Annotated in this window: 53 protein-coding genes, 1 tRNA gene and 1 riboswitch (2 of these 55 running past the window's edge); of the genes, 25 read left to right on the top strand and 29 right to left on the bottom strand. The window is 68.7% G+C overall.

What is annotated here, in order from left to right; genetic code table 11:
• The 3 genes from clcA to J2S75_RS09390 form a co-directional block, all read right to left on the bottom strand.
• Positions 1 to 643, bottom strand: the start of a protein-coding gene (gene clcA, locus J2S75_RS09380; RefSeq protein ID WP_307019568.1) for a H(+)/Cl(-) exchange transporter ClcA. The gene continues 659 nt to the left of window position 1, outside the view; only the first 643 of its 1,302 coding nucleotides appear in the window; its start codon is at positions 641 to 643; its stop codon lies beyond the left edge, outside the window.
• A gap of 122 nt (positions 644 to 765) precedes the next feature.
• A complete protein-coding gene (locus J2S75_RS09385) occupies positions 766 to 1,716 on the bottom strand; it encodes an ABC transporter substrate-binding protein (RefSeq protein WP_307019569.1) in 951 nt (316 codons plus the stop codon).
• Between the two features lie 74 nt (positions 1,717 to 1,790).
• A riboswitch (TPP riboswitch) is annotated at positions 1,791 to 1,907 on the bottom strand.
• A gap of 199 nt (positions 1,908 to 2,106) precedes the next feature.
• Positions 2,107 to 3,294 carry a winged helix-turn-helix domain-containing protein gene (locus tag J2S75_RS09390; RefSeq protein WP_307019571.1) on the bottom strand — a complete coding sequence of 396 codons (1,188 nt, stop codon included), beginning with the start codon at positions 3,292 to 3,294 and terminating at the stop codon, positions 2,107 to 2,109.
• 282 nt (positions 3,295 to 3,576) lie between these two features.
• Between J2S75_RS09390 and J2S75_RS09395 the strand changes: the two genes are divergently transcribed.
• On the top strand, positions 3,577 to 4,347 hold the full coding sequence (locus J2S75_RS09395; protein WP_307019572.1) for a siderophore-interacting protein: 771 nt from the start codon (positions 3,577 to 3,579) through the stop codon (positions 4,345 to 4,347).
• 24 nt (positions 4,348 to 4,371) lie between these two features.
• On the opposite strand, the gene J2S75_RS09400 is transcribed toward J2S75_RS09395, so the two are convergent.
• The gene (locus J2S75_RS09400) at positions 4,372 to 5,136 is read right to left on the bottom strand and encodes an ABC transporter permease (protein ID WP_307019574.1); all 765 of its coding nucleotides are present in this window, start codon (positions 5,134 to 5,136) and stop codon (positions 4,372 to 4,374) included.
• A gap of 180 nt (positions 5,137 to 5,316) precedes the next feature.
• On the opposite strand from J2S75_RS09400, the gene J2S75_RS09405 reads away from it, so the two are divergent.
• From J2S75_RS09405 to J2S75_RS09415, 3 genes are all read left to right on the top strand, one after another.
• On the top strand, positions 5,317 to 6,162 hold the full coding sequence (locus J2S75_RS09405; protein WP_307019575.1) for a universal stress protein: 846 nt from the start codon (positions 5,317 to 5,319) through the stop codon (positions 6,160 to 6,162).
• 203 nt (positions 6,163 to 6,365) lie between these two features.
• On the top strand, positions 6,366 to 7,466 hold the full coding sequence (locus J2S75_RS09410) for a choloylglycine hydrolase family protein (protein ID WP_307019576.1): 1,101 nt from the start codon (positions 6,366 to 6,368) through the stop codon (positions 7,464 to 7,466).
• Between the two features lie 76 nt (positions 7,467 to 7,542).
• A complete protein-coding gene (locus J2S75_RS09415) occupies positions 7,543 to 7,746 on the top strand; it encodes a hypothetical protein (RefSeq protein WP_307019577.1) in 204 nt (67 codons plus the stop codon).
• Between the two features lie 25 nt (positions 7,747 to 7,771).
• Here the strand turns inward: J2S75_RS09415 and J2S75_RS09420 are convergent, their stop codons facing one another.
• Together J2S75_RS09420 and J2S75_RS09425 are read right to left on the bottom strand one after the other, a co-directional pair.
• A complete protein-coding gene (locus J2S75_RS09420) occupies positions 7,772 to 8,137 on the bottom strand; it encodes an A1S_2505 family phage non-structural protein (RefSeq protein ID WP_307019578.1) in 366 nt (121 codons plus the stop codon).
• 98 nt (positions 8,138 to 8,235) lie between these two features.
• Positions 8,236 to 8,312 (bottom strand) — tRNA-His (locus J2S75_RS09425).
• 176 nt (positions 8,313 to 8,488) lie between these two features.
• Here J2S75_RS09425 and J2S75_RS09430 point away from each other — a divergent pair.
• A complete protein-coding gene (locus J2S75_RS09430) occupies positions 8,489 to 8,692 on the top strand; it encodes a DUF4089 domain-containing protein (RefSeq protein ID WP_307019579.1) in 204 nt (67 codons plus the stop codon).
• Positions 8,693 to 8,700: 8 nt separating this feature from the next.
• A complete protein-coding gene (locus tag J2S75_RS09435) occupies positions 8,701 to 10,110 on the top strand; it encodes an AtzE family amidohydrolase (RefSeq protein WP_307019580.1) in 1,410 nt (469 codons plus the stop codon).
• A gap of 9 nt (positions 10,111 to 10,119) precedes the next feature.
• On the opposite strand, the gene J2S75_RS09440 is transcribed toward J2S75_RS09435, so the two are convergent.
• Positions 10,120 to 10,887 carry a TIGR02186 family protein gene (locus J2S75_RS09440; protein ID WP_307019581.1) on the bottom strand — a complete coding sequence of 256 codons (768 nt, stop codon included), beginning with the start codon at positions 10,885 to 10,887 and terminating at the stop codon, positions 10,120 to 10,122.
• Positions 10,884 to 11,810 (bottom strand): sulfite exporter TauE/SafE family protein, encoded by a 927-nt coding sequence (locus J2S75_RS09445; protein ID WP_307019582.1) that lies wholly within the window; start codon positions 11,808 to 11,810, stop codon positions 10,884 to 10,886. The genes J2S75_RS09440 and J2S75_RS09445 overlap by 4 nt, the downstream gene beginning before the upstream one ends.
• Before the next feature lie 333 nt (positions 11,811 to 12,143).
• Here J2S75_RS09445 and J2S75_RS09450 point away from each other — a divergent pair, with 333 nt between their 5' ends.
• Positions 12,144 to 13,424: a PQQ-dependent sugar dehydrogenase gene (locus J2S75_RS09450; RefSeq protein WP_307019584.1), complete on the top strand. Its 1,281-nt coding sequence runs from the start codon at positions 12,144 to 12,146 to the stop codon at positions 13,422 to 13,424.
• A gap of 70 nt (positions 13,425 to 13,494) precedes the next feature.
• Positions 13,495 to 13,827 (top strand): c-type cytochrome, encoded by a 333-nt coding sequence (locus tag J2S75_RS09455; RefSeq protein WP_307019585.1) that lies wholly within the window; start codon positions 13,495 to 13,497, stop codon positions 13,825 to 13,827.
• 165 nt (positions 13,828 to 13,992) lie between these two features.
• Here J2S75_RS09455 and J2S75_RS09460 read toward each other — a convergent pair whose 3' ends face one another.
• The 6 genes from J2S75_RS09460 to J2S75_RS09485 form a co-directional block, all read right to left on the bottom strand.
• Positions 13,993 to 14,643, bottom strand: coding sequence for a pyroglutamyl-peptidase I (locus tag J2S75_RS09460; RefSeq protein WP_307019587.1), 651 nt, complete (start codon positions 14,641 to 14,643; stop codon positions 13,993 to 13,995).
• Complete coding sequence (locus J2S75_RS09465; protein ID WP_307019588.1) at positions 14,643 to 15,029, bottom strand: response regulator; 387 nt, start codon at positions 15,027 to 15,029, stop codon at positions 14,643 to 14,645. Before J2S75_RS09465 ends, J2S75_RS09460 begins: the two co-directional genes overlap by 1 nt.
• 107 nt (positions 15,030 to 15,136) lie before the next feature.
• Entirely contained in the window at positions 15,137 to 16,138 is a 1,002-nt protein-coding gene (gene meaB, locus J2S75_RS09470; protein WP_307019589.1) for a methylmalonyl Co-A mutase-associated GTPase MeaB, read from the bottom strand.
• A 1-nt stretch (position 16,139) separates the two neighbouring features.
• The gene (locus J2S75_RS09475) at positions 16,140 to 17,000 is read right to left on the bottom strand and encodes a branched-chain amino acid aminotransferase (protein WP_307019590.1); all 861 of its coding nucleotides are present in this window, start codon (positions 16,998 to 17,000) and stop codon (positions 16,140 to 16,142) included.
• A 5-nt stretch (positions 17,001 to 17,005) separates the two neighbouring features.
• A complete protein-coding gene (locus J2S75_RS09480) occupies positions 17,006 to 18,403 on the bottom strand; it encodes a dipeptidase (RefSeq protein WP_307019591.1) in 1,398 nt (465 codons plus the stop codon).
• A gap of 135 nt (positions 18,404 to 18,538) precedes the next feature.
• On the bottom strand, positions 18,539 to 20,059 hold the full coding sequence (locus tag J2S75_RS09485; protein WP_307019592.1) for a helicase HerA-like domain-containing protein: 1,521 nt from the start codon (positions 20,057 to 20,059) through the stop codon (positions 18,539 to 18,541).
• 171 nt (positions 20,060 to 20,230) lie between these two features.
• Between J2S75_RS09485 and folP the strand changes: the two genes are divergently transcribed.
• Positions 20,231 to 21,073, top strand: a complete 843-nt coding sequence (gene folP, locus J2S75_RS09490; RefSeq protein ID WP_307019593.1) for a dihydropteroate synthase — start codon at positions 20,231 to 20,233, stop codon at positions 21,071 to 21,073.
• Positions 21,063 to 21,614 carry a 2-amino-4-hydroxy-6-hydroxymethyldihydropteridine diphosphokinase gene (folK, locus tag J2S75_RS09495; RefSeq protein ID WP_307019594.1) on the top strand — a complete coding sequence of 184 codons (552 nt, stop codon included), beginning with the start codon at positions 21,063 to 21,065 and terminating at the stop codon, positions 21,612 to 21,614. Before folP ends, folK begins: the two co-directional genes overlap by 11 nt.
• A gap of 82 nt (positions 21,615 to 21,696) precedes the next feature.
• Here folK and J2S75_RS09500 read toward each other — a convergent pair whose 3' ends face one another.
• A complete protein-coding gene (locus J2S75_RS09500; RefSeq protein ID WP_307019595.1) occupies positions 21,697 to 22,089 on the bottom strand; it encodes a hypothetical protein in 393 nt (130 codons plus the stop codon).
• 169 nt (positions 22,090 to 22,258) lie between these two features.
• On the opposite strand from J2S75_RS09500, the gene J2S75_RS09505 reads away from it, so the two are divergent.
• Together J2S75_RS09505 and J2S75_RS09510 are read left to right on the top strand one after the other, a co-directional pair.
• A complete protein-coding gene (locus tag J2S75_RS09505) occupies positions 22,259 to 23,248 on the top strand; it encodes a zinc transporter ZntB (protein WP_307019596.1) in 990 nt (329 codons plus the stop codon).
• A 77-nt stretch (positions 23,249 to 23,325) separates the two neighbouring features.
• The gene (locus J2S75_RS09510; protein WP_307019597.1) at positions 23,326 to 23,700 is read left to right on the top strand and encodes a hypothetical protein; all 375 of its coding nucleotides are present in this window, start codon (positions 23,326 to 23,328) and stop codon (positions 23,698 to 23,700) included.
• Positions 23,701 to 23,768: 68 nt separating this feature from the next.
• Here the strand turns inward: J2S75_RS09510 and J2S75_RS09515 are convergent, their stop codons facing one another.
• Positions 23,769 to 24,365, bottom strand: a complete 597-nt coding sequence (locus tag J2S75_RS09515; RefSeq protein ID WP_307019598.1) for a superoxide dismutase — start codon at positions 24,363 to 24,365, stop codon at positions 23,769 to 23,771.
• A gap of 272 nt (positions 24,366 to 24,637) precedes the next feature.
• On the opposite strand from J2S75_RS09515, the gene J2S75_RS09520 reads away from it, so the two are divergent.
• Complete coding sequence (locus J2S75_RS09520) at positions 24,638 to 25,783, top strand: hypothetical protein (protein ID WP_307019599.1); 1,146 nt, start codon at positions 24,638 to 24,640, stop codon at positions 25,781 to 25,783.
• 76 nt (positions 25,784 to 25,859) lie between these two features.
• Here the strand turns inward: J2S75_RS09520 and J2S75_RS09525 are convergent, their stop codons facing one another.
• Together J2S75_RS09525 and msrB are read right to left on the bottom strand one after the other, a co-directional pair.
• Positions 25,860 to 27,923, bottom strand: a complete 2,064-nt coding sequence (locus J2S75_RS09525; protein ID WP_307019646.1) for a S9 family peptidase — start codon at positions 27,921 to 27,923, stop codon at positions 25,860 to 25,862.
• A gap of 35 nt (positions 27,924 to 27,958) precedes the next feature.
• Entirely contained in the window at positions 27,959 to 28,396 is a 438-nt protein-coding gene (msrB, locus tag J2S75_RS09530) for a peptide-methionine (R)-S-oxide reductase MsrB (RefSeq protein ID WP_307019600.1), read from the bottom strand.
• Between the two features lie 366 nt (positions 28,397 to 28,762).
• Here msrB and J2S75_RS09535 point away from each other — a divergent pair, with 366 nt between their 5' ends.
• Positions 28,763 to 29,185 carry a Ros/MucR family transcriptional regulator gene (locus J2S75_RS09535; RefSeq protein ID WP_307019601.1) on the top strand — a complete coding sequence of 141 codons (423 nt, stop codon included), beginning with the start codon at positions 28,763 to 28,765 and terminating at the stop codon, positions 29,183 to 29,185.
• A gap of 37 nt (positions 29,186 to 29,222) precedes the next feature.
• On the opposite strand, the gene J2S75_RS09540 is transcribed toward J2S75_RS09535, so the two are convergent.
• Positions 29,223 to 29,540, bottom strand: a complete 318-nt coding sequence (locus J2S75_RS09540) for a hypothetical protein (RefSeq protein ID WP_307019602.1) — start codon at positions 29,538 to 29,540, stop codon at positions 29,223 to 29,225.
• Positions 29,541 to 29,734: 194 nt separating this feature from the next.
• Here J2S75_RS09540 and J2S75_RS09545 point away from each other — a divergent pair, with 194 nt between their 5' ends.
• Positions 29,735 to 30,112 carry a helix-turn-helix domain-containing protein gene (locus J2S75_RS09545; protein ID WP_307019603.1) on the top strand — a complete coding sequence of 126 codons (378 nt, stop codon included), beginning with the start codon at positions 29,735 to 29,737 and terminating at the stop codon, positions 30,110 to 30,112.
• Positions 30,105 to 30,650, top strand: coding sequence for a DUF6456 domain-containing protein (locus J2S75_RS09550; RefSeq protein ID WP_307019604.1), 546 nt, complete (start codon positions 30,105 to 30,107; stop codon positions 30,648 to 30,650). Before J2S75_RS09545 ends, J2S75_RS09550 begins: the two co-directional genes overlap by 8 nt.
• Here the strand turns inward: J2S75_RS09550 and J2S75_RS09555 are convergent.
• A complete protein-coding gene (locus J2S75_RS09555) occupies positions 30,647 to 31,081 on the bottom strand; it encodes a SufE family protein (protein ID WP_307019647.1) in 435 nt (144 codons plus the stop codon). The genes J2S75_RS09550 and J2S75_RS09555 overlap by 4 nt on opposite strands.
• Positions 31,082 to 31,152: 71 nt before the next feature.
• Positions 31,153 to 31,707 (bottom strand): DUF5330 domain-containing protein, encoded by a 555-nt coding sequence (locus tag J2S75_RS09560; RefSeq protein ID WP_307019605.1) that lies wholly within the window; start codon positions 31,705 to 31,707, stop codon positions 31,153 to 31,155.
• A 201-nt stretch (positions 31,708 to 31,908) separates the two neighbouring features.
• On the opposite strand from J2S75_RS09560, the gene J2S75_RS09565 reads away from it, so the two are divergent.
• Both J2S75_RS09565 and J2S75_RS09570 read left to right on the top strand, forming a co-directional pair.
• Positions 31,909 to 32,580, top strand: a complete 672-nt coding sequence (locus J2S75_RS09565; protein WP_307019606.1) for a peptidoglycan-binding domain-containing protein — start codon at positions 31,909 to 31,911, stop codon at positions 32,578 to 32,580.
• A gap of 6 nt (positions 32,581 to 32,586) precedes the next feature.
• On the top strand, positions 32,587 to 32,934 hold the full coding sequence (locus J2S75_RS09570; RefSeq protein WP_307019607.1) for a DUF1491 family protein: 348 nt from the start codon (positions 32,587 to 32,589) through the stop codon (positions 32,932 to 32,934).
• 15 nt (positions 32,935 to 32,949) lie between these two features.
• Here the strand turns inward: J2S75_RS09570 and J2S75_RS09575 are convergent, their stop codons facing one another.
• Positions 32,950 to 34,050 (bottom strand): DUF2336 domain-containing protein, encoded by a 1,101-nt coding sequence (locus J2S75_RS09575; RefSeq protein WP_307019608.1) that lies wholly within the window; start codon positions 34,048 to 34,050, stop codon positions 32,950 to 32,952.
• A gap of 143 nt (positions 34,051 to 34,193) precedes the next feature.
• On the opposite strand from J2S75_RS09575, the gene J2S75_RS09580 reads away from it, so the two are divergent.
• Positions 34,194 to 34,355: a hypothetical protein gene (locus tag J2S75_RS09580; RefSeq protein WP_307019609.1), complete on the top strand. Its 162-nt coding sequence runs from the start codon at positions 34,194 to 34,196 to the stop codon at positions 34,353 to 34,355.
• Positions 34,356 to 34,366: 11 nt separating this feature from the next.
• Here the strand turns inward: J2S75_RS09580 and J2S75_RS09585 are convergent, their stop codons facing one another.
• The 3 genes from J2S75_RS09585 to J2S75_RS09595 all read right to left on the bottom strand — a co-directional run bounded on the left by J2S75_RS09585 (position 34,367) and on the right by J2S75_RS09595 (position 37,814).
• Positions 34,367 to 34,912: a DUF1254 domain-containing protein gene (locus J2S75_RS09585; RefSeq protein WP_307019610.1), complete on the bottom strand. Its 546-nt coding sequence runs from the start codon at positions 34,910 to 34,912 to the stop codon at positions 34,367 to 34,369.
• A gap of 10 nt (positions 34,913 to 34,922) precedes the next feature.
• A complete protein-coding gene (locus J2S75_RS09590; protein ID WP_244377901.1) occupies positions 34,923 to 35,513 on the bottom strand; it encodes a DUF1214 domain-containing protein in 591 nt (196 codons plus the stop codon).
• Positions 35,514 to 35,585: 72 nt separating this feature from the next.
• Complete coding sequence (locus J2S75_RS09595; protein WP_307019611.1) at positions 35,586 to 37,814, bottom strand: transglycosylase domain-containing protein; 2,229 nt, start codon at positions 37,812 to 37,814, stop codon at positions 35,586 to 35,588.
• A 170-nt stretch (positions 37,815 to 37,984) separates the two neighbouring features.
• On the opposite strand from J2S75_RS09595, the gene J2S75_RS09600 reads away from it, so the two are divergent.
• Positions 37,985 to 38,491, top strand: a complete 507-nt coding sequence (locus J2S75_RS09600) for a YcgN family cysteine cluster protein (protein WP_307019612.1) — start codon at positions 37,985 to 37,987, stop codon at positions 38,489 to 38,491.
• Positions 38,492 to 38,517: 26 nt separating this feature from the next.
• Here J2S75_RS09600 and J2S75_RS09605 read toward each other — a convergent pair whose 3' ends face one another.
• Positions 38,518 to 39,654, bottom strand: a complete 1,137-nt coding sequence (locus tag J2S75_RS09605; RefSeq protein WP_307019613.1) for an alpha-hydroxy acid oxidase — start codon at positions 39,652 to 39,654, stop codon at positions 38,518 to 38,520.
• A 66-nt stretch (positions 39,655 to 39,720) separates the two neighbouring features.
• A complete protein-coding gene (locus J2S75_RS09610) occupies positions 39,721 to 41,406 on the bottom strand; it encodes an L-lactate permease (RefSeq protein ID WP_307019614.1) in 1,686 nt (561 codons plus the stop codon).
• 219 nt (positions 41,407 to 41,625) lie between these two features.
• On the opposite strand from J2S75_RS09610, the gene J2S75_RS09615 reads away from it, so the two are divergent.
• The 3 genes from J2S75_RS09615 (at position 41,626) to J2S75_RS09625 (ending at position 52,421) form a co-directional block, all read left to right on the top strand.
• Positions 41,626 to 42,387, top strand: a complete 762-nt coding sequence (locus tag J2S75_RS09615) for an FCD domain-containing protein (protein ID WP_307019615.1) — start codon at positions 41,626 to 41,628, stop codon at positions 42,385 to 42,387.
• A gap of 165 nt (positions 42,388 to 42,552) precedes the next feature.
• The gene (locus tag J2S75_RS09620) at positions 42,553 to 43,095 is read left to right on the top strand and encodes a superoxide dismutase family protein (protein WP_307019616.1); all 543 of its coding nucleotides are present in this window, start codon (positions 42,553 to 42,555) and stop codon (positions 43,093 to 43,095) included.
• A gap of 248 nt (positions 43,096 to 43,343) precedes the next feature.
• Entirely contained in the window at positions 43,344 to 52,421 is a 9,078-nt protein-coding gene (locus J2S75_RS09625; RefSeq protein WP_307019617.1) for an autotransporter-associated beta strand repeat-containing protein, read from the top strand.
• Between the two features lie 24 nt (positions 52,422 to 52,445).
• Here J2S75_RS09625 and J2S75_RS09630 read toward each other — a convergent pair whose 3' ends face one another.
• Positions 52,446 to 53,345, bottom strand: a complete 900-nt coding sequence (locus J2S75_RS09630) for a DMT family transporter (protein ID WP_307019618.1) — start codon at positions 53,343 to 53,345, stop codon at positions 52,446 to 52,448.
• Between the two features lie 112 nt (positions 53,346 to 53,457).
• Here J2S75_RS09630 and J2S75_RS09635 point away from each other — a divergent pair, with 112 nt between their 5' ends.
• A complete protein-coding gene (locus J2S75_RS09635) occupies positions 53,458 to 53,838 on the top strand; it encodes a DUF6481 family protein (RefSeq protein ID WP_244377887.1) in 381 nt (126 codons plus the stop codon).
• A gap of 6 nt (positions 53,839 to 53,844) precedes the next feature.
• On the opposite strand, the gene dcd is transcribed toward J2S75_RS09635, so the two are convergent.
• A complete protein-coding gene (dcd, locus tag J2S75_RS09640) occupies positions 53,845 to 54,402 on the bottom strand; it encodes a dCTP deaminase (RefSeq protein ID WP_307019619.1) in 558 nt (185 codons plus the stop codon).
• A gap of 255 nt (positions 54,403 to 54,657) precedes the next feature.
• On the opposite strand from dcd, the gene J2S75_RS09645 reads away from it, so the two are divergent.
• Positions 54,658 to 54,919, top strand: partial view of an NADPH-dependent FMN reductase gene (locus tag J2S75_RS09645; protein ID WP_307019620.1) — the start only. The gene runs 308 nt beyond the window's last position; 262 of the gene's 570 nt are visible here — the first part of the coding sequence; its start codon is at positions 54,658 to 54,660; its stop codon lies beyond the right edge, outside the window.

Here is a 54,919-nt window from a genome sequence, read left to right on the forward strand (position 1 = left end):
CCGCTTCCAGCAGCATATAGGGACGGCTGCCGGTGAGATATTCGGTGACGATGGCGCTGGCGATGGAGGCCAGCACCACGGCGATATAGGTGCGCGAGGAATAGGGGAACTGCCGGCGCGTTTCCTCGATGACGAACAGCACGGCGGCGAGCGGGGCGTTGAAGGCGGCGGCAAGGCCGGCCGCGCCGCCGGCGGCGAGCAGGCCGCGCATGTCCTCGCCGGACCATTTCATCAAATCGGAGGCCGCCTTGGCGACGGAGGCGCCGATATGGATGGTCGGCCCCTCGCGCCCCAGCACCATGCCGGAGGAAAGTGACAGCAGGCCGGCAACGAACTTCACCGGCAGCACGCGGTGCCAGCGCACCTCGCGCAGCCCTTCCATCGCCCCCTCGATCTCCGGCACGCCGGAGCCGCTGGCTTCCGGCGCGAAGGTGCGCACGAGCCAGAGCGAGACCAGCGTCATGGCGGCGGCGACCAGAGCGGCGGCGGCGTAGAGCGGAAGCCCGTCCAACCCCAGCCCGGTGTCGAGATAGGCCGGCCAGGCGGCGGTGAGTTTCTCGACGCCGACATGAAAGGCCGAGCCGAGAACGCCGACGACAGTGCCCACGCCGATCGCCACGAGGTGATACGCCAGATTTCCCATGCCCGCCCTTCCGCGTCCCAACGGCCCCCGCATCGGTTAGCATCGCCGGGCGGGGATCGGAAGGCATGATGCGACCGTCATGGCCGGGTCGTGCCCGGCCATGACGGCGTGGCGCCTCCGCCTCAGGGCAAAGCGGGGGTGTAGACGCTGGCCGGCTCGACCGTGTCGATCAGGCCGTGGCTCTTCATGAACTCGCCGAAGCGGACATAGCGGCCCTCGTCCCGCGCCGCCGGGGCATGGGCGAAGCGGCGCAGCGTGTCGGTCCAGGCGGTGCGGTTCAGCTCGTCGTCGAGCTTCGGATTGGCTTTGACGAACACGCCCCAGGCTTCCTCGGGGTGGTTGAGGATGTAGATTGTGGCTTCTTCCACCGCCGCCAGGAACCGCTTGAGGCGCGGATCGGCGAGCTTGTCCTTGTGGGTGACATAGATCAGCTCGTCGAAAACAGGCACGCCGTGCTCCTCCGGGAAGAAGGCGACGCCTTCCTTGCCTTCCAGCCGGATCTGGGTGAGTTCGAAATTGCGATAGGCGCCGATCACCGCATCGACCTTGCCGGCAATGAGCGCGGGAGAGAGGGCGAAATTGACGTTGATCATGGTGACGTCGGTCGGCTTCAGCCCGGCGCTCGCCAGCATGGTGCCGAGCAGCGCGTCTTCCAGCCCGGCGACGGAATAGCCCACCGTCTTGCCCTTGAGATCGGCGAGCGACTTCACCGGGCCGTCCTTCAGCGCCACCAGCGCGGTGAGCGGGGTGGAGATGAGCGTGCCGAAGCGCACCAGCGGCAGGCCTTCCTTCACCTGCAGATAGAGGCTCGGCTGGTAGCTCACCGCCACATCCGCCTGACCGGCGGCGACGAGGCGCGGCGGGGCGGCGGGATCGGCCGGGGCCACCAGCTCGACATCGAGATCATGGGCTTTGAACAGCCCCTTTTCCTGTGCGATGATCAGCGGCGCGTGGTCGGGGTTCACATACCAGTCGAGCAGGACGGTGAGCTTGTCCGCCGCAGCGGCGGGCGCCAGCGAGAGCGACAGGGCGACGATGAGGCCGCCGGTGCGGGCGGCGAGGTTCTTGAACATGGATCTCCTCCCAGTTGGAGACCCGGCGCGAGCTTTCGGGGGAAATCCGGCGCGGGAGTCACGCACCGCGTGGGGCCCCGCCGTCGCTCCGTCCCTTCGCCGGCATGACCCGGATCAGGTTCAAAGGGTCTGGCTTCTGCCATCTCAGCCCCTTGATCGGTGAGGATCGCGGGACACCCCTCGGACGCGCGCAGGCTAACAGAGCGGCCGGGCAGGGGCAAATGGGGGCGTGCCGGGCAGAGCCGGGCGCAGACAACGGCGTGGCCCTCATGCCCGGGCTTGACCCGGGCACCCAGTGACGGGGGGCGCGGTGAAAGGTCTGGGTCCCCGGGTCAAGCCGGGGATGAGGAAGAGTGGGGAGGAATGAGGGGTGGGCGACGGGCGACCATCTCACTCCCCCCGCCAGCCCTCGGCATAGACGATGCGCTCCACCCCGGCGAAGCGGGCGTGGCGGGTGAGCTCAGTGTCGAGCGCGTCGAGCCGCCCGGCGGAGGCGCGCACGCCCGGCTCCAGCCACAGCCGGCGCACATCGAGCGTGCCGGCCTTGCGGTCCGCCTTCATGTCGAGGCGCCCGACCATGCGGTCGCCTTCCAGGATCGGGAAGACGTAATAGCCATAGACACGCTTTTCCGCCGGCACGAACACCTCGATGCGGTAGGAAAAGCCGAACAGCCGTTCCGCCCGGGCGCGGTCGCGCAGCAGCGGGTCGAACGGGCTCAGCACCCGCAGCCGCGCCGGCGGGGCCGGCAGCGAGGCGAACAGGGCGGCGCTGTCGGCGAAGGCGTGCGAGGCGCGGGGCTTGCCGTCCACCCCCTCGATCAGCACCGGCTCCAGCCGGTCGCGGTTCGTTTCCACCCAGGCTTTCGCCTCGGCCGGCGTGACGAGGTCCCAGAAGGCGGCGATCTCGCCATGGGTGGCAAAGCCGAGCCGCTGCAGCGCCGACGCGCAGGACCAGTCGATGAAGGCGGCCTCATCGACCTCGGCCTCGCGATGCCGGGCGGGGATGACCCGCTCGGTGAGGTCATAGACCTTCTGGAAACCCTCGCGCCCGGCAATGGCCAGCGCGCCGGTGCGCCAGTGATATTCCAGCGCCGTCTTTTCCGGGTGCCAGTTCCACCAGCCGCCGGGCGGGCGCTTCTCGGCCTCGAAATGCCGCGCCATCAGCGGCCCTTCGCGGCGCACCCGTTCCAGCACATGGTCGACATAGGTCTCGAAGCCGTTCTCGTGCCATGAGCGCCAGCGCGCGGCGAGCGTCGCTTTCGCGCGGGCGAAGCGGTGCTTCCAAAAGGGAAAGAAGGTGCTGGGGATGATGGCCGCATCATGCGTCCAGTGCTCGAACAGCGCATGGTCTTTTTCGAGCAGTGCCGTGAGATGCTCCCGCTTATAGCCGGGGTTGCGGGCGAACAGGATGTGATGATGCGCCCGCTCCACCGTGGCGATGCTGTCCACCTGCACGAAACCGATGGCCTCGATCAGTTCCAGCAGCCCGGCCTTGCTCAGCGCCCCGCGCGGGCGGCTGAGGCCCTGGGTGGCGAGGAAGACGCGGCGGGCATCGCTGTTCGAGAGGCGAATCGTCATGGGCTGATCTTAGGACGCGGCAGGCGATGGGAACAGATGGAGTACGAAACGCGCGCGCTCGTGAGCCGCCGGCCGTTGCGGGAGGCGGCGGCGCAAATTACAAAGGGCGGCAACTGCACGCGGAGCGCGGTGCAGGCCGGAAGTGCCGACGGGCATCTCCGGTGAACCGCGCGCGTGCACGTAAGCGTTAACGTCACTCAACGCGCATGATCGAACGGCCTTCGGGACGTGATCGGCGCGACTTTGTCCTGCCGGCGCGTCCATGGCCGGAGAGGACCCGAGATGAACGTTGCCAGCCCCGTTTTCCCCGCCGCCCCCACCCTGACCCGCCACCGCTTCGAGCCGAAGCGGCGCCGCCTCACCGTACTCTCCGTCGAGCGGGTGACTCCCGCTATGCTCCGCCTTGTGCTCGGCGGCGAGGAGCTTGCCGATTTCGTCAGCGCCGCGCCGGACGACCATGTGAAGGTCGCCATCACCCGGCCGGACGGGACGGAGGAGCGGCGCGACTACACGCCCCGGCGCTTCGATGCGGCGCGGCGCGAACTCACCCTCGACTTCGCGCTGCACGAGGCCGGGCCCGCCACGCTTTGGGCGATGGCGGCGCGGCCGGGCGACCGGCTCGACGTGCTCGGGCCGCGCGGCTCCGCCGTGGTCGAGGACGCCGCAGTGGCACGCTGGCTCCTCATCGGCGACGAGACGGCGCTGCCGGCGATTGGCCGGCGCATCGAGGAGGCGGCTGCGGGCGCGCGCCTCACCAGCCTTGTCGCGGTGACGGGCGCCGGCGAGGAGCAGCGTTTCGCCACGGCGGCAACACTCGAACCGCGCTGGATCCATCGCCCGGCCAGTGCGGTGAGCGAGGCCGCACCGTTCATCGCCGAACTTGAGACGATGGATCTGGCGCCGGCCACCTATGTCTGGCTCGCGGCCGAGGCGGCCGTGGCGCGGGCGGTGCGGGCCTATCTGACCGAGCGGCGCGGCGTCCCGGTCGGCTGGATCAAGGCGGCCGGCTACTGGGTGCTGGGCCAGGCCGACGCGCATGAGAAGATGGGGTGAAGCAGTTGAGGCGATACCGCCCGCTCAGGCGGGTGCGTTGCCGGCGTTGGTCTCCGGCGCCCAGGGCAGCAGCCGCGTGAGCCCGCGATCGACCAGCGTGAACAGGATCAGCGCCATGGCGAGCAGCACGGCGAGCGCGGCGAACACCATGTCGGTCTGCATGCGGGCATTGGAATAGATCATGAGATAGCCGAGCCCGGCCGAGGCGCCGACCCATTCGCCCACCACCGCGCCGATGGGGGCGACCGCGGTGGCGACCTTCAGCCCGGAGGCGAGCGCCGGCAGCGCGGCGGGAATGCGGATGAAGCGCAGCGTCGTGAGGATGCCGGCGCCGTTGAGCCGGGCGAGATCGACCAGCCCGGCCTCCGTGCGCGCCAGCCCGTCGTGAAAGGCCGAGGCGACGGGAAAGAAGATGATGAGGCTCGCCATCACGATCTTGGAGGCAAGGCCGAAGCCGAACCAGATGACCAGCAGCGGGGCGATGGCGAAGACCGGCAGTGCCTGCGCCACCAGCAGTACCGGCCGCATGGCGCGGCGGGCGAGCGGCGAGGCCGCCATGGCGAGTGCGCAGGCGATGCCGAGAAGCGAGCCGCAGGCGAGGCCGAGCAGCATCTCGCCCAGCGTGATGCCGGCATTATGGGCGAGGATGCCGGCATTGTCCCACGCTGTCATGCCGATGCGAAGCGGGCCGGGCAGGATGTAGGCGGGGACGGCGAAGAGGCGCACCGCACCTTCCCACAGGCCGAGCAGAACGAGAGTGACGGCGAGCGCGCGCCCGATGGCGGCCATGAGGCAATTTCCTGCATTCGTTGCAGCCCTTATAGCCGCCGCCGGCCAAATGCGCGACGTTTGCGTCCGTGGGGAGAACGCAAGCAGGGCCGGCCGGCGCCCAAAGACTTGACGGCCGTCAATGCGACGACACTTCTTTGAATGCAAAAAAGCCATCACCGAATGCGTGGAGGAAAGCAGATGATCAAGGATATTCTCGTCAGCCTGCGGGTGGCCGACGTTGGGGAAGATGTCGCCGGCGATTATGCGGTCTCTGCCGCCGCCGCGCTGGATGCCCATCTGACGGGCGTGGCCGTGAGCTACGAGATCGATGTGCCGCCGGTCTATACGGAAGCCTTCTCCACCGATTTCATCGAAGCGCAGAGGGCGGAAGCCCAGCGTCTGGCGCGCACCTCCGTGGAACGCTTCGGCGAGGCGGCGCGCTCGCTCGGCCTCACCGGCGAGGTCCGGCTGGTCGACGGCACGCCCGGCGGCGCGGCCGAGCAGATCGGCGTGATGGCCCGCCTTTATGACCTCACCATCGTCAGCCAGGCGGACCCCGACAAGCTCGGCCCGGAGGATGTGGTGACCGAGGCGGTGCTGTTCGATTCGGGCCGGCCGGTGCTGGTGGTGCCGCGCAAGCAGCAGAAGCCGTTCTCGGCCAAGCGCATCATGGTCGCCTGGGACGGCAGCCGCACCTCGGCGCGCGCCGTGGCGGAGGCGCGGGCGCTGCTCGGCCATGCCCATCTGGTCGAGGCGGTGGTGGTCGATACCGGCAAGCCGCTGCGCAAGAAGGGCGTCGACCTGCCGGGCGCCGACCTCGCCCGCCATCTGGCGCGCCACGAGAAGACGGTGGAACTGCGCACGCTGGTGCCGAGCGGCGACGAGAGCATCGCCGACGTGCTGCTGAAGGAAGTGGCGGCGCGCGACATCGACATCGTGGTCATGGGCGGCTACGGCCACTCGCGGCTGCGCGAATTCGTGCTCGGCGGCGTGACCCGCGACATGCTGGAACGGATGACGGTGCCGCTTTTCCTCGCCCATTGAGGCCGGCCGGTACCGGCACGACATCAAGGCCCGGCGTCCGCGCCGGGCTTTTTCGTTTCCGGCCCGCTTTCCTGTTTCCGGGCCGGCCTGGCCGTTGCGCACGCATGGCGGCCGGGCCGCCGATCTCGATATGTGAAGGGACAGGCCCGCCGGATGACGTTACCTGTGCGCCATGGGGCCGAACGGAGCCCGGAGGAAACACCATGAAAAGGCTGCTCGCGACCACGCTGGCGTTGCTCGCCACCGTCAACCTGTCTCTCGCCTGCACGGCGGTCGACATCGTCGCCAAGGACGGCACGGTCATTGCCGGGCGCACCATGGAATGGGCCTATGACATGAAGTGGCAGCTGGTGAGCCAGCCCAAGGGCACCGAGATCACGCTGGTCGCCCCCGCCGCGCTGAATCTGCCCGCCCACAAGGTGGCGACGAAATATGCGGTGGTCGGCGTCAATGCCGGCATCATCCCCGGCGGGGCGCTGCTCGACGGGCAGAACTCCGAAGGCCTGTCGATGAGCGGCAATTTCCTGCCGGGCTTCACCCAGTACCAGACGGTGACGAAAGACGACAAACAGTACCAGACCGTGCTGACCTTCGGCTCCTGGGCGCTGGGCAGCTTCGCCACTGTCGCCGACCTGCGCGCGGCGCTGCCGGCGATGAAGGTGTGGGCGGATGCCACGCTGCCGAGCGGCCCGACGCCGCCGACCATTCATTTCGTCTTCGTCGACCGCAGCGGCGCCGGCATGGTGGTGGAATATGTCGGCGGCGAGTTGCGCATCCACGACAATGTCGCCCACGTGCTGACCAATGCGCCGACCTATGACTGGCACCTCAACAATGTCCGCAACTATCTCAGCCTGAGCACGGTGGGCGTGCCTGCCCGCGAGATCGGCACGACGAATGTCACCGAACTCGGCCAGGGCGGCGGGCTGATCGGGCTTCCCGGCGACTACACGCCGCCCTCGCGTTTTGTCCGCGCCACTCTGCTGCGGCACGGCGTGGTGCCGCCCCAGGATGCCGGCGAGGCGGCGCAGGCGGTCGCCCATATTCTCAACAATGTCGATATCCCGCTCGGCATCGCCCAGTCCCGGCTGCCGGACGGCTCGACGGTCTCCGATTACACCCAGTGGGTGGTGGTGAAGGACCTGACGCATAACCGGCTGATGATCGCCGATTACGCCAACCGGCTGAACTATCTCACCATCGACCTCGCCCCGCTGTTCGCGCAGACGACGCCGGCGGCGCGGCTGGTGACCGAGCTGCCCTACCCGAAGACGAGCGCCGGCGCCGAGGTGCTGGCACCCTGAGACCGGGCCGGCCGGTTCTCGCCCGGCTGGCCGGCGGCTTGCATGGCGCTTGTCCCCCCGTGAGGAGACCGCGCCGATGCTCTCCATGCCGCCGCCCACGCCGTCGCGCCCGATTCCGCCGTCCCAGCCGCTGACCGCCGAGAGGGTGCGCGCCGCCGAGGCGTTCGCCCTCGCCTATGCCCGCAAAAGGGGCGGGCGGGTGCGCGTGCGGCCGGATGTGTGGCTGGAATTGCGGGCGGCCGGGGCGGACATGTCGCTCTATATCTGCGACACGCGCTGAATCGCCGGCGGATGGCGCGCGCCGATCAACTGCGCCCGAGCGCGGCCTTGAACTCGTCCGGCAGCAGCACATTTTCGGACGCCTGCGCGAACATCGGCGCGATGTCGGCCGGGGTGTAGCCGGCGAGGCCGCAGCCGATGGGCGTGAGCTGGAAGCTGAGATCCGGCCGCGCGGCGGCGAATTTCAGAAAGCGGCGGACATATTTCTGGATGTCGGCCAGCGGCAGCGTCTCGATGTCCCAGTCTTTGGTCGGAATGGCAAACGCGGTGCCGGTAAGGCCGAAGCCGACGCCCCATTCCGCGCCCCGGTTGTCATGCGCCCAGCGCGCCGCCCCGCCCGCATGGATGCCGGCGAGATTCGAGCCGAAGACGAAGATCGGGTTGCGCCCCATGAAGCCATTCCTTGCCCTTGCCGCTGCTGCCGAGCGCAGGCCCGGCGCGCCAGGGCACCGGCGATAAGCGAGGAAAATGACCGGGGCAAGGATGTTTCTGGTACAGCTGGGTGGGCTCGAACCACCGACCTCCGGTTCCACAGACCGGCGCTCTAACCAACTGAGCTACAGCTGCGTGCCAGAACGGCGCGGAACCTACTTTGGCGGCCGGCGCTTTGCAAGGCCGCCGCGCATGCTTCCGCAAAGGAGGTGGACAACCTTTTCCCGCCAGCCGCCCAAGGCAGGTGCTGAAGGCCGTCGCGTGGCACGCTTCCTGTATCATCGGCGGCTGAATTCAGGACGGAGGCGGCGATGCGGACAGAGGCGGACGGCGAGGACAGGGCAGCCTGCGGGGCGCTGCTCGATGCGGGGCTCGCCATGGCGCGGCTGCCGCTGGAGCCGCAATTGCGGCCGCGCGTGCTGATGCATCTGGAAACCGCCACGGCGATGGCGGCGCTGGTGATGGAATTCCCGCTGCCCGACGAGGCCGAGCCCGCGCCGGTGTACCGGCCATGAGCGCGCCCATGTCCCCCGATGCCGCCGCCGCGACGCTGCTCGCCGGACCCGCCACCGACCTCGCCGCCGCCGTGCGCGAGGGGCGGGTGAGCGCGCGCGCGGTCACGCAGGCGGCGCTGGCGCGGATCGACGCGGTCGATCCCGTGCTGAACGCCTTTACCGATGTGACGCGCGACCGCGCGCTTGCCGAGGCCGAGGCGCTCGATGCCGCCCGGGTGCGCGGGGAGACGCTGGGGCCACTCGCCGGCGTGCCGTTCGCAGCCAAGAACCTATTCGATCTCAAGGGCCTGCCGACGCGGGCCGGGGCGAAGATCAACCGCGACCGGGCGCCTGCCGCGCGCGACGCGACGCTGGTGGAACGCATGAACGCCGCCGGGGCGGTGTGCCTCGGCGGGCTCAATATGGGCGAATATGCCTATGACTTCACCGGCGAGAACCGGCATGACGGGCGCTCGGCCAATCCGCATGACCCGGCGCACATGTCCGGCGGCTCCTCCGGCGGCTCGGGTTCCGCGGTCGGCGGCAAGTTGGTGCCGCTGGCGCTCGGCTCCGACACCAATGGCTCGATCCGGGTGCCGTCCTCCTTCTGCGGCATTTTCGGGCTGAAGCCGACCTATGGAAGGCTGTCGCGGGCGCGCAGCTTTCCCTTTGTCGCCAGCCTCGACCATCTCGGCCCCTTCGCCCGCCATGTCGGCGACCTCGCCGCGACCTATGACGCGTTGCAGGGCCCGGATACCGAGGACCCGGCGCTGGCCGACGCGCCCTTGGCGCCCACGCTTTCCACCCTTGATTCGCCCGGCGATCTCAAGGTCGCGGTGCTCGGCGGCTGGTTCGCCCGGCAGGGAACGCCGCAGGCCTATGCGGCGGTGGCCCGCGCGGCGAAGGCGCTGGGCGCGACGCGTACGGTGGAGTTGCCGGAGGTGGAGCGGGCGCGGGCGGCGGCCTATCTCATCTCCATGGCGGAAGGGGCGGCGCTGCATGAGGGGCGGCTGCGCGCGCGCCCGCACGATTTCGACCCGGCGGTGCGCGAGCGCCTGCTGGCCGGGGCGGTGCTGCCGGCGATATGGATCGCACGGGCGCAGATCTTCCGCCGCTGGTTCCGCGAGCGGGCGCTGGAGCTGTTCGCCGATTGCGACGTGCTGATCGCGCCCTCGACCCCCGTGCCCGCGCCGCGCGGCGGCCAGACGACCTTCGTGCTCGACGGGCGGGAAATGCTGGTGCGGCCGAATATCGGCATCTACACGCAACCCATCTCCTTCATCGGCCTGCCCGTCGCCGCGGCGCCGATCCCGACCGACGACCCGCTGCCCATCGGCGTGCAGCTCATCGCGGCCCCCTGGCGGGAGGACAAGGCGCTGCAGGCGGCGCGGGTGCTGGAACGGGCGGGCGTCGCCCTCGCGCCGGAACCGGTGCTGTAGGTCTCAGTCTCAGTCGCGGCGGAAGGCGATATTGGCGATGAAGCCGACGGTGAGCGCCATCAGCGCGGTGGCGAGGCCGTAGAGCCAGGGATAATCCTGCGCGGTGATGGCCACCGTCTGCTCGAAATCGACCTTCGCCACTTCCAGCGGCAGCGTCCCCTGACCGGCGAGGGCGCCGCCGTTGAAGGTCTTCACCACCACCTCATAGGCGCCGATGGGGGCGGTGCCGGGAATGGGAATGGTGGCGCGAAACACGTTCGGGGCGATGAACTCCACCCCGGCCGGGCGCTCGAAATACAGCCCCTGCGCCTGTTTCACCCGCAGAAAAGCCTGCCGGAACGGGTCTTGCGGCACCACATCGGCATAGTCCGAACCGATGCGCTGCAGCAGCCGGTTATTGTCCAGCCCCGCCTGTTCCCAGCGCAGCGTCTCCGCATCGGCCATGTCAGCCGGCGGGCGGTTGGCCAGCACGGCGAGATAGGAAGGGGCGGCGAGGAAGCTGCGGCCGTCCACATTCACCCACAGGCCGAAGCGCCGCTCCTTGCGCCAGGTGGTGAAGCTCTCGCGGGGGCCCCGCACGGTGACGACGACATCGGGCGAAGCGGACGGCGCCACCACGCCGGGATCGATGACGCCGAACAGCACCAGCGTGTCGCCGGTGAAGTTCGAGGTGATGGTGACGCGGGCCTTGGACAGCGACAGCACCAGTTCCGCCCGCGCCGGCGTGCCGGCGAGGAGCAGCAGGAGGGCGAGAAGCGATGCGGCCATCCCCCTCATCGTGCCGCCTCGTCGATCGAGACGGCGTAGAGGTCCGCCGGGGTGACGATCTGGTCCACCGCCACGCGCAGGCCGACGGCGAGCACCAGCAGGCCGAGCAGCAGGCGCAGCTTTTCCGCCCGCATCGCCTGCCCGGCGCGGGCGCCGAACTGCGCCCCGATGGTGCCGCCGACCATCAGCACCAGGCCAAGCACCGCATCGACCGTCTGGTTCAGCACGGCGTGCATGAGGATGGCGGCGGTCATCGTCACGAGCGTCAGCATGAGCGCCGTGGCGATGGAGGTCAGCGTCGGCACGCGCAGGAGATAGATCAGCGCCGGCACGAGCAGGAAGCCGCCGCCAATGCCCATCAGCGCGCCGAGAAAGCCGATGGCGAAGCCGATCGTCACCACGGGAATGACCGAGACATAGATGCGCGACTGGCGGAAGCGCATCTTCAACGGCATGCGCAGAAACCAGGGATGCGCCCCCGGCCGCTTCACCTGCGCCTTCTCGCCCCGCCATTCGCGCAGCAGGGCGCGCAGGCTTTCCGCCACCATCAGCGAGCCGATGGTGCCGAGCAGGACGATATAGGTGACGGCGATGACGAGATCGAGCTGGCCGAGCTGGCGCAGCAGCATGAAGCTGACGACGCCGGCCAGCGTGCCGGTGAGGCCGCCGGCCAGCAGCACAAGCCCCAGGCGGACATCCACCAACCCCCGTCGCAAATAGGTGAGCGTGCCGGAAAAGGACGAGGCGGCCATGTGGGTGGAGACGCTCGCCACCGCCACGGCCGGCGGCACGCCGAGGAAAATGAGCAGCGGCGTCATCAGGAACCCGCCGCCGACGCCGAACATGCCGGAGATAAAGCCGACCGCGATCCCCAGCGCCAGAAGCGTGAAGATGTTCACCGGCAGTTCCGCTATCGGCAGATAGATCGTCACGGGCAGATCCGGCAGCGTCGGGGCCTCACCGAGCCCATGGACAGCCCATAGCAGGATTCGGCCGGCAAGGGTTTAACGCCGGTGCGAACCGGGCGGCGGCCATCGGGGCGGGTAGGGCGGTTCTGTAATACATTATGCGCGATAATGCTTGGTTTCTTCTTGAGGCAACTGTAGTATCGGGCTGTTGAACTGGCTTGCTTGGTAAAAATTTTTGGCCGCGAAGGTCATTTCAGGCCAGATGGGCCAGTATTGCTGACTTAACGTTCAGTGAGGTCGTGCTAGCGTGCCGCGGCAACGGACCCGAACGAGGTCCGGCATCCTAGGAGGAACCCCATGTCTCTTTTCCGGCGCGGTTCGCGGACCGCGGCGCTGCTCGCCACCACCATGTTCGCGGGCGCGGTGATGCTGTCGGCTTCGGCCCAGGCCCAGTCGACCGACAACATGCAGAAGCTCTCGAATTTCCAGCAGACCGGCGCCTCCATGGAAATGGAAACGGTGCCGCAGACCGGCCCGCGCGTCGATGCGTTCAACAAGACGCTGGCCGGCATCAAGCTGCCGGACGGCTTCAAGATTTCGCTCTATGCCATCGTGCCGGACGCGCGCGAGATGGCGGTGGGGCCGACCACCGGCGTCGTCTTCGTCGGCACCCGCAAGTCGAAAGTATGGGCGGTGACCGACCGCGACAAGGACCGCGTCGCCGACGAGGTGAAGGTCTTCGCACCCTCCATCCAGTTCAAGCTGCCGAACGGCGTGTGCTTCTCCAAGGACGGCTTCCTGTTCGTCGCCGAACAAAACCGCGTCCTGCTCTTCCCCGCCGCCGAATTCTTCTATGAAGGGCCGGATGTCGCGGCATTCGAGGTGGTGAAGCAGGGCGATCTCATTCCGGCCGCCGAGGAATCCTACAACCACACCGCCCGCGTCTGCCGCATCGGGCCGGATGACAAGCTCTACATCACGCTCGGCCAGCCCTTCAACGTCTTCGCGCCGGAGAAATACGACCTGTACAAGAAGACGGGCATTGGCGGCATCGTGCGGATGGACCGCGACGGCAAGAACCGCGAAGTCTATGCGTGGGGTATCCGCAATTCGGTGGGCATGGACTTCAACCCGAAGGACAAGACCCTCTGGTTCACCGACAACCAGGTTGACGGCATGGGTGACACCATTCCGCCGGGCGAACTGAATCGCGCAATCAAGCCCGGCCAGACCTTCGGCTTCCCCTATTTCGGCGGCGGCAATGTCCGCACCGTCGAATATAAGGACCAGACGCCGCCGGCCGATTCCGTGCCGCCCGAAGTCGAGATGGAAGCGCATGCCGCCGATCTCGGCATGACCTTCTACACCGGCAAGCAGTTCCCGGCGAAATATAAGGGCGGGATCTTCTCGGTCCAGCACGGCTCGTGGAACCGCACCGATCCGGTCGGGGCGCGGGTGATGTTCACCACGCTGAACGAGGACGGCACCGCCGCCAAGACCGAGCCCTTCGCCGAGGGCTGGCTGGTCGATGGGGAATATCTCGGCCGTCCGGCCTCCGTGGCGCAGCTGAACGACGGCTCGCTGCTGGTGGCGGACGATACGTCGGGCGCGATCTACCGCATCTCCTACGAGAAGTAAGCGGCCGTGCCTCATCGCCCCTGCGCCGGGAGACGGGCGCGGGGGCCCTTTCTCTTGCCGGGAATCGTCAATGAAACGCATGTTTTGCGTGCCGCTGCTGATGGCGGCGGCACTCGGCGTTACCCCCGCTTTGGCGCAGGACGCCAAGGCGGGGCGCGCCAAGGCTTCGGCCCAATGCGCGGTCTGTCACGGCATGGACGGCATCGCCCAATTGCCGACGGCGGCCAATCTTGCGGGACAGCAGGAAGTCTATCTCGTCAAGGCGCTGGAGGATTTCCGCGCCGGCCGCCGCGTCAACGAGATGATGACGGTGGTGTCCAAGGACCTGACCGACGCCGACATCGCCAATCTCGCGGCGTGGTACGGCTCGATCAAGATCACCGTGCAACTGCCGGCGCGTTGAGCGTCGGGTCGACCCCGGGGCGGATGCCGCGCGCGAGCGTTTTCGAGCGAAGTGGATACCGGTTCGCGTGAAGAAAACGCGAAGAACAAGGAATAAGATCATTTCACTGTTTCCGTGAAACAGTGAAATGATCTGAGCGGTGTCCGCCCTTTCTTTCCCCGTCGCTCAGGCGCGCAGGCGGCTCTGCCGGAACTGCGCCAGCAGCGCGACGAGCAGTGCTTCCAGCCCTCGCGCCAGCTGCGGCAACGCGAGCCGGCCGGGACGCGGCAGCGGCACATGCACGAACACCGCAAGCCGCGGGCCGCCATCGGCGCGACGGCCGGCGCGCGCCCAGCCATAGGCGCGGAAGGTCAGCGCGTTGCAGACATAGCGGCCGGCATGGCGGGAGAGATGGGCGGGGACGCCGGCCGCGCGCAGCGCCGCCAGCAGCGGGGCCGGGCGGGCGGTCAGCGCCCGTTGCGCCGGTGCGCCGGGCTCCAGCACGCCCGAGGCCGGACGGCAGCCGGCGGCATCGGGAAACGCGCCCGTCGCCTTGCGGCCGACGATTTCGATCGAGACAAGCCGGCGCCGGGCGGCGACGCCCAGCATCAGCACAATATCCGGCTGGGTTCGTGCGAGCAGGGCGGGGAAGCCGGCGGCCTCGTCCCAGCGGGTGGCGAGCAGGAGCAACTCGGTCGCGGCGCCCGCGGCCGGACGGCTGCGCGCGAGGCGGCGGGCCAGCTTGGCGGACGGATTGGCCGGCATGCCGGGAAAGCGGCCGAAGCCTGTGACCAGCAGGCGCGGGAGAGCCGGAGCCTTCGCCCGTCCGGCGCGCATCAGGCCGCGCGCGCCTCCAGCGCCCGCGCCAGGGCGCCCTCGAGATCGGCCAGCTGGAACGGCTTGTTCAGCACCGGGCATTTGCGCCAGGCCGCGTCGATGGCGCTGTCATTATAGCCGGTGGAGAAAACGATCGGGATGCCGTGACGGGCGATCGCCTCGGCAATGTCGTAGCTGTGGCGCGTGCCGAGATTGAGGTCGAGCATGGCGACATCGATCTCTTCATGGCGCGCGGCGACGAAGTTCAACGCATCGTCGAAGCGCGATTCATTGCCGACGACGGTGGCGCCCAGTTCCTCAAGCATGCCCTCGATCATCATTGCGACGAGCGTCTCGTCCTCGACCACGAAGACGCGCTGGCCCGACAGCGTGGGCTGATCCTGCATGATGATGTATCACTCCTTCTGGTCGGGCTTGCCTGTCCGGTGCCGACCAGCAACCGTCGCCATTTTGAATATTCTTCCCTCATTTCGGCTTTTTTGCGAGTCCGGCCTTACAGTTCCGGCCAGCCGAACAGATCGGCGATCTTCGCGGCGCCGAGCGTGGGGGACAGTGCGCCCGCCGCCACGGCCTGTTCGATCGCCGGAAGTTGCGCCCGCAGCGCCGGGGCGCGGCGAAGCGCCTCGCGCACCCGCTCGTCGAACAGGGTCCACATCCATTTCACCTGCTGGCCGCTGCGGCGCGCAGAAAAGGCCCCCGCCTGCGTCGCGCGATCGCGATGCGACACCACCGTCGCCCACAACGCATCTATCCCCTCGCCGGTAAGGCCGGAATAGGTGAGCACCGGCACCGACCAGAACGGTTCGCGCCCACCCAGCACATGCAGCGCCGCGCGGTACTCCCCCGCCGCCGCCTTGGCACGGGCGAGATTGGCGCCGTCCGCCTTGTTGACGGCGACGATATCGGCCAGTTCGATGATGCCCTTCTTGATGCCCTGCAATTCATCGCCGGCGCCGGGCAGCATGAGCACGAGAAAGGTGTCGGTCATGTCAGCCACCGCGGTTTCCGACTGGCCGACGCCGACCGTCTCCACCAGCACCACGTCATAGCCCGCCGCCTCGCACAGCAGCAGGGTCTCGCGGGTGCGCGCCGCGACCCCGCCGAGCGTTCCTCCGGCCGGGGAGGGGCGGATGAAGGCGCGCTCCTCCAGCGACAGGCGGGCCATGCGCGTCTTGTCGCCGAGGATGGAGCCGCCGGTGCGGGTGGAGGAGGGGTCCACCGCCAGCACCGCCACCCGGTGCCCCCGGGCGATGAGATGGCTGCCGAGCGAATCGATGGTGGTCGACTTGCCGACCCCCGGCACGCCGGTGATGCCGAGGCGCAGGGCGCGCCCGGTCTGCGGCAGCAGCGCCTGCAACAGCTCGCCCGCCAGCGCGCGATGCGCCGGCTTGCGCGATTCCACCAGCGTGATCGCCCGCGCGAGCGTGGCGCGGTGGCCGGAACGGACACCCTCAATGAGCGCGTCGAGTGCGGGCAGCGGGGCGGCGTGCGTCACCTCAGGAATGGGCGAACTCCCAATAGAGTTCGCGGGCGCGGCGATAGACCGGGCCGGGCTGGAGGTCGCGGTCCTCGATCCGCGTTACCGGCGTCACCTTGGAATAATTGCCGGTCGAGAAGATTTCGTCCGCCTCCAGGAAGTCGCGCCAGGTGAGCGCGGATTCCACCACCTCGATGCCTGCCTCCCGCAGCAGATTCGCCGTGCGGGTGCGGGTGATGCCGGCGAGGAAGGTGCCGTTCGGCGCCGGAGTGAAGGCCACCCCGTCCTTGGCGAGGAAGACATTGGCGGTGGCGAGCTCGGCGACATTGCCCAGCATGTCGCACAGCACCGCATTGTCGAAGCCGCGCGCATGCGCCTCGACCAGCGCGCGGGCGTTGTTGGGGTAGAGGCAGCCGGCCTTGGCGTCGGTGACGGCGCATTCGATGGTCGGCCGGCGGTAGCGCGACAGGGTGATCGCCGTGCCGTGGTCGGGGCTCGGTATGCCGGCCTCATAGAGGCTGAGGCACCAGCGGGTGGATTCCGGGTCGGCATCCACCGTCCGCGCGCCGGGATATTCGGCCCAGTACATCGGGCGGATATAGAGCGCGGCGCCGGGCGCGAAGCGCTTCACGCCCTGATGCGCCAGCTCGACCCATTTCTCCACCGAGACGAGCGGTTTCAGCCCCATCGCGAGCGCCGAGCGGTTGACCCGCGCGCAGTGCAGGTCGAGGTCCGGCGTCACCCCCTCAAAGGCGCGGGCGCCGTCGAACACCGAGGTGCCGAGCCAGGTGGCATGGCTGCGTACGCCCAGGATCGGGATATTGCCCTCCTGCCAGGTGCCGTTGAAGAAGGTCCAGGTCTGCGTCCAGTGATGCGACATGTCCGCTACTCCGCCAGCGCCGCGAGAATGCGGACCCAGCTGCGAATGCCCTTGTGGAAGGAGGTGAGGTCGTATTTCTCGTTCGGCGAATGGATGCGGTCATCGTCCAGCGCGAAGCCGACCAGCAGCGTGTCCTGCCCCAGCACCTTCTTGAACTGGCCGACCACGGGGATGGAGCCGCCCTCGCCATAGGTGACGGCCGGCGCGCCCCATTCCTCGCCCAGCGCGCTCGCGGCCTTGGCGAGCAGCGGGTTGTCATGGGCGACGGCCACGGCGCGGTTGCCCTCGCCGCCGAGGAATTCCACCGTGCAGTCCGGCGGCAGCTTGGAGCGGATATAGGCGCGCACGCAGTCGCGGACATGGGCGGGGTACTGGTCCGCCACCAGCCGGCAGGTGATCTTGGCGGTGGCGATGGACGGGATGACGGTCTTGGCGCCCTCGCCGATATAGCCACCCCACATGCCGTTGACCTCGAAGGTCGGGCGGGTCGAGACCATCTCGATCAGCAGCCGGTCCTTCTCGCCGATGGGATGGGAGAGGCCGACGGGGCCGAGGAAGTTCTCCGTCGTCAGGTCGAGCTTCGCCCAGGAATCACGCATGTGGTCGGACGGCTCGACCACGTCGTCATAGAAGCCGGGAATGGTGATGCGCCCGTCCGGGCCATGGACGCCGGCGATGATCTTGGAAATGACATGCAGCGGGTTGGCGGCGGCGCCGCCATAATAGCCGGAATGCAGGTCGCGGTCGGCGCAGCGCACGACGAACTCGTCATGCATCAGCCCGCGCAGCGAGAGGATGATGGCGGGCGTCTGCGCGTCCCACATGCCGGTGTCGCAGACGAGGGCGAGATCGGTTTTCAGCTCGTTCTTATGCGCTTCCAGGAACGGGCCGATATTGGCCGAGCCGCTCTCCTCCTCGCCTTCGATGACGATGGCCACATCGACCGGCAGGCGGCCGATGGTGCTGATATAGGCGCGGCAGGCCTCGACAAAGGTCATCACCTGGCCCTTGTCGTCGGAGGAGCCCCGGGCGACGATCCGCTTCACGCCCTCCGCATTTTCGACAATGCGCGGCTCGAAGGGCGGGCTGTCCCACAAGTCCAGCGGATCGACCGGCTGCACGTCGTAATGGCCGTAGAACAGCACCCGCCGTTCCGCGCCCCCGGACGACGTGCCGGTGACGATGGGATGGCCGGGCGTGTCGTTGAGCTTGGCGACGAGGCCGAGCGTGGCGAGGTCGTCCGCCAGCCACTGGCCGGCGCGGCGGCAATCGGCGGCATAGGCGCGGTCGGTGGAAATGGAGGGGATGCGCAGGAAGTCGAACAGACGCGCGAGCGAGGCGTCGAGATCGGCATCGACGGCCGCGAGCACGCGGTCGAGGTCTGTCCTGGAGAGAGCGGCCATGGCCGGGAGTCCTTGTCGTTTCAAAGAGGCCTTTCCGCCTCATCCCCGGGCTTGACCCGGGGACCCAGACACCTTGCGCCTCCGTCAAGGACTGGGTGGCCGGGTCAAGCCCGGCCATGAGGGTCTCATTGGTGTCTACCGCCGGCGGGCGCCGCCGAGCACGTTGCGAAGAATGGCCTTGGTCACTTCGTTGGTGACCTGTCGCGTCACCTGGTTGACCACCCGCTCGCCCATGCTCATGCCGCCGCGCGGGCCGCGCCGGAAAAGGCCGCCCAACGCATCGGAGAGCCAGCCCCCGCCGCTCTGCGCCTCCGCCTCGGCCGGCGTGGCCTCGGGCGCGGTGGCCTGCTCGGCGCGCTTGGCCAGGATTTCATAGGCGGATTCGCGGTCCAGCGTTTCGTCATAGGCGTGGCGCACCGGGCTTTGCGCCATCGCCACCTTGCGCAGTTCCGGGGTGATGGGGCCGACGCGGGCGGCGGGCGGGGCGATGAGGGTGCGCTCGACCATGGAAGGTGTGCCGTTGCCCTCCAGCATCGAGACCAGCGCCTCGCCCTTGCCGAGCTGGGTGATGACCTCGGCGGTGTTCAGCGTCGGGTTGGGGCGGAAGGTGTCGGCCGCCGCCTTCACCGCCTTCTGGTCGCGCGGGGTGAAGGCGCGCAGCGCGTGCTGCACCCGGTTGCCGAGCTGGGCGAGCACGCTGTCGGGAATGTCGAGCGGGTTCTGGGTGACGAAATACACGCCCACCCCCTTGGAGCGGATGAGCCGCACCACCTGTTCCACCTTCTGCAGCAGTGCCTTCGGCGCCCCGTCGAACAGGAGATGCGCCTCGTCGAAGAAGAACACGACGCGCGGCTTGTCGGGGTCGCCGATCTCGGGAAGCTCCTCGAACAGTTCGGACAGCAGCCACAGCAGGAAGGAAGCGTAGAGGCGGGGCGAGGCCATCAGCCTGTCGGCGGCGAGAAGCGAGATGGTGCCGTAGCCCGAGCGTGGCTCGACCCGCATCAGATCGGTGATCTTCAGCGCCGGCTCGCCGAAGAATTTGTCCGCGCCCTGATTTTCCAGCACCAGCAGCGCGCGCTGGATGGCGCCGACGGTCGCGGGCGAGACATTGCCATAGGTGGTGGTGAGTTTCGCCGCGTTTTCCGCGACGAAGGCGAGCATCGCCCGCAGATCCTTGAGGTCGAGCAGCAGCAGGCCCTGCTCGTCGGCGATGCGGAACACGACGTTCAGCACGCCTTCCTGCACATCGTTGAGGTCCAGGAGCCGCGCCAGAAGCAGCGGTCCCATTTCCGACACGGTGGCACGGACCGGGTGGCCCTGTTCGCCGAACAGGTCCCAGAAGAGGACGGGGAATTCGTCCGGCACATAGTCGATGCCGATCTCGGCGCAGCGCTTGACAATCCAGTCCTGGCCCTCGCCGGGCATGCCGATGCCGGAGAGGTCGCCCTTAATGTCGGCGGCGAAGACCGGCACGCCGGCGCGGGAAAAGCCCTCCGCCAGCGTCTGCAGCGTCACGGTCTTGCCGGTGCCGGTGGCGCCGGTCGCGAGGCCGTGGCGGTTGGCGAGCTTCAGCGCGAGATATTCGGCCTTGCCCGCGCCGCCCTCACTCGAAGGGCTTCGCCCGACGAAGATCTGGCCGTCGGTGTCACCGGACATGGCTGCCTCCTGCGCACGCTCGCGTCCTCTCCTTTAGAGCGCAGCCGGGGGCGGTTCGGCAAGCCGGGCGAAAGCTCGGCGCGCGTGAATGGCGCCACCCTGCCGCGTCGGCGCTTGCCTTCGCGGCCCGCTCGCGCGATGTGAAAGCCAAACGCCAACCCTTGGGATGCCATGGCCGCTCTTGTTCCGCCCACCCAACGCCTGCTCGATGCGCGCGGTCGCCGGCTGGACTATGCCGGCCGCACTCTGGTGATGGGTATCCTCAATGTGACGCCCGATTCCTTCTCCGATGGCGGGCGCAGCGCGGCGCTCGACGACGCGGTGGCCAATGCCCACCGGCTGGTGGCGGAGGGGGCGGATATTCTCGACATTGGCGGGGAATCGACCCGGCCCGGCCATACGCCGGTGCCGGCGGAGGAGGAACTGCGCCGCGTGCTGCCGGCGGTGGAGGCGCTGGCCGACGTGCCGGTGCCGCTCTCCATCGACACGCAGAAGGCGGCGGTCGCCGAAGCGGCGCTGAAGGCCGGGGCCAGCCTTCTCAACGACATATGGGGGTTGATGGGCGATCCCGAGATGGCGCGGGTCGCCGCCGCCTATGACGCCGGCGTGGTGGCGATGCACAACCGCGCCAATGTGGACCCGGAAGTCGACATCGTTGCCGACATTCTCGGTTTTTTCGAACAGGCGCTGGAGCGGGCGGCGCGCGCGGGCATCCGCCCGGACCGCATCGCCCTCGATCCCGGCATCGGCTTCGGCAAGACCTTCGAGCAGAACCTGAAGGCGCTCGCCTCGCTGGAGACGTTCGGCCGGCTCGGTTTCCCGCTGCTGCTCGGCACCTCGCGCAAGTCGCTGATCGGCAAGGTGATCGAGACCACGCCGGCCGAGCGCCTGCCGGGCACCATCGCCTCCAATGTGCTCGGCATTCGCGCCGGCTGCGCCATCATCCGCGTGCACGATGTGGCCGCCCATGTACAGGCGGCGCGGGTGACGGAGGCGATCCTCCATGCCTGCTAAGCCGACGCCCGATTTCTTCGTCCGCCGGCCGCGCAAGGTGGAGAAGGCGGTCGCCTATCTCTGCCTCGGTTCCAATCTCGGCGACCGCGCCGGCACCATGGCGAAAGCGGTGGGGCTCATCGCCCGCGCGGGGCTGAAGATCATCGCCCGTTCCTCGCTCTACGAGACCCCGCCCTGGGGGCCGGTGCCGCAGGGACCCTATCTCAACATGGTGGTGGCGGTGGAGACGGAGCTTTCCGCACGGGAACTGCTCAACCTGCTGCTCGGCGTCGAGCATGCCTTCGGGCGCGACCGCACGCGCGAGGTGCGCTTCGGCCCGCGCAAGATCGACATCGACATATTGCTCTATGGCGAGGAGGTGATCGCCGAGCCGGACCTCGAAATTCCGCATCCGCGCATGATGGAGCGGGCCTTCGCGCTGATCCCGCTCAGCGAACTGGCGCCGGAGCTGAAGGTCGGCGGCGCGTCGGTGGCCACGGCTCTCGCCGGGCTCGACCGCAGCGGCATCGTCAAGGTCGAGCCGCCGCCGGCGAGCGACTGACCGCGGCCTCCGAACACGCGAAGGGCGGCAGATCGCTCCGCCGCCCGCTCGTCCGTCACGCCTTGGGGAGGGTGGGCGCCGCTCAGCGGCAGACCTCGACATCGCGGTAGTAGGGCTGGCCCCAGCTGTTGTAGAGCGTGCGGGTCTCGGTCCAGCAGCTCGGGCGGTAGTAGTTGTTGGCGGCGCCGGCCGCGATGGCGCCGACGGCGAGGCCACCGATGATGCCGGCGGCGATGGCGGCACCATTATTGTTGCGGCGCGGGCCGTAATAATAGCCGGGCGCACCCCAGCCGGGGCCACGCCAGCCGGGACCCGGACGGCCCCAGCCGGGGCCGCCATGGCGGTGACCGCCCCAGCCCGGGCCGCGCCAGCCATCGGCGGCGGCGGGAACGGTGGCGAGGAGGGTGGTGCCGGCGAGGGCGAGGGCGACGAGCTTGCTTGTCTTGGTGATGCCTGTCTTGGTGATGCCGGTCATGGCGGTATCCTCGGGTGCTCAGCGGGCCGGCTCGGCCCTTGATGAACGCACCCTAGCGAGGGCCGGCCGAACCCAAGCTGAACCCGCTGTTGCAATAGGTTCATCAAACTGAACGCATTCCACTAGCGGCGTTCATCTGCCATTCATTCGGCAAACGCAGGAGCCAGCATTGCCCGATCACGACAAGGAAGGCCTCGTTTCCGCCTGGACCTTCGACGGCAATGGCGGAGCGCGGCGCATCGGCTGGGATGAAATCGCGCAGGGCGTTCCGTCCGGCGAACGCTTCCAGTGGATCAACCTCCAGCTTCTGGAGCATCGCCACGGCCGCAGCACCTGGCTCGACATGCACAGCGGTGTCGATCCCTCCATCGTCGAATCCCTGGTGGCGGCGGAAACGCGGCCGCGCTGCGCCCTGTTCGACAACGGCGCCTTCCTCAACCTGCGCGGCATCAACCTGATGCCCTATTCGCTGCCGGACGAAATGCACTCGATCCGCTTCTGGGTGGAGCCGCACCGCATCGTCTCGGTGCGGCGGCGGGCGCTGTCGGCGGTCGGCGATTTCGAGGACGCCATCCAGCGCGGGCGGGCGCCGCGCACCCCGGGCGAGTTCGTCGCCGATCTCTCCATGCGCCTCGTCGATCGCATGGACACGGTGATCACCGCGCTGGCCGAGCAGGCGGACGAGCTGGAAGAGCAGGTGCTGAGCGCCACGCTCTCCAATCTCAGCCCCAAGGTCTCCGAGGTGCGGCGCGTCGCCATCATCCTGCGCCGCTACATCGCCCCGCAGCGGGAGGCGCTGAACCATTTCTCGCTGGAAGACGCCGAATGGCTCTCGCCGCGCGACCGCAACCGGCTGCGCGAGGCGGCCGACCGGGTGACGCGCTTCGCCGAGGAACTGGATTCGGTGCGCGACCGCGCCGCCGTCATCTACGACCAGATGGTGGAAAGGCGGGCCGAGCAGATGAACCGTTCCATGCTGGTGCTGGCGGCGGTGACGGTGATCTTCGCGCCGCTGACGCTGATCACCGGCCTGATGGGCATGAATGTGGAAGGCATCCCCGGCGCGCAGGACCCGAACGGCTTCTGGGCCGTGACCGTGCTGGCCGCTGGGCTCGGCGTCGGGCTGGTGGCGTGGCTGCGGATGATCCGCTGGCTGTGACCCCTTCCCGTGGACCGGCGGGGGCATAGAATGATGAGAAGCGGGCCGCGATCGTCTGCGGCCGGGAGGAAAGTGCCATGAGCGGGAAATGGATGGCCTCGGTCGCGGTCGTCGCCGGGCTGATGCTGGGGGCGGGCGGCGGGCCGGCTGCGGCCTATGAATTCACCGGGACCTTTCCCGGCGGCGACTGCCGCAAGATGGCGGCCTCGACCCCCGGGGCGCAGCTCTGGTACGGTCATTTCACCGGCCGCCGGCAGGCGCCGTGGAATTTCGACTTCATCGAGGGTCGCACGGTCGAAGGCTGCTTCCGCACCAAGGCGGAATGCGACAACTGGCTATACCAGTGGCGCTCGGCCTGGCAGTTCAATTTCTGGAACGACTACTGCGTGAAGGGCTGGCCGCCCAAGGCGCGCCCGGCTGGCCCGCGTACAGAGGTTCCCTTCGGCCAGTGAGCGGTGCCAGGCCATGAAAAAGGGCGCCGTCGACCTGCGACGGCGCCCGATTTCGAGGTGAAGACCGCTCAGACGGCTTTGGAATACAGCTCGGCGACGTAGTCCCAGTTCACCAGGTTCTCGACGAACGCCTTGAGATAGTCCGGGCGGCGATTGCGGTAGTCGATGTAGTAGGAGTGCTCCCACACGTCGCAGCCCAGGATCGGGGTAGCACCGTGAACCAGCGGGCTCTCGCCATTGGCGGTCTTCATCACGACGATCTTGCCGTCCTTGACCGCCAGCCAGTTCCAGCCCGAACCGAACTGGGTCACGCCGGCCTGGATGAAGTCTTCCTTCATCTTGTCGACCGAACCGAGGTCCTCGACGATCTTCTTCTCAAGCTCGCCGGGGATCGCGCCGCCGCCATTCGGCTTCATCCAGTTCCAGAAATGCAGGTGGTTGAAGTGCTGGCCGGCATTGTTGAACAGGCCGGCATTCTTGCCGAAGGAACCCTTGACGATCTCTTCCAGCGACTGGCCTTCCCACTCCGTGCCCTTCAGCAGGTTGTTGCCGTTGTTCACATAGGCGAGGTGGTGCTTGTCGTGGTGATATTCGAGCGTCTCGCGCGACATATAGGGGGCGAGGGCGTCGTAGGAGTAGGGAAGCTCGGGAAGCGTGAAGGACATGGAATCTGTCTCCGCAGAAATGAAATCCGGCCGCGCCGCCTCGGCGCCCCTTGCGGGTGCGCAGGCACCGTGAAAGATCGGCTCCGACTAGATAGGGCGCCATACGGCGGGCGACAACCAAAAGCATCGCGCGCGGCCGAATTCTTCCCCGCCGAAACCCCTCGGCGCCGCAGCGGCGGACAAGTGCGCTGCCGGCTTTCGTTAAAGCTGTACTGGACGTAAGGTCTCGTACAAGAAGGGCCGACGGCGAATCGGTCCGGCGGAGTTTCTTCATGGGTACAGCAGTCATCGGAATCGGCGCGGCTCTGGCCGTGCTCGGCCTCGTCTTCGGCCTAATCGGGTTCGGCTCGGCGGAGACGACTTCCGGCGCGGGCCTGATGATGGTCGGCAGCTCGGTTTTTGTCGGCGGTCTTCTGATGGTCGCCCTCGGCTTCATTCTGCGGATCTTGATCGACATCGCCAACAAGCTGGAAGGGGCGGTGCATTTCGAGGCGCTGGAGGACGAGCACCCCGCCGCCGCGGTCGAGACGACGGCGGTCGCTTTCGCTGCGGAAGCCATTGTCCCGTCCGCGCCGTCCTTTGACGAGGTGACTCCCGTGCGGGCGCCGGAGGATCTTGCGCCGCTCGACGAGACACCCGCGCCTCCGGCCTGGTTCGGCCGCAAGCGTCCGCCCGCACCGTCGCGCGCGGAGGAGCCGGCGTTCGAGCCGGAGCCGGATTACGCGCCCGAGCCGGCCCTGGCGCCGCCGCGCGAGCCGGAATTCGAGCGCGAGGCCGAGCCCCTGCCGCCCTTCCGCTCGCCGCTGACCGCCGCGCGGCCGGAGCCTTTCCATGCCGAGCCGGTTCGCCACGAGCCTCCCCGCCACGAGCCTCCCCGCCACGAGCCGACCGCGCACGAGCCGGTTCGGGTCGAGACGCCGCGCGTCGAGGCTCCGCGTTCCGCGTCGGTTCGCCCGGAGCCTCTGCGGTCCGAGTCGCGCACCGAGCCCGTTCGTGCGGACCTTCACCGTGCCGAGCCTCACCGTTCCGAGCCGGAGGCGCCGGAGCCTTCGCCGGCGGAACAGCGCCGCGAACTCCCGGGCTTCCTGCGCGGCTCGGCCGGCGCGGCGCCTGTGCCGGAGCGTCCGGCGCCCGCTCCCGCCATCGAGGAGCCCTTGCCCGCACCCGCGCCTGAGGCTTTCCCCACCGAGCCGGCGGCGGCGCCGTCTGCCTTCCTCAGCGATGCGGATCTGCTCATCGAGGAGCCCGCGCCGGTCCCGCCTTCCGTCACTGTGCTTAAATCCGGCACGATCGGCGGCATGAGCTACACGCTCTATTCCGACGGTTCGATCGAGGCGGACCTGCCGGACGGCGTGCTGCGTTTCGCCTCGCTGCAGGATCTGCGCGACCACGTGTCCGGCAGCGCCGCCCGCGAGTGAGAAGCCGCACCGTCTTGAATGTGGAAAGGGCGCCCGACGGGCGCCCTTTCTGTGTCTGGGGCCGAGGACGGCTGCGTCAGCGCCCGGCGGTGGCGAGGGCGAAGGCGTAGATCATCGCCGTTTCCTCCAGCCGGTCGAAGCGGCCGGACGCGCCGCCATGGCCGGCTTCCATATTGGTGCGCAGCAGCAGCGGGCGTCCGTCGGTCTTGGTCGCCCGCAGCTTGGCCACCCATTTCGCCGGTTCCCAATAGGTCACGCGCGGGTCGGTGAGGCCGGCCAGGGCGAACAGGGCGGGGTAGTCCTGCGCCGTCACATTGTCATAGGGCGAATAGGCGCGGATGGTGGCGAAGGCCTCGGCATCGGTAATCGGGTTGCCCCATTCCGGCCATTCCGGCGGGGTGAGCGGCAGCGTGTCGTCGAGCATGGTGTTGAGCACGTCGACGAAAGGCACTTCGGCCACGATGCCGGCGAACAGGCCGGGCCGCATATTCGCCACCGCCCCCATGAGCATGCCGCCGGCCGAGCCGCCATGGGCGACGATGCGGTCCGACGCCACGATCTTCTCGGCGACGAGGTGCTCGCCGGCGGCGATGAAATCGGTGAAGCTGTTGGTCTTCTTCGCCAGCTTGCCCTCGCGGTACCAGCGCCAGCCCTTTTCCGTGCCGCCACGGATATGGGCGATGGCGAAGACGAAGCCGCGATCCACCAGCGACAGCCGCGAGACGGAGAAGCTGGCGGGCATGGAGACGCCATAAGCGCCATAGCCATAGAGCAGGCACGGGGCGCTGCCGTCGAGCGGCGTGTCGGCGGCGTAGAGCAGCGACACGGGCACAAGCTCGCCATCCGCCGCCGGCGCCATCAGCCGCCTTGTGACATAGCGCTTGGGGTCGTGGCCGGAGGGCACCTCCTGGCGCTTGCGCAGCACGTGGGCGCGGCTCGCCACGTCATAGTCCCACACTTCCGAGGGCGTGGTCATGGAAGAATAGGTGAAGCGGATTTCGGTCTTGTCGAAGCCGAAGCCGGGATCGAAGCCGAGCGAATAGGCCTCCTCGGCGAAGGCGACGGCATGTTCGGCGCCGTCCTCCAGCGCGCGGATGACGAGACGCGGCAGCCCGTCCTCCCGCTCCAGCCGGATGAGATGGCCACGCAGCACGCACACCGACAGCAGCAGGCGGCCGGGCTTGTGCGGCACCAGATCGCGCCAGTAGGCACGGCCGGGCGTGCTGAGCGGCGTGGCGACGATCTTGAAATCCTCGGCGCCGTCGGCATTGGTCTCGATGATCAGACTTTCGACGCCATCGAGCGCGGGATGGTGCTCGACACCGTAGCGCAGGCCGGCTTCGCGCGGCTCGACAAGCACGGGGGCCTCAAGCGGGGAGTCGAGGTCTATGAGCCAGACTTCGCTGGTGTCGTGGTCGCCGCAGGAAATGAGGCCGAAGCGGCGCGACTGGGTGTGGCCGAGCGAGACGAAGAAGCCCTTGTCCGGCTCCTCATAGACCAGCACGTCCTGCGCTGGGTCGGTGCCGAGCTGGTGGCGGTAGACGAAGCTCGGGCGATGCTCGGCGTCGCGGCGGATATAGAACAGGTAAGCGCCATCCGCGCTCCACAACACGTCGCCGGTGGTCTCGGCGACGCGGTCGGGCAGGTCGGTGCCGGTGTCGATGTCGCGGATGCGCAGCGTGTAATATTCCGAGCCCGCCTCGTCGGCGGTCCAGGCATAGAGGCGGTGGTCGGGCGACTGGCGCGCATCGCCGAACTGGAAATAGGCCTTGCCTTCCGCCAGCGCGTCGCCGTCGAGCAGCACGGTTTCCCCGGCAATGGCGCCGGCCGGGCGGCGGCAGATGAGCGGATGCTGGCCGCCCTCGCGGAAGCGGGTGAAATAGGCGAAGGGACCATCGGTGGACGGCACCGAGGCGTCGTCCTCCTTGATGCGGCCGCGCATTTCCGTCACCAGCTGGCGCCGCAGCTCGGCATGGGGTTCGAGCCACGCCTCGGCGGCGGCGTTCTCGGCCTCCAGCCACTCGCGTATGTCGGGGGCGAGCAGAGCGGGGTCGCGCATGACCTCGCGCCAGTTCTCGGCCCGGAGCCAGGCATAGGGATCGCTCAGCGTCTGGCCGTGGAACGAGCGGACCAGCGGCATGTGGGTGGAAGCCGGCCGCGCGGCGGTGTCGGTGCTCACGCCTGCGTTCCCTCGCTCGCCGTGTTGTCGGCCTCGAAGGCGAGGGCAACGCCGTTGATGCAGAAGCGCTGGCGGGTCGGAGGCGGGCCGTCGGGGAACACATGGCCGAGATGGGCGTCGCAGCTGGCGCAGCGCACCTCGACCCGGTGCATGCCATAGGAATGGTCGTGATAGGCGCTCACCGCCTCGGCATCGACCGGCTGGAAGAAGCTCGGCCAGCCCGTCCCCGATTCGAACTTGGCGTTGGAACGGAACAGCGGCGCCTCGCAGCACACGCAGCGGTAGAGGCCCGGCTCCTTCTGGGAGAGGTGCGGGCCGCTGAAAGCGCACTCGGTGCCGTGGCCGCGCGTGACACGATACTGCTCCGGCGTGAGCTGGGCGCGCCACTCCGCGTCCGACTTCACCACGCGGGGACGGCGAGAGATCTGGTCCATGGGAAAATCCTTGAGGTTTTCCGATGAGATAATCGCTGTGGCGAGCAGCGGCAAGTGTTCTCGCCCTTCACGAAGTTTTGCCCGCCCGAACGCCGGCGGGCCCGGCGCGTCGCCGCAGGCTTACGCTTTGATTGAGCTTGCGACAGGTGGGTGACAGCCTCCGTGGTGTTCCGCATTGCACGCGGCATTGCGCCCCGGCTGCTCGAAAAACCTTGTCGCCGACCGTTTTCAAGTTTATCTGTGTCCTCGTGGTTTCCTGTCGCGTGAATACGTCAAAAAATGACGTATTTTGACGTACAACTATCGTCGGTACGCCGCGATCGGGGACTGCACGAGAATTCTGCAACTTGTATTGAAGAATGTATCATGAGCGATATCAACGACGCCGACAGCTATATCGAACTCGCCGCCGATATCGTCTCGGCGTATGTGAGCAATAATGCGGTCTCGGCCAATGAACTTGTCACCCTCCTTGCGGAAGTGCACGGCGCTCTGCAGCGCGTGAACAAGGGCGAGGTGGAGATGGTGGTTGAGCCGCTGAAGCCCGCCGTGCCGCCGAAGAAGTCCGTGATGCCCGACTACATCGTGTGTCTGGAGGACGGCAAGAAGTTCAAGTCGCTCAAGCGGCATCTGCGCACGCAGTACAACCTCACTCCCGAGGCGTATCGCGAGAAGTGGGGCCTGCCGGCCGACTACCCCATGGTTGCGCCCAATTACGCCGCCGCCCGTTCGGCGCTGGCGAAGGAAATGGGCCTCGGCCAGCAGCGCCGGCGCAGCACGGCGGGCTGAACCGCACCGTCCGAGTCCGAATCGACGTGAAAGGCCGTCACCCCGTGTGGCGGCCTTTTTCGTTGCGCGCGACGGCGGCGGGCCTGAGTGGCGCATCCAGTTCCGCGAGCAGCCGCGCCAAGGCGGCGTGGCGGGCGGCATCATAGCCGAGGCCCGAGCCGGCGGCGCGGCGCTCGGCGCGCAGCAGGCGCCGCAGTACCGTGCGGCATTCCTCGCCGCCGCGCCCGAGAAAAGGCCGCAGCGCGGCGGCCCGGCGGCCAATGATGGCGTCGCGCTCCTCGCTGCGCGCGGCGCGTATGCGGCGGCCTGTGGCGCGGCGGTTCGTTTCAAAGGGCTGGGACGCTTGCGATCGCATGGTGAACCTCGCTCTACCAAGGCGAGTATGGCTGGCGGCGGGAGGGTGCGGATAAAAATCCTATTACCTTCCGCCGGAATCAGGCGGGCATCCCCCGAGGCTCCACGGAGCGTCACTGTCGATGTGTTCATCTTTTGTTCTTGTCAGGCAGCGAATCCGATAATAGGCTTTAATTCCTTGATCGGAGATGTCCCATGCCCGTGACCCCGGCCTCCCCGCCATCCCTGCGGCCGACCGCCGAGCCGTGCCTGCTCGCCGCCCGGCTCGCCGCCGACGCCACCGCCATTCCGCTGCCGCTCGTGCTGCATCCCCGCCGGCTGGATCGCCGCTGCGCCTCCGCCCGCGCGCTGGCGATGTATCTCGCCCATGTCGGGCTTGGCCTGCCGATGAGCCGCGTGGCGTCCGGCTTCGGCCGGCACCGCTCCACCGTCGCCCATGCCTGCCGGCGCATCGAGGAGCGACGCGAGAGCGCCGGCTGGGACCGTTGGGTCGCGGCGCTGGAAGAGGATGCGCGCCGCCTGTCGTCCCCCGCGGGCGCCGGCGCGCCACCGGCGGGAGGGCCGCATGGCTGAGCGTCATATCGACCATATCGAAGTGGAAATAGACGGCGTACGCCGCGCCGTCGCCGTCGATCTCGACGAAAGCCCGCTCGGCTGGCTGGCCCGGCGGCGCGGGCGCGATGGACGCAGCTTCATCGCGCCCGTCCAGCTCATTGCCGGGGAGCGGCTGCGGGCCGACTTCACCCGCGCCGGCATGGCCCCGCGCCTCACCGCCAATTGGGACGCGGTGACGCGCACCGACCGCGCCGGCGGTGGCGCCGGGCTCAACGCTTCCGAGGCCATGCTCGCCGCCCGACAGCGCGTGGGGCGGGCGATGGAGGCCGTGGGGCCGGAATTCTCCGGCCTGCTGGTCGATGTCTGCTGCTTCCTGAAAGGTCTGGAGCAGGTGGAGCAGGAGCGCTTCTGGCCCGCGCGCACCGCCAAGGTGGTGCTGGCGCTCGGGCTCGACCGGCTGGCCCGGCACTACGGGCTCAGCGCGGCGGCGCAGGGGCCGGCGCGCGCCCGCACCCGCGCCTGGAAGGCGCCGGAGCCGCCGGAGGGCAAGGATTAGGCGGCCGCGCCTTCCAGCGCCGCGCGGGCGTCGGCGCGGATGCGTTCGACCATGGAACGCAGCCCGTTCGAGCGCTGCGGCGTCAGATGGTCCTTGAGGCCGATGCGCGCGAACACGGCACCGGGGTCCGCCGCGAGAATCTCGCGGGCCGTGCGGTCCGAATAGAAGGCGAGCAGGATGGCGACAAGGCCGCGCACGATATGGGCGTCGGAATCGCCGTGAAAGGCGAGGCGGAGATCGTCCGCGCCGCCGGCAGGCTCGCTCACCAGCCACACCTGGCTGGCGCAGCCCTGAACCTTAAATTGGTCGCTGCGCTGCTCCTCCGGGAAGGGCGGCAGAGCGCGCCCCAGCTCGATGAGGTAGCGGTAGCGGTCGTCCCAATTATCGAGGAGCTCGAAGTCCTCGATGATGCTGTCGATCTTGGATGTCATCACGCGCCTCTCCGGCCGCATATAGGGGCGCGGGGCGGCCGAGCGCAATGCGCACGGCGTCGCTTTGCCGCTCAGGCGGGGCGTTTCGGCGGCAGCGGTACCCCGCCGGATGTCCCGCCAGATGCGGCAGGGGCGGCGGGAGCTACGCCCGGCGGAGTCGTCGTCGGGGCCGGGCTGGCGGCGCCGGTCCGCTCCGCCGGGGCCACGCCGGCCGGGGGGCGCGGGCCCTGCCAGGCGGGACTGAGATCGTGGGTGGTCAGCGTATCGCCGGCCCGCCCGCCATTGGCGCGGGCCGCTGCCTTGCGCTTTTCCTCCACGATCTGGTCGGAGAGATAGCTCAGCGCGAAGCGGGCGCCGGCCTCGGCCCGCTCGCCGATCAGCTCGATGAGGCTGGCGCCGATGGCGCAGGCCTGCGGCTGGCGGGCGCAGAAGCCGCCGGCATCCGCTGCCGCCGCGCTGGCGGCCGAGAGCGCGTCGAAGGCGTTGACCTTCGGGTCGCCAGTGGTCGCCGCGCCATTTGCCGCCGGTCCGTTGTCCGGAGCGTGCGAAGCCGGCCCGCCGACCACGGCGGGCAGTAGCAGGAAAACGACGGTGAGCCAGAAACCGATACGCAGCAGAAAAAACATGGGCGGTCTCGCGGGGGTCTCATGCGGGAGAATAAAGGCTCCGGGTTGCCCAAGCTGTGTCGAAAAACCGCGAAATTGCGGCTTCGTGGAAAGCGGATGTTAAGCACGCGGCGGGCTTTTAGGGTTCGCTTAAGCCCCGCATGGCACTGTCTCCCGACAGCGCCGCGTGTCCTTCGATTCGGATTTCCAGAACACGGTTCCATGCCCCGTTCCTATGCCAGCGATCTTCTGGTGGACGATATCGACCTCCACGGCGAACGCGTCGCGGGGCGCCCCTACCGGCAGGGGCGGCGGCGCTCCGACCTTTTCATGCTCGTTCTTGCCGCCGGTGCCAGTGCCGCCGTGCTGTTCAATGCCCTGGCGCTGCAGCAGGGCCGACCGGGTACCGCCGCGCGAGGCGCCGCGCCGGCCGCGCCCGATATCCGCCAGGTCAACACGCCGCGTCCCACCTCGACGTCGCCGGCCGTGATACCGGCCGCGCCGCCCGCCGCCTCCGTCACCCCCACCGCGCCGCTGCCGCTCGACGCCGTGCCCGCCCCGGTGGCGACGCCGGTGCCCCCGGCCAAGCCGGCCGCCCCGCGCGCGGCGCCGGCCGCCGCCCCCGCCACGGCGCCGATGGCGGAGAAGGCCCCCGCGTCCCCCGCCGACCTTCTGCCGCCGGGCGACGTGCCGGTATCGCCGCGCGTGATGGACATTCAGAAGGCGCTGGCGCGTCTTGGCTACGGCCCGATCCGCATTGACGGCATTTTCGGCGCCGCCACCGAGGAGGCGATCCAGCGCTTCGAGCGCGACCGCCGCCTGCCGGTGACGGGCCAGATGTCCGACCGGGTGATCCGCGAACTGACCGCCGTCTCCGGCTTCACCATCCGGTAAGGCGCCATGCGGCTGAAAAGCGGGATCTTCGTGTCCGCCCTTCTGCGCCGGGCCAATGGGGCCGGCGCCTTCGCCGCCGTGCGCCGGCGCGGGGCGGAAGAGGCGGGCGCCGTTTTCGTCATCGTCGCGACGCAGGACGGCAAGGCCGCGCTCTACGGCCCGGCGCTGCCCTCGCTCGACGCCGCGCCGCACGAGGAGGGCGTGCGGCTTTTCACCCCGCTCGTGCCGCCCGGCAGCCCCGAGAGCGAGGTCGAGGCGCGTATGGCGCGCGAGGCGCGCTATGATTCGGATTTATGGCTGGTGGAGATCGAGGACCGCGCCGGGCGCTGCTTCCTCGATCTGGCTGCCGACTGAGCTGTTCAGGCCATCTCAGCTCTTACGCTGGCGACTTTCGGTCGAGGCGGTGGCCGCCGCAGCGGCATAAGGTGCGTTGAAGCTGCGCATGGACGGCGCCTCTTCCGCCCTCTCGCGTAGCGGGCGCCTTCCGGCGCGCCAGGAGGCGACGAGATGCTGGGCGCTGGCAAGGGGCAACTCGTCGAACATTTCCGCCAGCCGCGCCATCTCGCCGGCCGAACGGCCGGCCACCGGGTGCAGCCGGAACAGCACGCGCGAGAGGATGGCGAAGGACAGACCGAGGGCGCGGGCGACCACGGCGAGCGCCTGCCCTGTCTCGTCGGCGATGATGCGCACGGCATTCTCCGGCGTGACATGGAGCGCACGCTCCATCAGCCCGGCGAGCGCGCGCGCATCCTTGGCCTTGGCGGCGTCGAGCAGCTCGTCGATGAAGCCGGCCGCCGCCGCCGCCGGCCGTTCGGACAGCGCCAGCGGGGGCAGGGTGACGAGACGGGCGATGAGGCTGGCGCGCTCCTCCGGCCCGGCGAGGAAGAACTCCGGCACCGGCAGCGGGGCCGGTTCAGCTGCGGGCGTTTCCACCGGCGCGGCCTGCGGCGGCACAGCGGGGCGTTCTTCGGCCAGGGGGGCGGGCATTTCCGCCGCAGCGGCTTCGCGGGCGCCCTCCGACCCGGAGACGTGGCTGCGGCGATGGGTCAGCTCGGCGAGGCGCTTGGCGAGGGCCGGCGTCACTTCGCGCCGCGCGGCCATGGCGGCGAGATGGGCGGGGCCGAGCTGCTCGGCCAGTTCGCTGAGATCCTTTTCCGCCAGCACGGGCGACAGGCGCAGGATCGGCCCGGCGAGCGACAGCGGCCCGGCGGCGAGGTGGCGGGCGAGCGCGCGCGGCAGCGCGGGATGGGCGGCGAGTTCGCGCACATGGCGCGCCGCCACTGCGAGATCGACGCCTTCGATCAGGCGGATGGCGAGGGTGGTGAAGCGGGCTTCCGCCGCTTCGCCGGGCACGGGCTGCCGCAGAAATTCGCGCACCAGCAGCCGCAACATCGCCGGCCGCGTGTCCTGGAACGGGCGGCGCGCCGTGTCGTGCGGAGGTGTGGGGCCGGAACCGGAAAGAGAGGGCATGGCAGGCGGACAGCTCGCATGTGGCACGTTGCGCCGCCCGAACGGGGGCGCGAAACCAAATTAGCCTGCGAACGTTAGAAAGGCGTTAACCATGCTTGTTCCGTACTGAGCCCATGCCGTTTGGCGGGACAGGGGAGGGCGCGATGGGTGCCTTAGTGCCGTTTCCGACAGTGCAGGCGCAGGGCGGGCCGGTGGGGCCGAGATTGCCCACCGACACCCCGGCCAAGGTGATTATTCTTCCCGTGGTGCAATATGTCCGGCCCCTGGCGCCGACGGCCGCCAGCGCTGCCTGCGAGAAGCGCTGAAGCCACCCGGTTCAGGCCGCCGGCGCGCAATTGGCCAGCTGCATCCGCGCGCGTACCTCATCGCGGGCGCTGCGCTCGCGCACCATTGCCCGGATGAGCACGATGCCCTCCTCGCTGGGCGATTCGACGATCAGCCGGTCGGCGGCGGTCACTTCGTCGTCTTCCGGCAGCGCCGCGCGCTGCTTGGCGTTCATCAGATCCAGCTCGATGATGGAACGGCCCGCCGAGCGGTCATTGATGGCGTAAAAGGGCAGGCCGTAGCGGGTGTAGAACGACACCGAGGTGTAGTCCTCCGTGGTCGGCACCCGCACCTTCAGCGGCCCCCCGGAGAGATCATAGAGGCAGACGGCCGAGATGAAGGCGGGATCGGTGGATGGCAGCACCGCGCCGACATCGGAGGGATCCTCGATCGGCACCACCTCATTCGGCCCCGCGATCGCCGCCAGCCGGGCATAGGCGTCGCGCTCGGCGAGATAGGGCAGCACCAGCACGGCGCCGAGATGTACGATGAGGCCGAGCACCAGGCCGGCCAGGGCGGCGAGAATGAAACGGCTCATCGGCGCGGGCTCATGAGCTGCGCTCCCAGGGGCAGTGCTCGGTGACGATGCGGGGCATTTCCGGAGCGTCGCTGGTGCGGTTGGCGAGGCCGACCGCGGTGTCGTACAGGCGGAAGGCGAGCGTGACGCGGTCGCGGGCGCCGGTGGGCAGCCAGTTGCCGGCCCGCGCCCGTGGCCCCAGCACCACATCGAGCGTGCCGTCGCGGTTCCACACCACCTCCGCGCTGGTGAAGCCGCTGCGCTCGGCGGCATTGTCGATCAGCCGGCCCTGCGCGTCGGTGAGCGTGAGAGTCCAGAACCGCGCCTGCGGCAGACTGCCCGAGATGCGGATGTCGCAGCGCCCGTCGAGCGCGCGGCCGGCGGAATCGGTGGCGGCGACGAAGGCGATGCCGTCCGCCAGTTCCAGCGGCAACTCGCCGGCGCGGGCGAGGGCGGCGCGGGCATAGGGATCAGCGGTCTCGGTGCCGGCGCGCGGCCAGGTCTCCCAGGGACCCGAGCGCACCAGCCCCGGCCCATAGCCATTGACCGTGGTGACCCAGGTCAGGCCGAGCCCGACGACGGCGCCGATGGCCAGGATCAGGAGGAACAGCAGGGAGCGCACAGGCGGAAGCTCTCCGGTGGAGCGGGGCGCCCATGGATGGGCGCTTGCGGCGGGAAGGTCAATCGCGACGGGTCAGTTGCTTCCCACGAGGCTGGTGCCGGCTGGCGGGGCGACGCCCGCCGTCGGCCGGCGCGGGGGCGCGGCCGCCGCCTCGCCGAGGCGGGCCGAGAGGTCCATCAGCCGCGCCGCCGAGGCCGGCGACAGTGTCACTGGCCGCTGCACGCCGTCGATCTGCAGCGCGGAGGCCTGTGCGGCGGCGCCATCGAGCACCGGCGCCGGCTGGTTGCCGAGGCCGGGCGTCGGCTTCAGCTCGATACCCTGATGGGCGAAGGCCATCACCTTTTGCCAGGTCATGGCCGGGAGGGAGCCGCCGGTCATCTTGCGAGTGGACTGATAGTCGTCATTGCCGAACCAGATGGCGCCGACATAATTGCCGGTGAAACCGACGAACCAGGCGTCGCGATAGGCGTTGGTGGTGCCGGTCTTGCCCGAGACCTTGGTGCCGGGAATCATGGCGCGCCGGCCGGTGCCGTTCTCCACCACGCTGTTCAGCATCGGGTTGATCATGGCGATGATGTCCGGCGGGATCAGTTCCTTCGGCGCGGGGCCGTTCTGGGCGAAGCTCCAGACCGGATCACCATTGGGCGTGCGCATCTCGACCACGGCATGGGCGTCGACGGAGTAGCCGCCATTGGCGAAGACGGAATAGGCGGTCGCCATGTCCACCACCGTCACCTCGGCGGCGCCGAGCGGCAGGGCCCGCGTGACCTTGAGCTCGGTCTTGAGGCCCATGGAATGGGCGAGATCGACGATTCGGCCGCGGCCGATATTCTCGGCCAGCTTCACCGCCACCGTGTTCAGCGAGCGGGTGAGGGCATTGATGAGGGTAATGGAGCCGGCATAGGAACGGCCGTAATTCTGCGGGCACCAATTGCCGATGCAGATCGGCCCGTCGACGACGATGGTGCTGGGCTTGTACTTCCCCGTCATCAGCGCCGCCGTGTAGACGAAGGGCTTGAAGGACGAGCCAGGCTGGCGCAGCGCGTCGGTGGCGCGGTTGAACTGGCTTTCGCCATAGTCCCGCCCGCCGACCATCGCCCGCACCGCCCCGTTCGGCTCCATCACCACCATGGCCGACTGCTTGGCGCCATAATCCTTGCCGAACTGGCGCAGGCTGTCGCGGATGGCGGTGTCGGCCGCCTTCTGGATGTTGGGATCGAGCGCGGTGCGCACGATGAAGGAGCGTTCGGCATAGGTCTTGGGCAGCGTCTCGACGATCTGCTTCACCTGATCGAAGGCGTAGTCGAGGTAATATTCCGGCAGGTCGTCCTGCTTGCGGTCGACGGGCGTCGCCGGGTTGCGGCGGGCGCCGAACACCTGGCCCTCGGTCATGAAGCCGGCATCGACGAGATTGTCGAGCACCACGCTGGCGCGCCCGCGCGCCGCCGGCAGATTGATGTGGGGGGCGAATTTCGACGGCGCCTTGAACAGGCCGGCGAGCATCGCCGCCTCGGCCAAGTTCACGTCGCGCGCCGATTTGCCGAAATAATACTGCGCCGCCGCGTCCACGCCGAAGGCGCCGCCGCCCATATAGGCGCGGTCGAGATAGAGCTTGAGGATCTGGTTCTTGGTGAGGTGGAATTCCAGCCACAGCGCCAGAAAGGCTTCCTTGATCTTGCGCTCGAGCGTGCGCTCGTTCGACAGGAACAGGTTCTTGGCCAGCTGCTGGGTCAGCGAGGAGCCGCCCTGCACCACGCCGCCGGCGCGCGCATTCGACAGCACGGCGCGGAAGGTGCCGGGAATGTCGATGCCGAAATGCTCGTAGAAGCGCCGGTCCTCGGTGGCGAGCACCGCCTTGATGAGGTGGTCCGGGAATTCTTCCAGCGGCACCGTGTCGTTGTGGCGGATGCCGCGCTCGCCGATCGTGTTGCCGTAGCGGTCGAGGAAGGTGACGGACAGCTCGGCGCGCTTGAGCCAGTCGTCGGAGGTTTCCTGGAAGGCCGGCACCGCCAGCGCCAGCATCAGCACCGCGCCCACCGCGCCCCAGGTCATCGCCTCGGAGCCGAGCGAGATGGCGTAGCGGGCGGGGCCCTGCACGTTGAAGCGTTCGGTGAAGGCGACGAAGCTGTCCCAGCCAGAGCGCAGGTTCACGCCGCCGGAATAGATCGACGAATCGATCCAGGAATCGATCGCCAGCAGCGCATTGCGCAGGCGCCGGCGGAACGCCGAGGGCGGGCGCTGGCCGGGGGCGGATTCCCTCGGCCTCTCCTGCGGGGGATGGTCGGACGGCGTGTCGTTCAAGCCCATGCTCCAGGGGACTTGCGAGCCCCGCCTGCTCTTATAACCGAGCCCATGCCGCGCGACGAGGGCAGCATCAAGGCTCGCCACGGCGCGGCCGCGAGGATATCTAAGGAGTGATTGCCGGTTCGTGAAGTGTGCCGGCGCCCGAGGCTGCGGGACTTTTCCGACCGATGCACGACGATCCGACCACCCTCGCGGCGGCCCCGTTCTGGCGCCGCAAGACCCTTGAGGAACTGACCGCCGAGGAGTGGGAAAGCCTGTGCGACGGCTGCGGCCGCTGCTGCCTCGTCAAGCTGCAGGACGAGGATACCGAGGCGATCGCCTATACCGATATTGGCTGCCAGTTGCTCGACGACTTCAACTGCCGCTGCCGCAATTATCCGGAGCGGCAGCAGCATGTGCCCGACTGCGTGCGGCTGACGCCGGAGACGGTGCGCGCGCTCGACTGGCTGCCGCCCTCCTGCGGCTATCGGCTGGTGGAGGAGGGGCGCGATCTTTACTGGTGGCACCATCTCGTCTCCGGCGACCGCGAGACGGTGCATGCGGCCGGCGTTTCCGTGCGCGGCAAGGTGGCGGCGCTGGAGGACGAATTGCCGCTGGAAGACTATGTCGACCACATGGTGCGCTGGCCGCTGCGCCTGCCGCGCGGCGCCGTGCGGCGCAAGGCGAAGGGCTAGGGCGCCCGGCAAGGCGCCCGCCTCCCTCACAGAGCGAGCACGCTCCGGTCCACCTGCTCGATGTCCTTGACGCCGGTGAGCGCCATGGACACGTCGAGCTCCTTGCGCATGATTTCGATCGCCTTGGCGACGCCAGCCTGGCCGCCGGCCGCGAGCGACCACAGGAAGGCCTTGCCCATCATGCAGCCCTGTGCGCCCAGCGCGCGGGCTTTCAGTATGTCCTGGCCGGACTGCACGCCGCCGTCGAACCAGATTTCGCTTTTTCCCCCGCCAATGGCGTCGACGATCTTCGGCAGCGCCTTGATCGAGGAGACGGCGCCGTCGAGCTGGCGCCCGCCATGGTTCGACACCACGATGGCATCGGCGCCGGTGGCGGCGGCGATCCTGGCGTCCTCGACATCGAGCACGCCCTTGAGGATGAGCTTGCCCGGCCAGATGGAGCGCACCCATTCCACATCCTTCCACGACAGGGAGGGGTCGAACTGACCGGCGATCCACTGCGAGAGGGTGGAGAGGCTGTCGCTCTCCTGCCGCACGGCGAGATTGCCGAAGGAATGGCGCTTGCCCATCAGCACGCTGGCGATCCAACGCGGCTTGGTGGCGATGTCGAGCGCATTGGCCAGCGTCAGTTTCGGGGGAACGGCGAGTCCGTTCTTGATGTCCATGTGGCGCTGGCCCTGAATCTGCAGATCGAGGGTCAGCACCAGCGCCGAGCACTTGGCCGCCTTGGCGCGCTCGATCAGCGATTCCGAGAATTTGCGGTCCCGCATCACATAGAGCTGGAACCAGAACGGCTTGTCGACCGCGCCCGCTACATCTTCGATCGAGCAGATCGACATGGTGGAAAGGGTGAAGGGAATGCCCGCCGCCTGCGCCGCGCGGCACCCATGGATTTCGCCGTCGCCATGAAACAGGCCGGTAAGGCCGGTGGGCGCGATGGCGAGCGGCAGCGCCACCTTCTCGCCGATCATGGTGGTGGCGGTGGAGCGATCGGACACGTCGATCATCACCCGCTGCCGCAGCGGGATGGCGGCGAGGTCCGCCTTGTTGGCGCGCAGCGTCGTCTCGTCATAGGAGCCGCGGTCGGCATAGTGAAAGATGGCGCGGGGCACCTTGCGCATCGCGATGGCGCGCAGATCCTGGATGTTGGTCACGGTCGCCATGCGCGTGCTCCTTCTGCCCTTAGGTCATGATGTGAGGGGAGGCTGATACGCCTCCCCCCGCCGGCGTCAATGGTGAATGACGAGGTTGCTGAACGGCCAGACATAGGCCTGCAACGTCACCAGCATGCCCACCAGCACCGCCAGCGCGATGGAATGGAAGAACACGTAGCGCAGGATCACGCCTTCCTTGTTCACCCAGCCGGTGGCGGTGGAGGCGACGACGATGGACTGCGCGTCGATCATCTTGCCCATGACGCCGCCCGAGGAATTCGCCGCCGCCATCAGGGTCGGCGACAGGCCGAGCTGCTCGGAGGTGATCTTCTGCAGGCCGCCGAACAGCACGTTCGAGGCGGTGTCCGACCCTGTCAGCGCGACGCCCAGCCAGCCGAGCAGCGTGCCGAACAGCGGGTAGAACGGCCCTGTCGTGGCGAAGGCGAGGCCGAGCGTGGCGTCGAGGCCGGAGTAGCGGGTGAGGAAGCCCAGCGCCAGCATGATGGCGATGGTGGCGAGCGAGAAGCGCACCTTCCACAGCGTGCGGCCATAGATGCGCGCCAGCCCCAGCGGCGAGAAGCCCATCAGCAGCCCGGCGATCACCGCCGACACGAAGATGCCCGAGCCGGTCATCGACAGGATATTGAAGGTGAACACCGCCGCTTCGGGATGCGCGGTCGCCACCACCGGCGGGACCTTGAAGACGAGGTTGTGCAGGCCCTCGAACGGAATTTTCTGGATGAAGAATCCGTCGAGCCAGCCCTTCATTTGCGGGACGCCCCAGGCGAAGACGAACACGGTGAGGATGGCCCAGGGCAGCCACGCTTTCACGAGATCGCCGGTCGAGGGGCGCTGGTTGAGGGACGGGTCGATCTTGGCCTTGGCCGCCACATCTTCCGAGCCGTCATTGCCCTGCCGGCCCTTCAGCGCGGTCGAGGTCCAGATCGTCTTCGGTCGCCAGACGCGCAGAAACAGCACCAGGCTGACCATGGAGACGATGGCGGCGACCACGTCCACCAGCCACGGCCCATGGAAGTTCGAGACCAGGAACTGCGGCACGGCGAAGGTGATGCCGCAGACCAGGATCGCCGGCCAGATTTCCAGCATCCCGCGCCAGCCCGCGAACGCCCAGATCAGCCAGAACGGCACAATGAGCGAGAAGAAGGGGAGCTGGCGACCGATCATCGCCGAGAGGTCGAGCAGGTCGAGCCCCGTTACCGCCGCCAGCGCGATGACCGGCGTGCCCAGCGCGCCATAGGCGACCGGCGCGGTGTTGGCGATGAGCGAGAGGCCGGAGGCGGCGAGCGGCGAGAAGCCGAGGCCGATCAGCAGCGCCGCCGTCACCGCCACCGGCGTGCCGAAGCCTGCCGCGCCCTCGAAGAACGCACCGAAGGAGAAGGCGATAAGCAGCAGCTGGAGGCGACGGTCGCCGGTGATGCCGGCAATGGAGTGCTGCAGCGTGGTGAAGGAGCCGTTGGCTTCGGTCAGCTGGTGCAGGAAGATGATGTTGAGCACGATCCAGCCGATCGGCATCAGGCCATAGGCCGCGCCGTAACCGGCGGCGAGGCCCGCCTTTTCGGCGGGCATGCCGAAGAAGAAGACGGCAATGACGAAGGCGGCAACCAGCCCGGCAAAGGCAGCGACATGCGCCTTCATATGCAGGAAGCCGAGGCCGACGAGCATGACGACGATGGGCACAGCGGCGAACAGCGTCGACAGCGCCATGCTGCCGAACGGGTCGTAGACTTGATTCCAGGTCACGGGCGTTTCTCCGGGGAGGGAAGTGTGCGGTTGGGTCCGCTTTTTCCGCATTGGGCCCGGTCTTTGCCGCGCCGCCCTCCTTTGGTAAGGAGATTATCATGAAGTGTTGTTTGGTAAGTTTTATTTACCGAGCAAGTCAATTGGACAACGATTCGACTTTCGTGGCATTTACCGAAGGTCAAGCCGAAAGATCGTCGGCGACATGAGGGAGACGCACGCGTGGAGCGCCTGCACACACCGAAGCTGGCGGAGGCGATCGCCGAGCATATCGAGCGGCTGATCCTCGAAGGCGTGCTGCGCCCCGGCGAGAAGCTGGCCAGCGAGCGCGACCTCGCCGAGCGGCTGGAAGTCTCCCGTCCCTCCTTGCGCGACGCTCTTGCCCTGCTGGAACAGCGCGGCCTGCTGGCGACCAGCCGCGAGGGCACCCGCGTGACCGAGTTTCTTTCCGGCCTGACCGATCCTCTGGCAGGGTTGCTGCAATCCAACGAGCAGGTGACGGCGGATTACTTTGAATACCGCACGGCGGTGGAGCGCATGGCGGCCGGGCTGGCGGCGGTGCGTGCCACCGCGCCCGAGCGGCAGGCGATCCGCGAGTGCCTTGCCGAAATGCAGGCCGCGCACGCAGCCGGCGATCCCGACCGCGAGGCGGAGGCGGATATCGTGCTGCACCGGCTGATCTATGCCGCCTCGCACAATCTCGTCATCCTGCACGTCATGCGCGCCTTCTCGGAGATGCTGCGCCGGGACATTTTCTTCAACCGCACGAGCCTGTTCGCCGAGGCCACCTTCCGCGAGGCGCTGCTCGTCCAGCACAAGGCGATCGGCGAGGCGGTGGTGGCCGCCGACCCGGACGCGGCGGAGAAGGCGATCCACCACCATCTCACCTTCACCGGCGATGCCGTCGCCCGCACCCGGCGGGACGCGGCGCGGGTCGACCTCGCGGTACGCCGGCTCAATCGCTCGACGCTTCTGTCGGGCTGAGCGCGGGGGAAAGCGCGGGAAGGGCGGAACGGCCGTGTTGGCGTAACGTTAGTCTCCGACACGGGGCGACGGCGCGGGCATTCCGTCGTCGGTTCGCCGGCGCAATGCGCCACAGAGCGGCATACCTCGCCGGCGCGCCCCGCAACCCCGCTACAGGAGACGCTTATGCGCCGCTCGACCCTCGCTTTTGCCGCGTTCTGCGCCGCCGCAAGCCCGGCTCTCGCCCAGACGGCGGGCTCGGATGTCGCCCCCGAGAACACCGCCTCCGCCAGCCTCATCGATCCCAAAGGTGAGCAACTCGGCAACGCCACGCTGCGGCAGACGCCGCATGGCGTGCTGATCTCGGTGGAGCTTCAGGGCATACCGCCCGGCCCGCACGGCTTCCACATTCACGAGATCGGGCGCTGCGACCCGGCCGACGGCTTCGAATCCGCTGGCGGGCACTACAATCCGCACGGCAAGCGCCACGGTCTTCTCGACCCCGACGGGCCGCATGCCGGCGACATGCCGAATCAGTTCGTCGGCCCGAATGGTGTGCTGAGCGTGCAGGTGCTCAACACCTTCGTGACGCTGGAGCCCGGCCCGGGCTCGCTGTTGGATTCGGACGGCTCGGCGCTCATGATCCATTCCGGCCCGGACGACTATACGAGCCAGCCCGGCGGCAAGGCCGGCGACCGCATCGCCTGCGGGGTGATCGAGCGCCCCTGACGTGGTTTCGCGGGCGGTCGTCGCGAGGAGCGTGGCGGGCCGGTCACGCCCGAGAACAAGATGCCGTCGAGTGGTATGTCCGTGTTGAACGGTTTCCGCACGTGTCTATGGTGTGTCTAAACTGCGACGAAGTTGCGTTCCGAATGTCGGGAGGCGCGGCCCGTCGCAGGATGTTCTGCCGGAGCGCGACAGCGTGCGTGCCGTGTCCGGGAGGGCGCGACTTCATCTGACCCGGCGGGCGAGTTTCCATGAGTTTTCGGCCTATGCGCTTCCCGCATTCGCAGGCGTCGCGGCGCGCCGCTCTTCTTGCTTCCGCTGCACTTCTCGTCGCCTCGCCGGCGCTCGGTCAATCCATGAATGGCGCGACCAACCCCACGGGTCCTGGCGGCAACGGCACGCCCTATCTCGAAGTGCCGCCCGGGGGCGGCGGCGGTGGCGGCGGTGGCGGTGTGACCGGCGGCTTCGGGGCGGCGGGCAATTCGCCGGAATTCGTTGCCATCAATGGCGATGCCGGGATCGGCGGGTTCCTACCGTCCATGCCGGGGACCGATGGCGGCGACGGCGATCTCGGCGGCAGCGGCGGCGGCGGCGGCGGGGGGGCGCACGGCTATGTCGGTACCGAGGCGCCGAGCGGGGACGCCATCGGCGGCCAGGGGGGCGACGGCGGCGAGGGCGGCGAGTTCAACGCCAAAGACATCGAGGGTATTGTCGGCGGTGGCGGCGGGCCGGGTGCTGGCGGTTATGGCGCTGTCATCGAGATTCAAGGCACGGGGACGACGCTGAGCCTGCCGAACGCGATGCTGGGCGGCGATGGCGGCGACGGTGGCAGCGGCGCTTCCATCATTTGGGAAAATGACGGCTTTTTCTATCCGTTCCAGGGGGGCGCCGGAAATGGCGGCGATGGCGGCACCGGCCTTTACCTCTATGGCTCCGGCGGCGGCGCCAGCATTCTGGGTGAAGCCAAGGGCGGCGACGGCGGCATTGGCGGCCATGGATATCTCCCGAGCTTCGGGGGCATCGGCGGCAGCGGTCTCGAAGTCGCCGGCACGGCCGCCAATGTGATCATTGAGCCGACGGCGCAAGTCACCGGCGGTGATGGTGGCATCTCGCTGTCCGGTACCGGCGGGTCCGGCGGGGCCGGTATCCTCATTTCCGGCGATAACAACGTCGTCACACTCGCCGGCAGCGCCACCGGCGGCACGCAGGGCGGCAATCCTTCCGGTCAGGCGCTGGCGGTCTACATCACCGGGCAGGGCAACTGGCTCGTTCTCACCTCGACCTACAATCAGAGCGGCGGTATTTACGCCCAGGGTGGCGGCGCGCTGGCGCTTGGCGGCTCCTCGCCGGGAATCTTCGACGTCAGCGCGATCGGCTCTGCGATCACCAATTTCTCCTTCTACACCGTCATCGATGGGGCCTCCTGGACGCTGCTCAACGAGCCAGAAAGCTTGGTCAGCTGGGACATCCAGGACGGCGCCCTGTCGATCGCCGACCCGCTGTCGCTCGGCGGCGATGGCGCGCTGACCATCAGCAATTCCGGCCAGCTGACGACGACGGCCAGCATGGCGATCACCCTGCCGATCGAGTTGAGCGGCGGCAGCGGCCCGGGCGCTACCTTCGACGTCGAAAACGGCACGGTGCTCATCCTCGGCGGGGAGATTGCGGGCCCCGGTAATCTGATCGTCACCGGCGGCGGCATGCTCACCCTCGGCGCCAACAACCAGTACACCGGGACGACAACGGTCGAGCAGGGCACGCTCGCTGTCGGCGGCGCCTTCCCGTTGGGCGGGGTGCCGGGCACGCTGAGCCTCGCCGATGGCACCACCCTCCAATTCGCCTTTGACGGGGATGGGCCGGCAACAAATCTCACGGGAGCTGTCACCCTCGCGGGCAATGTGACCATTTTCTCCCCTGAGGGATTGAGCGGGACGATCAGCGGCAACGTCAGCGATGGCAGCAGCAGCGGTGGTCTCACCCTTACCGGGGGGGGCGCGGTGCTGTTGAGCGGCGCCAACAGCTTCACCGGCCCGGTGACGATCGCCGCCGGCACGCTGATCGCCGGTTCCGCGACGGCGCTTGGCTCAAACGGCACGGTGACGGTAGAGGAGGGCGCGACTCTCCAACTCAACACCTCCATCGCGACCGGCAGCCTCGCCGGTGCCGGCGCCGTCATTATCGGCACCAATACGCTTACCGTCGGCGCCAACAACGCCTCGTCCAGCTTCTCCGGGAATTTCTCCGGCACGGGCGGCCTCACCAAGACCGGCTCGGGCACCTTCACCTTGCAAGGGGTCGATGCCGATGTGAGCGCGCTGACCATCGCCGGGGGCACGCTGGTGCTCGATTCCCAGTCGGTGCTCGGTTCGAGCACCGTCGTCACCTTCTCCGGCGGCGCGGGCTCCACCCTGCAGCTCAGTTCGAACCAGACCGTTGCCGGCCTTACCGGCGACGGCAGCCTTTCCCTCGGCAGTTCCACCTTCACGGTCGCGGCGGCGAACGATTTCACCTTCTCCGGCAGCATCACCGGGAACGGCGGCAGCCTGGTGCAGGCCGGAACTGGCACGCTGACGCTCTCGGGCAGCAACAGCTTCACCGGGCCGACCCTGATCAGCGGCGGGACGCTGGTTCTGGCCGGCGGCGCCGCGCTCAGCGATCAGACCGCGGTGACGGTGGCCAGCGGCGCGCAAGTGCAGCTGCAGGCCAGCGAGACCGTCGGCGGACTTGCCGGCAGCGGCGTGGTCTTGCTCGCGGGCAACACGCTCAGCTTCGGCGGTAACGGCGCCAATACCCAATTTGGCGGCTCGATCAGCAATGGCAGCCTCGTCAAGCAGGGCGCGGGCACGACGGTTCTCACCGGCAGCTACAACCTCTCCGCCCTGACCATTGCCGCCGGGACGCTGCAGATCGGCGACGGCGCCTCCGCCACCAGCTTCCAGGCCGCGCCCATCGAGAATAACGGCACGCTGGTTCTGAAGCCGGAGCAGGACCTGCTGATGTCGGAGGTGATCTCCGGCACGGGCGGGGTGACAGTCAATGCCGGCAACGCGCCGGTCACCTTCACCTCCGCCAATACATACACCGGCGGCACCACCATCACGGCGGGCACGCTGAACCTCGGCAGCGGGGTTCTTGTGGGCTCGGTGGCCGGCGATGTGGTCACTAATGGCACGCTCGCCTTCAATTCCAGCACGTCGCAGAGCTTCGGCGGGGCGATCTCCGGCACGGGCGGCGTGAGCGCCGCGGGCGGCGGCACGGTGACGCTGACCGGCGCCAACGCCTATGCCGGCGGCACCGCGATCAGCAATGGCTCAACGGTGTCGGTCGGCAGCGATGGCAATCTCGGCGCGGGGAGCGGCGGTATCAGCCTTGCGAACGGCACACTGGCCGTCAGCGGCTCCTTCAGCAGCGTGCGCGAGGTCGTGCTCGCCGGCGCCGGCGGCATCGCCGTCGCGGCCGGCCAGACGCTGACCTTGATGGGCGCCATCAGCGAGAGTTCGATCTCGCAGCTGACCAAGTCCGGCGACGGCGTGCTCGTTCTGGGCGGCGCCAACAGCTACACCGGCGGCACGCTTGTGTCCGCCGGCACGCTGGCGGTGTCGGCCGACAGCAATCTCGGCGCGGCCATCGGCGGGGTGACACTCGATGGTGGCACGCTGGCGATCACGGGCAGCTTCACCTCCGCGCGGAATGTGACGCTGGGGGCCGGCAACGGCACGGTCGATGTCGCCACCGGCAGCGTGTTGACGCTGCAAGGCGTCATCGGCGGCAGCGGCAACCTGACGAAGATCGGCGACGGCGAACTGGCACTGTCGGGCGCCAGCAGCTTTACCGGCAGCACGTCGGTGGTCAGCGGCACGCTGGCGCTTTACGGCGCCACTCTGGCCACCTCCTCGGTCAGCGTCGCGGATAGCGGCACGCTGCAGGGCTTCGGCACCATTGCCGGCACGGTCTCCGTGCTGGCCGGCGGCACGCTTTCCGGCGGCGTGACGGGCCAGCCCAACCCGCAGCACACCGCCCTCGTCACCGGCTCGCTCACCCTTGCCAATACGGCCGATGTGGCGCTGGTTCTGGGCGCTGGCGGCAATACCGGCGTGGCCGAGGTGAGCGGCGATCTCGCGCTTGGCGGCACGCTGAGCGTTTCCGGCGAGGCGGTGCATGGCGCCGGCATCTACCGCGTCTTCACCTATACCGGCAGCAATAGCGGCAGCTTCGCTTCGGTCGATCTCTCGGGCCTTGTCGATTCCGCCTCCTATACCGGCACCATCGAGACCGGCAATCCCGGCCATGTGAACCTGCTGCTGCGTGATACCAGCCCGCTGCAGCTCTGGACCACGGACGGTGGAACCAGTTTCGGCGGCTCCGGCACCTGGTCGTCGACCGGGGACACCTGGTATCTCGCTTCCTCCGGCCAGACCATTCCGTGGGGTGGAGAGACCGGCATCTTCACCGGCACCGCCGGCACCGTCACCGTGCGTGGCGAACAGACCTTCCAGAAGCTGGAATTCGTCACCGACGGCTATGTTCTGCAGGCCGATGGCACGGAGCCGACGTCGAGCCTGCATGTGAATGGCGGCGGCGTGCTGTGGGTGGAGGGGCATGATGTCACCGCGACGATCAGCGCGCCCATCACCGGCACGGGCGGCATCGAGAAGGTCGGCACCGGCACGCTCATCCTCTCCGGCGCCAACAGCTATGTCGGCGGCACCAAGATTTCCGGCGGCTTCCTCAGCGTCGCCAGCGCGTCGGCGCTCGGCGATGCCGGCAATGTTCTGACCCTCTCCAGCGGCGGGCTGGAAACCACGGGGTCCTTTACCCTGACCGGCGCGATGGTGCTGGAGGGCTTCGGCAGCCTGAAGCCGGGGGCGGGTGAAACGCTCGGCCTGTCCGGCACCGTCAGCGGCACGGGCGGCCTGCGCAAGGAGGGGCTCGGCACGCTGGTGCTGAGCGGCACCAATACCTATGCCGGGGACACGGTGATCGCCGAGGGCACGCTGCAAGTGCAGGGTGGCGCTGCGATTTCCAACGCATCCGCCGTGCGCATCGAGGCGGCCGGCACGCTGCAGCTGGGCGCCAATGAGGGCATCGGCTCGCTCGCGGGCAGCGGTACGGTCGACCTGCAGAGCTACACGCTGCAACTGAACTACAGCGCCGCCAGCACCGTGTTTTCCGGAAGCATCAGCGGAAGCGGTGGTGTGGTGATGCAGGGTCTGGGCACGCTGGTCCTCACCGGCGCCAACAGCTATTCCGGTGGCACCACTCTTTCCGGTGGCGGGCTCATCATCGGCAATGGCGGCACCTCGGGCAGCATCGCCGGCAATGTCGTCAATAACGGGTTGCTCGCCTTCCATCGCTCGGACGTCATCACCTTCGCCGGCACGATCAGCGGTGCGGGCGGGGTCACGCAGATCGGCAGCGGCACGCTCATTCTCACCGGCACCAACAGCTATGCCGGCGGCACGCTGATCTCGGCCGGCACGGTGCAGGTGAGCGCCGATGCCAATCTCGGCCAGGTCGCCGGGGCGGTCACGCTGGAGGGGGGCACGCTCTCGACCACGGGCAGCTTCACCACCGCGCGCAGCCTCCTTGTGGTCGGCGGCGGCACGCTGCAGGTGGCCACCGGCACCACGCTGGCGCTGACCTCGATGGTCACCGGCACCGGCGGACTGACGAAGCAGGGCGACGGCACGCTGATCCTCGCCGCCGACAACGGCTTCACGGGCACGACGACCATCCGCGCTGGCGTGCTGCAACTGGGCAATGGCGGCACCACGGGCTCGGTCGGCGGCGCCATCGTCAATGACGCGACGCTGGTTCTCAACCGCAGCACGGACTTCACGTTCGGCAATCACGTTTCCGGCCAGGGCACCGTGGTGCAGGCCGGCACCGGCGCGCTAATCGTCACCGGCGACATCGATAGCCTCGGGGGCCTGCGGATCGAGCAGGGCGTGGTGCAGATCGGCAATGGCGGGACCACGGGGCAGGTGGCCGGCCCCATCGTCAATAACGGCATCCTCGCCTTTGCGCGGTCCGATCAGACGGTGGTCGCAAACACGATTTCCGGCAGCGGTACCGTCGTGCAGATCGGCGCCGGCGACCTGTTCCTGACCGGCAGCAACAGCTATTCCGGCGGAACCGGCATCGGTCCCGGCAGCACGCTGCATGTGACCGCCGACGCCGCACTCGGCGCGTCGACGGGCGGGCTCATCTTCGGTGGCGGCACGCTCTCCGCCGATCTCGGCTTCTCCAGCGCGCGCACGGTGACATTGATCGGCGGCGGCACGATCAGCGTCGCCAATGCCGCGGTGTTCACCTTGTCAGGTGCGATCAGCGGCGTGGGGAGCTTCGCCAAGACCGGCCTTGGCACACTGGTGCTGACGGGCAGCAACAGCTTTGCCGGCAACACGGTGGTGGCCGCCGGCACGCTGCAGATCGGCGACGGCGGAACCTCGGGGACGCTCTCCGGCAATGTCGCGACCGCCGGCACGCTCGCTTTCAACCGTTCCGACAACATCCTCTATGCCGGTGCCGTTTCCGGAACCGGAGAACTCGTGCAGGCGGGTACGGGTGCGCTGGTGCTGACCGGCGCCGGCAGTTACACCGGCGGCACGCGCATCACCGCCGGCACGCTGGTGCTCGGCAATGGCGGCACCTCGGGCGCGATCAGCGGCAATGTCGCCAATGACGGCACGCTTGTCTTTAACCGCAGCGACGCCGTGAGCTTTGCCGGCGTCATCTCCGGCAGCGGCGCGGTGACGCAAATCGGTGCAGGCACGCTCACCCTCGCCGGCGCCAATAGCTATGCCGGTGGCACGACCATCGGGGCCGGCGCCAGCTTGCAGGTGGCCTCCGATGGCAATCTCGGCGCGGCTACCGGTTCGCTGACGCTAAGCGGCGGCATTCTGGCGCCGACCGCCTCCTTCACGAGCGCGCGCGCGGTCACGCTCAACGCCAGCGGCGGGTTTAGCGTCGGCACGGGCGTCACGCTGACGCTCACCGGTACGGTCGGGGGCAATGGCGCGCTCTACGTCGCCGGTGGTGGAGCGCTGGAACTCGCCGGGATCAACACCTATGCCGGCGGTACCTCCGTCTCCGGCGCGACCCTGGCGGTGCACGCGGATGAGAGCCTTGGCAAGGCGGGCACCGCGCTGTCGCTGGATGGTGCCACTCTTCAGGTGCTGCACAGTTTCTCTTCCGCACGCCATGTGGTCGTGAGCAGCGCGGGTGCGTCGGTCGACGTGGGCGCCGACCGCTTCCTCACCCTTTCCGGCACCGTTTCGGGACCGGGCGTGCTGGCCAAGACCGGCGCGGGGCGCCTGACCCTGACCGGCGACAACAGCTATGGCGCGCTGGCCATCCTCGGCGGGACGGTGGTGGGCAATACCGCTTCGCTTGAGGGCAACATCCTCAACAATGGCGCCCTCGTCTTCGACCAGGCGTCCACCGGCACCTTCGCCAATATCATCGGCGGCACGGGCACTCTCACGGTCAAGGGGGCGGGGACGCTGATTCTGACCGGCACCGCCGCGCCGGGCGGCGGCACCACCATCGATGGCGGGACGCTCAAGATCGGCGAGGGTGGCACGGCTGGCTGGCTCAGTGGCCCCATCGTCAACAAGGGCACGCTGATCTACGATCTTGCGGGGCGCTATACGTTCCCGGTCGCGCTCAGCGGTACGGGTCGGGTCCTCCTGGAGGGAGGCGGCACGGTCGATTTCGTCGGCTCGGATTACAGGGGCGTCGTCGAGACCAACGATGCGCGGGTACTGGTGCAGCGCGGAACCGACTCGCAGGTGAGTTTCCGCGTTGGCGCACATGGCGTGCTTGGCGGCGTCGGCACGATCGGCTCGGTGGATGTGCTCGACGGCGGCACCCTCTCGCCCGGCTTCTCTCCGGGCACTCTCCACATCGATGGCACGTTGACGCTGGCGGCGGGGGCCACCTATCGGGTGGATATCTCGCCGAACCGGGGCAGCGATCTGCTCGCCGTCACCGGCGCCGTCGGCATCGACCTCGACAGCACACTGGAACTGCACGCCGAGCGTGGCACCTACGCCAACGCCAAGACCTACACCGTGCTGACCGGCAGCGGCGGCGTGCATGGCCTCTTCGGAACGGTGACGACCAATTTCGCCTTCCTCGACCCCCTGCTGTCCTACACCGACACCGAGGTCATCCTGAACCTCGTGCGCCGGGACATTCCGTTCTGGCGCGAGGCGCACACGTGGAACCAGGTTGCCACCGCCAATGGCGTCGAGTCGCTCGGGGCGGGCAACGAGATCTACGACGCGGTCGCCTCGCAGCTGAAATCGGAGGCCTTCATCGCCTTCGATGCCCTCTCCGGGGAAATCTACGCCTCCACCGCGTCGGTGATTCAGCAGCAATCCGTGTTCACCCGCGACGCGGTGGGCGCGCGGCTGCGGCAGGCCTCTTTCGAGGGCGCCGGCGCGCCGCTGGCCTATGCCGGGGACGGGCCGCAGACGGCGCGGCTTGGAGCCGACGGCGCGACGGTCATGTGGATGCAGGGTTTCGGCGCGCAGGGCTCCCTCGGCTCCGACGGCAATGCGGCAGCGGTTTCGGACTCGATCGGCGGCTTTGTCGGCGGCTTCGACGCGGCCTTTGCCGCCGACTGGCGGCTCGGTGCCTATGGCGGCTACAGCCGCTCCTGGCTCGACGTGTCCGGCCGTGCCTCCTCCGGCTCCATGGACAATTACGAGCTCGGCCTCTACGGCGCGACCCAGCAGGGGCCGTGGGCTCTGCGGCTCGGCGGCGGCTATGCCTGGCACGACATGTCGTTCTCCCGCAGCGTGGCCTTCCCCGGCTATCAGGCGTCCAACAGCAGCGACGCCAATGCCGGCTCGGCGCAGCTGTTCGGCGAACTCGGCTATGACCTGCCGCTGGGGCCGGTCGATCTGGAGCCCTTCCTCGGCCTCGCCTATCTGCACGTCGAGGGCTGGAACACGGTCGAGCGCGGTTCCAACTCGGCGCTGAGTGTGAATGCCGGGGCCATGGACACGTTCTATTCGACTCTCGGCCTGCGCGGCGGGCAGGAGATCGACGTGAACGGCGTGCCGGTCACCGCCAGCTTCACGCTGGGCTGGCAGCATGCCTTCGGCGACACCGGGCCGGCGGCGGTGATGAGCTTCGCCACCGGCTCGGCGCCGTTCAGCATCGAGGGGGCGCCGATCGCCACGGATACTCTCATCTTCGGCGGCGGGCTGGCCTATGAGCTGAACCCGAACACGCGGCTCAGCCTGCGCTATGACGGGCAGATCGCCACCAGCGCCCAGCAGAACGCCGTGAGCGGCGCGCTGCAGATACGCTTCTGAGCGGGGCTGCGATGCGCCCGACGCTCAGGCGCCGGGATGTTCCGCCACCGCCTCGGCCCGGCCGAGGCGGATGACGCCGAGTACCAGCGCGCAGCCGATGCCGATCACCGCGCCGCCGGCGACCTGCGGCAGGGTGAGCGGTTCGTCGAGCAGCAGCGTGCCGATGGTCACGGCGACACCGGTGACGCCGAATTCCACGCTGATGGCGCGGGTGGGGCCGATGGAGGCGATCAGCCGGTAGAAGATCACATAGGTGATGGCGCTCATCAGCACGCCGGCGACGAGCAGCGAGGCGACATCCAGCAGGCCCGGCACGCCCGGCAGCGGCACGAAGGCGATCAGCGGCAGGATGAGTACGCCGCCGAAGAAGAACGCGCCGATGGTGATCTCCCATGAGCCGGTCTTGGCCAGTCGCCGCCCGGCATAGACACTGCCGAAGGCGGCGGAGAGGGTGGAGCCGAGCGTCGCGGCGCAGCCGATGATGAAGGATGGCGTCACCGGCTGGGCGGGAAAGCCCACCAGCAGCACGATTCCCACCGCGCCGAGCCCGATGCCGACAAGCCCGCTAAGCCGGAACTGCTCGACCCCCCACGCCGCCGCGATCAGCATGGTGAACAGCGGGATGGTGGCGACGAGGATCGCCGACATGGCGGTGCCGATCCGTGGCAGGCCATAGGATATCAGCCCGAGCTGCAGGGCGACGGTGGCGAGGCCGACCACGAACAGCGGAAACGGGCCGCAGGAGAAATCCAGCTTCCGCCCCGAGGCGCGGGCGGCGAGGTAGAGCGTGCCGGCCGCGAAGAAGGAGCGGAACGCCACGGAGCCGGCCCAGCCGAAGGCGTGGATATTGTGGTCCATGACCACGAAGGACGATCCCCAGACGAGCGCCAGGAACAGGTAGGAAGCCAGGTCTCTGGAACTCATCACGCGCACACCGCCCGCCAAGCGAGGCGGCTCGCATGGCCGGATCGCGGGCGAAAACTAGTTGCTCGCAGGCGGCTGTCAATCGGCGCAAAAAAGAGATAAGGGAAACGACATGAAATCAGTCGATTCCTTCAAAGACCGCCAGAAGAATGCCGCCGAGGCCCGCGCCCGGCTGGTGTCCCGCCTTGCCGAACGCCCGAGCCCGGACGACCCGGCGATGATCGCCCGCGCGGCCGAGCGCAAGGCCGCGGCCGAGGCGCGGCAGGCGGCGCAGGCCGCCAAGGCGGCGGAAAAGGCCGCGCGCAAGGAAGCGGAAGCGGAAGCCGCGCGCCTCGCCGCCGAAGCTGCCGCCGCCGAAGCTGCCGCCGCTGCGGAAGCCGAGATCGCGGCCAAGGCGGCCGCCATCGAGGAAGCCGCCGCTGCCGCCGCCGCCGCCAAGGCCCGCCGCGACGAGCGCTACGCCGCCCGCAAGCAGCGTGTCGGCCGCCGCTGAGGCCGTTCAGCCGGCCGCGCGCTGGCCGGCGAACTGCCCGCCATAGCTGCGCTGGGGCACACCCAGCGTCTGCTCCAGGATCAGCTGGCACACCTTCATCCCCGCCCGCAGGCGGATGGGGCGCGGCCCGAGATTGATGATCTCGAGCTGGATCTGACCCGTCGATCCGGCGTGGATGGTGGGTGCGGTGAGGTGGACGATGAGGCCGATGCGGGCGAGCGAGCTCTTGCCCTCCACCCGCGCCGCCAGCCGTGCCCCCGGGCGCAGGTCCACCCGCTCCAGCGTCCAGCCCAGCACCAGCCGGCCGGGATCGAGCACGAAGCCTTCCGTGCCGATGTCGATGTCGCCCGCCATGCGGGTGATCGCCTCGCGGAAGCTGTAGCCCGGCCCGGCGGGGTCGATCACCGGGTCTTCGCCCGGCGCGGGGTTGCGATAGAGGGTAAGCCTTGCGTCGAGCCGCAGGTCGACGCCGTTCGGGGCGTAGAATTCCGGCGGCGGCGGCGGCTCGATCAGCACCGAGCCTTCGGCCATGGCGTCGAGAATGTCGCGGTCGGTCAGGATCACGGGCAAATCTCTCGAAAAGGGGCTCTCACAAAGAGGTCCCGTAAGACGGGCGGGCTTCCCGCAGTGCGGGAGTGCTAACATGGCCTCACCCCCCGGCAAATGCCATGCCTGATGCGGCTTCCCCGCCAGCCTCACCATCGATTGCGCGGCGGCAGAAGGCGATTTGCACCGCATCGCAATAAAGCACTTGAGCGGGAGCGCGCGGCGCCACAAGTTGGGCGTCCGATCCAACCCCTGCTGTGGAGTTCCCCCCTAATGACCGACCGCCCGAAGCTTCTCGGCATTTCCGGCAGCCTGCGCTCCGGCGCCTATTCCACCGCCGTGCTGGAAGCGCTGAAAGCCGCGCTCGCCCCGACGGCGGACCTCACCGTGCTGACGCTGAACGACGTGCCGCTCTACAATCAGGACGAGGACGGCGCCACCCAGCCGGCCGGCGCGGCGGCGCTGCGGGCGGCGATCGCGGCGGCGGACGGGGTGATCTTCGCCTCGCCGGAATATAATTACGGCCCCTCGGGCG

The sequence above is a fragment of the Ancylobacter polymorphus genome (assembly GCF_030813495.1).
In the GTDB taxonomy this organism is placed as follows: domain Bacteria; phylum Pseudomonadota; class Alphaproteobacteria; order Rhizobiales; family Xanthobacteraceae; genus Ancylobacter; species Ancylobacter polymorphus.

Excerpts from the sequence above, each read along its gene's own strand:
- J2S75_RS09385 (WP_307019569.1), bottom strand. The coding sequence starts at position 1,716 with ATGTTCAAGAACCTCGCCGCCCGCACCGGCGGCCTCATCGTCGCCCTG.
- J2S75_RS09390 (WP_307019571.1), bottom strand. The coding sequence starts at position 3,294 with ATGACGATTCGCCTCTCGAACAGCGATGCCCGCCGCGTCTTCCTCGCC.
- J2S75_RS09395 (WP_307019572.1), top strand. The coding sequence starts at position 3,577 with ATGAACGTTGCCAGCCCCGTTTTCCCCGCCGCCCCCACCCTGACCCGC.
- J2S75_RS09400 (WP_307019574.1), bottom strand. The coding sequence starts at position 5,136 with ATGGCCGCCATCGGGCGCGCGCTCGCCGTCACTCTCGTTCTGCTCGGC.
- J2S75_RS09405 (WP_307019575.1), top strand. The coding sequence starts at position 5,317 with ATGATCAAGGATATTCTCGTCAGCCTGCGGGTGGCCGACGTTGGGGAA.
- J2S75_RS09410 (WP_307019576.1), top strand. The coding sequence starts at position 6,366 with ATGAAAAGGCTGCTCGCGACCACGCTGGCGTTGCTCGCCACCGTCAAC.
- J2S75_RS09415 (WP_307019577.1), top strand. The coding sequence starts at position 7,543 with ATGCTCTCCATGCCGCCGCCCACGCCGTCGCGCCCGATTCCGCCGTCC.
- J2S75_RS09420 (WP_307019578.1), bottom strand. The coding sequence starts at position 8,137 with ATGGGGCGCAACCCGATCTTCGTCTTCGGCTCGAATCTCGCCGGCATC.
- J2S75_RS09430 (WP_307019579.1), top strand. The coding sequence starts at position 8,489 with ATGCGGACAGAGGCGGACGGCGAGGACAGGGCAGCCTGCGGGGCGCTG.
- J2S75_RS09435 (WP_307019580.1), top strand. The coding sequence starts at position 8,701 with ATGTCCCCCGATGCCGCCGCCGCGACGCTGCTCGCCGGACCCGCCACC.
- J2S75_RS09440 (WP_307019581.1), bottom strand. The coding sequence starts at position 10,887 with ATGAGGGGGATGGCCGCATCGCTTCTCGCCCTCCTGCTGCTCCTCGCC.
- J2S75_RS09450 (WP_307019584.1), top strand. The coding sequence starts at position 12,144 with ATGTCTCTTTTCCGGCGCGGTTCGCGGACCGCGGCGCTGCTCGCCACC.
- J2S75_RS09455 (WP_307019585.1), top strand. The coding sequence starts at position 13,495 with ATGAAACGCATGTTTTGCGTGCCGCTGCTGATGGCGGCGGCACTCGGC.
- J2S75_RS09460 (WP_307019587.1), bottom strand. The coding sequence starts at position 14,643 with ATGCGCGCCGGACGGGCGAAGGCTCCGGCTCTCCCGCGCCTGCTGGTC.
- J2S75_RS09465 (WP_307019588.1), bottom strand. The coding sequence starts at position 15,029 with ATGCAGGATCAGCCCACGCTGTCGGGCCAGCGCGTCTTCGTGGTCGAG.
- J2S75_RS09475 (WP_307019590.1), bottom strand. The coding sequence starts at position 17,000 with ATGTCGCATCACTGGACGCAGACCTGGACCTTCTTCAACGGCACCTGG.
- J2S75_RS09480 (WP_307019591.1), bottom strand. The coding sequence starts at position 18,403 with ATGGCCGCTCTCTCCAGGACAGACCTCGACCGCGTGCTCGCGGCCGTC.
- J2S75_RS09485 (WP_307019592.1), bottom strand. The coding sequence starts at position 20,059 with ATGTCCGGTGACACCGACGGCCAGATCTTCGTCGGGCGAAGCCCTTCG.
- folP (WP_307019593.1), top strand. The coding sequence starts at position 20,231 with ATGGCCGCTCTTGTTCCGCCCACCCAACGCCTGCTCGATGCGCGCGGT.
- folK (WP_307019594.1), top strand. The coding sequence starts at position 21,063 with ATGCCTGCTAAGCCGACGCCCGATTTCTTCGTCCGCCGGCCGCGCAAG.
- J2S75_RS09500 (WP_307019595.1), bottom strand. The coding sequence starts at position 22,089 with ATGACCGGCATCACCAAGACAGGCATCACCAAGACAAGCAAGCTCGTC.
- J2S75_RS09510 (WP_307019597.1), top strand. The coding sequence starts at position 23,326 with ATGAGCGGGAAATGGATGGCCTCGGTCGCGGTCGTCGCCGGGCTGATG.
- J2S75_RS09515 (WP_307019598.1), bottom strand. The coding sequence starts at position 24,365 with ATGTCCTTCACGCTTCCCGAGCTTCCCTACTCCTACGACGCCCTCGCC.
- J2S75_RS09520 (WP_307019599.1), top strand. The coding sequence starts at position 24,638 with ATGGGTACAGCAGTCATCGGAATCGGCGCGGCTCTGGCCGTGCTCGGC.
- J2S75_RS09525 (WP_307019646.1), bottom strand. The coding sequence starts at position 27,923 with ATGCCGCTGGTCCGCTCGTTCCACGGCCAGACGCTGAGCGATCCCTAT.
- msrB (WP_307019600.1), bottom strand. The coding sequence starts at position 28,396 with ATGGACCAGATCTCTCGCCGTCCCCGCGTGGTGAAGTCGGACGCGGAG.
- J2S75_RS09535 (WP_307019601.1), top strand. The coding sequence starts at position 28,763 with ATGAGCGATATCAACGACGCCGACAGCTATATCGAACTCGCCGCCGAT.
- J2S75_RS09540 (WP_307019602.1), bottom strand. The coding sequence starts at position 29,540 with ATGCGATCGCAAGCGTCCCAGCCCTTTGAAACGAACCGCCGCGCCACA.
- J2S75_RS09545 (WP_307019603.1), top strand. The coding sequence starts at position 29,735 with ATGCCCGTGACCCCGGCCTCCCCGCCATCCCTGCGGCCGACCGCCGAG.
- J2S75_RS09550 (WP_307019604.1), top strand. The coding sequence starts at position 30,105 with ATGGCTGAGCGTCATATCGACCATATCGAAGTGGAAATAGACGGCGTA.
- J2S75_RS09555 (WP_307019647.1), bottom strand. The coding sequence starts at position 31,081 with ATGACATCCAAGATCGACAGCATCATCGAGGACTTCGAGCTCCTCGAT.
- J2S75_RS09560 (WP_307019605.1), bottom strand. The coding sequence starts at position 31,707 with ATGTTTTTTCTGCTGCGTATCGGTTTCTGGCTCACCGTCGTTTTCCTG.
- J2S75_RS09565 (WP_307019606.1), top strand. The coding sequence starts at position 31,909 with ATGCCCCGTTCCTATGCCAGCGATCTTCTGGTGGACGATATCGACCTC.
- J2S75_RS09570 (WP_307019607.1), top strand. The coding sequence starts at position 32,587 with ATGCGGCTGAAAAGCGGGATCTTCGTGTCCGCCCTTCTGCGCCGGGCC.
- J2S75_RS09575 (WP_307019608.1), bottom strand. The coding sequence starts at position 34,050 with ATGCCCTCTCTTTCCGGTTCCGGCCCCACACCTCCGCACGACACGGCG.
- J2S75_RS09580 (WP_307019609.1), top strand. The coding sequence starts at position 34,194 with ATGGGTGCCTTAGTGCCGTTTCCGACAGTGCAGGCGCAGGGCGGGCCG.
- J2S75_RS09585 (WP_307019610.1), bottom strand. The coding sequence starts at position 34,912 with ATGAGCCGTTTCATTCTCGCCGCCCTGGCCGGCCTGGTGCTCGGCCTC.
- J2S75_RS09600 (WP_307019612.1), top strand. The coding sequence starts at position 37,985 with ATGCACGACGATCCGACCACCCTCGCGGCGGCCCCGTTCTGGCGCCGC.
- J2S75_RS09605 (WP_307019613.1), bottom strand. The coding sequence starts at position 39,654 with ATGGCGACCGTGACCAACATCCAGGATCTGCGCGCCATCGCGATGCGC.
- J2S75_RS09620 (WP_307019616.1), top strand. The coding sequence starts at position 42,553 with ATGCGCCGCTCGACCCTCGCTTTTGCCGCGTTCTGCGCCGCCGCAAGC.
- J2S75_RS09625 (WP_307019617.1), top strand. The coding sequence starts at position 43,344 with ATGAGTTTTCGGCCTATGCGCTTCCCGCATTCGCAGGCGTCGCGGCGC.
- J2S75_RS09630 (WP_307019618.1), bottom strand. The coding sequence starts at position 53,345 with ATGAGTTCCAGAGACCTGGCTTCCTACCTGTTCCTGGCGCTCGTCTGG.
- J2S75_RS09635 (WP_244377887.1), top strand. The coding sequence starts at position 53,458 with ATGAAATCAGTCGATTCCTTCAAAGACCGCCAGAAGAATGCCGCCGAG.